The organism is Agromyces chromiiresistens (assembly GCF_029167465.1).
Taxonomy (GTDB): Bacteria; Actinomycetota; Actinomycetes; order Actinomycetales; family Microbacteriaceae; genus Agromyces; species Agromyces chromiiresistens.
Genome location: NZ_JARFNL010000004.1, coordinates 1,481,873 through 1,539,543, shown reverse-complemented (window position 1 = coordinate 1,539,543; position 57,671 = coordinate 1,481,873). Strand labels below are relative to the sequence as shown.

Annotated in this window: 50 protein-coding genes and 1 tRNA gene (2 of these 51 running past the window's edge); 13 read left to right on the top strand and 38 right to left on the bottom strand. The window is 71.3% G+C overall.

Features of this window, described 5'->3' with window-relative positions; translation table 11 throughout:
- Nucleotides 1-164, top strand: partial view of an asparaginase gene (locus PX701_RS14295; RefSeq protein ID WP_231431454.1) — the 3' end only. The gene continues 826 nt to the left of window position 1, outside the view; the window shows 164 of its 990 coding nt (coding positions 827-990); the start codon falls outside the window, past its left edge; it ends in the stop codon at nt 162-164.
- Nucleotides 165-281: 117 nt separating this feature from the next.
- On the opposite strand, the gene PX701_RS14290 is transcribed toward PX701_RS14295, so the two are convergent.
- From PX701_RS14290 to PX701_RS14230, 13 genes are all read right to left on the bottom strand, one after another.
- Entirely contained in the window at nt 282-1,064 is a 783-nt protein-coding gene (locus tag PX701_RS14290) for an ABC transporter permease (RefSeq protein ID WP_231432360.1), read from the bottom strand.
- Nucleotides 1,065-1,180: 116 nt separating this feature from the next.
- Complete coding sequence (locus PX701_RS14285; RefSeq protein ID WP_231431455.1) at nt 1,181-2,092, bottom strand: ABC transporter permease; 912 nt, start codon at nt 2,090-2,092, stop codon at nt 1,181-1,183.
- Nucleotide 2,093: 1 nt separating this feature from the next.
- Nucleotides 2,094-3,290, bottom strand: a complete 1,197-nt coding sequence (locus PX701_RS14280; RefSeq protein WP_231431456.1) for an ABC transporter ATP-binding protein — start codon at nt 3,288-3,290, stop codon at nt 2,094-2,096.
- Nucleotides 3,291-3,292: 2 nt separating this feature from the next.
- Nucleotides 3,293-4,477: a polyamine ABC transporter substrate-binding protein gene (locus PX701_RS14275; RefSeq protein ID WP_275506669.1), complete on the bottom strand. Its 1,185-nt coding sequence runs from the start codon at nt 4,475-4,477 to the stop codon at nt 3,293-3,295.
- A 148-nt stretch (nt 4,478-4,625) separates the two neighbouring features.
- Nucleotides 4,626-7,685, bottom strand: coding sequence for an FtsK/SpoIIIE domain-containing protein (locus tag PX701_RS14270; protein ID WP_275506668.1), 3,060 nt, complete (start codon nt 7,683-7,685; stop codon nt 4,626-4,628).
- Nucleotides 7,686-7,776: 91 nt separating this feature from the next.
- A complete protein-coding gene (locus tag PX701_RS14265) occupies nt 7,777-8,361 on the bottom strand; it encodes a zinc-ribbon domain-containing protein (RefSeq protein ID WP_275506667.1) in 585 nt (194 codons plus the stop codon).
- Nucleotides 8,358-10,637, bottom strand: a complete 2,280-nt coding sequence (locus PX701_RS14260; protein ID WP_275506666.1) for a transglutaminase TgpA family protein — start codon at nt 10,635-10,637, stop codon at nt 8,358-8,360. Before PX701_RS14260 ends, PX701_RS14265 begins: the two co-directional genes overlap by 4 nt.
- Before the next feature lie 8 nt (nt 10,638-10,645).
- Nucleotides 10,646-11,959, bottom strand: a complete 1,314-nt coding sequence (locus tag PX701_RS14255) for a DUF58 domain-containing protein (protein ID WP_275506665.1) — start codon at nt 11,957-11,959, stop codon at nt 10,646-10,648.
- Nucleotides 11,956-12,927, bottom strand: a complete 972-nt coding sequence (locus PX701_RS14250; RefSeq protein WP_231431462.1) for an AAA family ATPase — start codon at nt 12,925-12,927, stop codon at nt 11,956-11,958. Before PX701_RS14250 ends, PX701_RS14255 begins: the two co-directional genes overlap by 4 nt.
- The gene (locus PX701_RS14245; protein ID WP_275506664.1) at nt 12,924-18,800 is read right to left on the bottom strand and encodes an Ig-like domain-containing protein; all 5,877 of its coding nucleotides are present in this window, start codon (nt 18,798-18,800) and stop codon (nt 12,924-12,926) included. Before PX701_RS14245 ends, PX701_RS14250 begins: the two co-directional genes overlap by 4 nt.
- Complete coding sequence (locus PX701_RS14240) at nt 18,800-20,191, bottom strand: serine/threonine-protein kinase (RefSeq protein ID WP_231431464.1); 1,392 nt, start codon at nt 20,189-20,191, stop codon at nt 18,800-18,802. Before PX701_RS14240 ends, PX701_RS14245 begins: the two co-directional genes overlap by 1 nt.
- A 117-nt stretch (nt 20,192-20,308) precedes the next feature.
- Nucleotides 20,309-21,145 carry a PP2C family protein-serine/threonine phosphatase gene (locus PX701_RS14235; protein WP_231431465.1) on the bottom strand — a complete coding sequence of 279 codons (837 nt, stop codon included), beginning with the start codon at nt 21,143-21,145 and terminating at the stop codon, nt 20,309-20,311.
- Nucleotides 21,142-22,113 (bottom strand): FHA domain-containing protein, encoded by a 972-nt coding sequence (locus tag PX701_RS14230; RefSeq protein WP_231431466.1) that lies wholly within the window; start codon nt 22,111-22,113, stop codon nt 21,142-21,144. The genes PX701_RS14235 and PX701_RS14230 overlap by 4 nt, the downstream gene beginning before the upstream one ends.
- Before the next feature lie 178 nt (nt 22,114-22,291).
- On the opposite strand from PX701_RS14230, the gene PX701_RS14225 reads away from it, so the two are divergent.
- Both PX701_RS14225 and PX701_RS14220 read left to right on the top strand, forming a co-directional pair.
- Nucleotides 22,292-22,774 carry an Lrp/AsnC family transcriptional regulator gene (locus PX701_RS14225; RefSeq protein ID WP_231431467.1) on the top strand — a complete coding sequence of 161 codons (483 nt, stop codon included), beginning with the start codon at nt 22,292-22,294 and terminating at the stop codon, nt 22,772-22,774.
- Between the two features lie 12 nt (nt 22,775-22,786).
- Entirely contained in the window at nt 22,787-24,172 is a 1,386-nt protein-coding gene (locus PX701_RS14220; protein ID WP_231431468.1) for an aspartate aminotransferase family protein, read from the top strand.
- A 74-nt stretch (nt 24,173-24,246) separates the two neighbouring features.
- On the opposite strand, the gene PX701_RS14215 is transcribed toward PX701_RS14220, so the two are convergent.
- A complete protein-coding gene (locus PX701_RS14215) occupies nt 24,247-25,407 on the bottom strand; it encodes a DUF4192 family protein (protein ID WP_275506663.1) in 1,161 nt (386 codons plus the stop codon).
- Between the two features lie 177 nt (nt 25,408-25,584).
- On the opposite strand from PX701_RS14215, the gene PX701_RS14210 reads away from it, so the two are divergent.
- From PX701_RS14210 to PX701_RS14200, 3 genes are all read left to right on the top strand, one after another.
- Complete coding sequence (locus PX701_RS14210; protein WP_231431470.1) at nt 25,585-26,076, top strand: methylated-DNA--[protein]-cysteine S-methyltransferase; 492 nt, start codon at nt 25,585-25,587, stop codon at nt 26,074-26,076.
- A 5-nt stretch (nt 26,077-26,081) separates the two neighbouring features.
- Nucleotides 26,082-26,672, top strand: coding sequence for a DNA-3-methyladenine glycosylase I (locus PX701_RS14205; RefSeq protein WP_231432361.1), 591 nt, complete (start codon nt 26,082-26,084; stop codon nt 26,670-26,672).
- 168 nt (nt 26,673-26,840) lie between these two features.
- Nucleotides 26,841-27,653 carry a M57 family metalloprotease gene (locus PX701_RS14200; RefSeq protein WP_275506662.1) on the top strand — a complete coding sequence of 271 codons (813 nt, stop codon included), beginning with the start codon at nt 26,841-26,843 and terminating at the stop codon, nt 27,651-27,653.
- Nucleotides 27,654-27,871: 218 nt separating this feature from the next.
- Here the strand turns inward: PX701_RS14200 and PX701_RS14195 are convergent, their stop codons facing one another.
- From PX701_RS14195 to PX701_RS14125, 15 genes are all read right to left on the bottom strand, one after another.
- On the bottom strand, nt 27,872-28,633 hold the full coding sequence (locus PX701_RS14195; protein WP_275506661.1) for a YaaA family protein: 762 nt from the start codon (nt 28,631-28,633) through the stop codon (nt 27,872-27,874).
- The gene (locus PX701_RS14190) at nt 28,633-29,205 is read right to left on the bottom strand and encodes a P-loop nucleotide/nucleoside kinase family protein (protein ID WP_231431473.1); all 573 of its coding nucleotides are present in this window, start codon (nt 29,203-29,205) and stop codon (nt 28,633-28,635) included. Before PX701_RS14190 ends, PX701_RS14195 begins: the two co-directional genes overlap by 1 nt.
- 10 nt (nt 29,206-29,215) lie before the next feature.
- Entirely contained in the window at nt 29,216-29,476 is a 261-nt protein-coding gene (locus tag PX701_RS14185) for a F0F1 ATP synthase subunit epsilon (protein ID WP_231431474.1), read from the bottom strand.
- 2 nt (nt 29,477-29,478) lie between these two features.
- Nucleotides 29,479-30,933, bottom strand: coding sequence for a F0F1 ATP synthase subunit beta (gene atpD, locus PX701_RS14180; protein ID WP_231431475.1), 1,455 nt, complete (start codon nt 30,931-30,933; stop codon nt 29,479-29,481).
- A 23-nt stretch (nt 30,934-30,956) separates the two neighbouring features.
- A complete protein-coding gene (locus PX701_RS14175; protein WP_231431476.1) occupies nt 30,957-31,853 on the bottom strand; it encodes a F0F1 ATP synthase subunit gamma in 897 nt (298 codons plus the stop codon).
- A gap of 46 nt (nt 31,854-31,899) precedes the next feature.
- Nucleotides 31,900-33,540, bottom strand: coding sequence for a F0F1 ATP synthase subunit alpha (gene atpA, locus PX701_RS14170; protein WP_231431477.1), 1,641 nt, complete (start codon nt 33,538-33,540; stop codon nt 31,900-31,902).
- 92 nt (nt 33,541-33,632) lie between these two features.
- Complete coding sequence (locus tag PX701_RS14165) at nt 33,633-34,427, bottom strand: F0F1 ATP synthase subunit delta (protein WP_231431478.1); 795 nt, start codon at nt 34,425-34,427, stop codon at nt 33,633-33,635.
- Nucleotides 34,428-34,430: 3 nt separating this feature from the next.
- The gene (locus tag PX701_RS14160; protein WP_231431479.1) at nt 34,431-34,991 is read right to left on the bottom strand and encodes a F0F1 ATP synthase subunit B; all 561 of its coding nucleotides are present in this window, start codon (nt 34,989-34,991) and stop codon (nt 34,431-34,433) included.
- A 28-nt stretch (nt 34,992-35,019) separates the two neighbouring features.
- Nucleotides 35,020-35,256 (bottom strand): ATP synthase F0 subunit C, encoded by a 237-nt coding sequence (gene atpE, locus PX701_RS14155; RefSeq protein ID WP_231431480.1) that lies wholly within the window; start codon nt 35,254-35,256, stop codon nt 35,020-35,022.
- A gap of 55 nt (nt 35,257-35,311) precedes the next feature.
- Nucleotides 35,312-36,109 carry a F0F1 ATP synthase subunit A gene (gene atpB / locus PX701_RS14150; RefSeq protein WP_231432362.1) on the bottom strand — a complete coding sequence of 266 codons (798 nt, stop codon included), beginning with the start codon at nt 36,107-36,109 and terminating at the stop codon, nt 35,312-35,314.
- A gap of 167 nt (nt 36,110-36,276) precedes the next feature.
- A complete protein-coding gene (locus PX701_RS14145) occupies nt 36,277-36,756 on the bottom strand; it encodes a Cg1360 family ATP-synthase-associated protein (protein WP_231431481.1) in 480 nt (159 codons plus the stop codon).
- Nucleotides 36,756-38,021 (bottom strand): MraY family glycosyltransferase, encoded by a 1,266-nt coding sequence (locus tag PX701_RS14140; RefSeq protein WP_231431482.1) that lies wholly within the window; start codon nt 38,019-38,021, stop codon nt 36,756-36,758. Before PX701_RS14140 ends, PX701_RS14145 begins: the two co-directional genes overlap by 1 nt.
- A complete protein-coding gene (locus tag PX701_RS14135) occupies nt 38,018-38,845 on the bottom strand; it encodes an L-threonylcarbamoyladenylate synthase (RefSeq protein ID WP_275506660.1) in 828 nt (275 codons plus the stop codon). The genes PX701_RS14140 and PX701_RS14135 overlap by 4 nt, the downstream gene beginning before the upstream one ends.
- Before the next feature lie 88 nt (nt 38,846-38,933).
- Nucleotides 38,934-39,755 (bottom strand): ABC transporter permease, encoded by an 822-nt coding sequence (locus PX701_RS14130; protein ID WP_275506659.1) that lies wholly within the window; start codon nt 39,753-39,755, stop codon nt 38,934-38,936.
- A gap of 12 nt (nt 39,756-39,767) precedes the next feature.
- Nucleotides 39,768-40,691: an ATP-binding cassette domain-containing protein gene (locus PX701_RS14125; protein ID WP_231431485.1), complete on the bottom strand. Its 924-nt coding sequence runs from the start codon at nt 40,689-40,691 to the stop codon at nt 39,768-39,770.
- A gap of 150 nt (nt 40,692-40,841) precedes the next feature.
- On the opposite strand from PX701_RS14125, the gene PX701_RS14120 reads away from it, so the two are divergent.
- Nucleotides 40,842-41,837: a TetR/AcrR family transcriptional regulator gene (locus PX701_RS14120; RefSeq protein WP_231431486.1), complete on the top strand. Its 996-nt coding sequence runs from the start codon at nt 40,842-40,844 to the stop codon at nt 41,835-41,837.
- A 1-nt stretch (nt 41,838) separates the two neighbouring features.
- On the opposite strand, the gene prmC is transcribed toward PX701_RS14120, so the two are convergent.
- Nucleotides 41,839-42,720 carry a peptide chain release factor N(5)-glutamine methyltransferase gene (gene prmC, locus PX701_RS14115; protein WP_275506658.1) on the bottom strand — a complete coding sequence of 294 codons (882 nt, stop codon included), beginning with the start codon at nt 42,718-42,720 and terminating at the stop codon, nt 41,839-41,841.
- Nucleotides 42,721-42,805: 85 nt separating this feature from the next.
- On the opposite strand from prmC, the gene cysK reads away from it, so the two are divergent.
- Nucleotides 42,806-43,741 carry a cysteine synthase A gene (cysK, locus tag PX701_RS14110; protein ID WP_231431488.1) on the top strand — a complete coding sequence of 312 codons (936 nt, stop codon included), beginning with the start codon at nt 42,806-42,808 and terminating at the stop codon, nt 43,739-43,741.
- A gap of 4 nt (nt 43,742-43,745) precedes the next feature.
- Nucleotides 43,746-44,324 carry a serine O-acetyltransferase EpsC gene (epsC, locus tag PX701_RS14105; RefSeq protein ID WP_231431489.1) on the top strand — a complete coding sequence of 193 codons (579 nt, stop codon included), beginning with the start codon at nt 43,746-43,748 and terminating at the stop codon, nt 44,322-44,324.
- Between the two features lie 67 nt (nt 44,325-44,391).
- Here epsC and prfA read toward each other — a convergent pair whose 3' ends face one another.
- The 8 genes from prfA to PX701_RS14065 form a co-directional block, all read right to left on the bottom strand.
- On the bottom strand, nt 44,392-45,468 hold the full coding sequence (gene prfA / locus PX701_RS14100) for a peptide chain release factor 1 (RefSeq protein ID WP_275506657.1): 1,077 nt from the start codon (nt 45,466-45,468) through the stop codon (nt 44,392-44,394).
- 7 nt (nt 45,469-45,475) lie between these two features.
- Nucleotides 45,476-47,647, bottom strand: a complete 2,172-nt coding sequence (rho, locus tag PX701_RS14095) for a transcription termination factor Rho (protein WP_420831079.1) — start codon at nt 47,645-47,647, stop codon at nt 45,476-45,478.
- A 309-nt stretch (nt 47,648-47,956) separates the two neighbouring features.
- Nucleotides 47,957-48,901 carry a homoserine kinase gene (gene thrB, locus PX701_RS14090; protein ID WP_275506655.1) on the bottom strand — a complete coding sequence of 315 codons (945 nt, stop codon included), beginning with the start codon at nt 48,899-48,901 and terminating at the stop codon, nt 47,957-47,959.
- The gene (gene thrC, locus PX701_RS14085; protein WP_275506654.1) at nt 48,898-50,007 is read right to left on the bottom strand and encodes a threonine synthase; all 1,110 of its coding nucleotides are present in this window, start codon (nt 50,005-50,007) and stop codon (nt 48,898-48,900) included. Before thrC ends, thrB begins: the two co-directional genes overlap by 4 nt.
- The gene (locus PX701_RS14080; protein WP_231431494.1) at nt 50,004-51,314 is read right to left on the bottom strand and encodes a homoserine dehydrogenase; all 1,311 of its coding nucleotides are present in this window, start codon (nt 51,312-51,314) and stop codon (nt 50,004-50,006) included. The genes thrC and PX701_RS14080 overlap by 4 nt, the downstream gene beginning before the upstream one ends.
- Nucleotides 51,311-52,750: a diaminopimelate decarboxylase gene (lysA, locus tag PX701_RS14075; protein ID WP_231431495.1), complete on the bottom strand. Its 1,440-nt coding sequence runs from the start codon at nt 52,748-52,750 to the stop codon at nt 51,311-51,313. Before lysA ends, PX701_RS14080 begins: the two co-directional genes overlap by 4 nt.
- A 143-nt stretch (nt 52,751-52,893) precedes the next feature.
- Nucleotides 52,894-53,697, bottom strand: coding sequence for an LmeA family phospholipid-binding protein (locus tag PX701_RS14070; RefSeq protein WP_231431496.1), 804 nt, complete (start codon nt 53,695-53,697; stop codon nt 52,894-52,896).
- A 28-nt stretch (nt 53,698-53,725) separates the two neighbouring features.
- Nucleotides 53,726-55,399, bottom strand: coding sequence for an arginine--tRNA ligase (locus PX701_RS14065; protein ID WP_231431497.1), 1,674 nt, complete (start codon nt 55,397-55,399; stop codon nt 53,726-53,728).
- A gap of 38 nt (nt 55,400-55,437) precedes the next feature.
- On the opposite strand from PX701_RS14065, the gene PX701_RS14060 reads away from it, so the two are divergent.
- The 4 genes from PX701_RS14060 to PX701_RS14045 form a co-directional block, all read left to right on the top strand.
- The gene (locus PX701_RS14060; RefSeq protein ID WP_275506653.1) at nt 55,438-56,058 is read left to right on the top strand and encodes an iron ABC transporter ATP-binding protein; all 621 of its coding nucleotides are present in this window, start codon (nt 55,438-55,440) and stop codon (nt 56,056-56,058) included.
- Entirely contained in the window at nt 56,058-57,251 is a 1,194-nt protein-coding gene (locus PX701_RS14055; RefSeq protein WP_275506652.1) for an ROK family transcriptional regulator, read from the top strand. The genes PX701_RS14060 and PX701_RS14055 overlap by 1 nt, the downstream gene beginning before the upstream one ends.
- A gap of 63 nt (nt 57,252-57,314) precedes the next feature.
- Nucleotides 57,315-57,387: transfer RNA gene (locus PX701_RS14050), tRNA-Arg, on the top strand.
- Between the two features lie 184 nt (nt 57,388-57,571).
- Nucleotides 57,572-57,671 carry the 5' end (the start) of a TPM domain-containing protein gene (locus PX701_RS14045; protein ID WP_275506651.1) on the top strand. 1,964 nt of this gene lie beyond the right edge of the window, so the window shows 100 of its 2,064 coding nt (coding positions 1-100); the start codon lies at nt 57,572-57,574; its stop codon lies beyond the right edge, outside the window.

Below are 57,671 nucleotides of genomic sequence, written 5' to 3'. Positions count from 1 at the left end.
AGGTGCTCGACGGCTCGAACCGCGCGTCGACGATCATCGCACTGCGGCTGCTCGCCGCTGCGGGCGCGGTCGACGACGCCGCGATCGACGACGTGCAGACCGAGCTCGACCTCTGGGTCATGGGCGGCGAGCGGCGCGTCGGCGAGGTCCGCGCGACCGTCTGAGCCGCGCCGCGCCGCGCGCACGACGAACGGGGATGCCTCGGCCGGATCCATCCCGCCGAGGCATCCCTCGTTCGTTGCTGCCGCGCCGCCGGCGACCGGCGGCGCAGCAGCCGGTGGTCAGCCCAGCCTGGCGAGACGCTTCTGGCGCGCCGCCCGGGAGACCTGGGCGCCGACCACGAGCACGAGGGCGATGATGAACACCGCCGACGCGATGACGTTCGCCTCCGCAGGGATGCCGCGCGCCGCCGAGATGTAGATGTACTTCGGGAACGTCGACACCGAACCGGAGTTGAAGTTCGTGATGATGAAGTCGTCGAAGCTCAGCGCGAACGACAGCAGTGCGGCCGCCGCGATGCCCGGCATGAGGAGCGGGAAGGTGACCCGCCAGAACACCTGTGCGGGCGAACCGTAGAGGTCTCGACCGGCCTCTTCGAGGGCCGGGTCGAGGCTCGCCACGCGGGCCTTCACCGTCACCACGACGAAGCTGATGCAGAACATCGTGTGCGCCAGGATGATCGTCGTCATGTCCTTCGCCACCCCGGCCGCGAGGAACTGGGCGGCGAGGCCGGCACCGAGCACGACCTCGGGGGTCGCCATCGGCAGGAACAGCAGCAGGCTGATCGCCGAGCGTGCCCGGAACCGGTAGCGCACGATCGCGATGGCGATCATCGTGCCGAGCACCGTCGCGGCGACCGTCGCGACGAGGCCGATCACGATGCTGTTCGCGAAGGCCTCGCACACCGCGCCGCCCTCGACGTTGCAGACGTTGATCCACTTGTCGAAGGTGAAGCCGCGCCACGAGATGTTCGACTTGATCGAGTCGTTGAAGCTGAACACGAACGTGTAGGCGATCGGGATCAGCAGGAACACGAAGGCGATGACCGTGTAGACCGGCAGCAGCCAGTCGCCGAGCCCGAGCCGGCGCGGGCGGACCCGGCCGCCGGCCGGCTTGTTCGCGTCGAGCTGCTCGTTCTCGCTGAGCCCGCCGAGGACGGCGGCCGCCTGGACTTCTCCGCTCACAGCAGGTCCTCCGTCCCAGAGCGCTTCACGTAGATGCCGACGAGCACGAGGATCGCCGCCATGAGGATGATCGACAACGCCGCCGCCGCCGGATAGTTGAGCAGCACGAGGAAGTTCGCCTCGATCACGTTGCCCATCATCTGGGTGTCTGGACCGCCGAGGAAGTCGCGGCTCGCGTTCACGTAGTCGCCCGCGGCGGGGATGAAGGTGAGCAGCGTGCCGGCGACGATGCCGGGCATCGACAGCGGGATGGTGACCTTGCGGAACACGTGGAACGGGTTCGCGTACAGGTCGCTGCCCGCCTCGAGGTACCGCACGTCGAGGCGCTCGAGCGTGGTGTACAGCGGCAGCGTCATGAACGGGATGAAGTTGTACGTCAGACCGAAGATCACGGCGAACGGCGTGCCCGTGAAGTGGGCGTCGGGGGCCATCAGCGACAGGGCCTTGAGCGAGGTGATGATGAACGACTCGTCCGACAGGATCTGCTTCCATGCGAGCGTGCGCAGCAGGAAGCTGATGAAGAACGGGGCGATCACGAGCACGAGCATGAGGCTCTGCAGGAGCGGCCAGCGGCGCGCCTTGACGCCGATGAAGTACGCCAGCGGGTAGCTGATCACGAGCGCCGCGATCGTGGCGACGAGCGCGTAGCCGAACGAACGCAGGATGTGCGGCCAGTACAGGGTGACGACGTCGACGTAGTTCTGCCAGTTGAAGGCGTAGTCGTAGACGCCGATGTCGCCGAACTCGCTCGGCGCCTGCAGCGAGGTGAGGATGAGCGAGACCAGCGGGGTCAGGAAGAACAGCACCAGGTAGGCGATGCCGGGCAGCAGCAGGAACAGCGCGATGGGGCTGCGCTTTCGCTGTGCCTGCGGCTGCGCCTCGGCGGTCGAGAACGCTGCGAAGGCCATGTCAGTGCTCCTCGAGCTCCGAGACGAGCGCCTCGCGGTGCAGCGCGGCGAGCGAGGTCGTCGACGCGTCGTCCTGGAAGCGGGTCTCGTCGGGGCCGTCTTCGAGGCCGAAGCCGTGCTCGACGGCCCAGCTGATCCACACCTCGCTGCCGAGGCCGGCGACGGGCCCGAAGCCGATGTTCTGGGCGAAGACCATGACCGTGCCGTGGCCCGGGATCTCGACGAGGTACTGGGTGCTCACACCCGAGAACGACACGTCCACGACACGACCGGGAGCGAGGACGTTGCGGTTCGCGTCGGCGGCGGGCGCCTCCCGGTGCAGCGAGACCTTCTCAGGCCGGACGCCGACCGTGACCTCGCCCTGATGGCGCTGCGCGCGAGCCGCGGGCACGACGATGCGCGCCCCGGCCGACTCGACGGTGATCGCGTCGGCGGTCGTCGAGACGACCTGGCCGGTGAACAGGTTCGACTGACCGAGGAAGTTCGCGACGAACGCCGTGCGAGGCAGTTCGTAGAGCTCCTCGGGAGCGCCCATCTGCTCGATCGCGCCCTTGTTCATGACCGCGACGGTGTCGGCCATGGTCATGGCCTCCTCCTGGTCGTGGGTCACGTGGAGGAAGGTGAGGCCCACCTCCTCCTGGATGGCCTTGAGCTCGAGCTGCATCTGGCGGCGCAGCTTGAGGTCGAGTGCGCCGAGCGGCTCGTCGAGCAGCAACAGCGCCGGGCGGTTCACGATCGCACGGGCGAGCGCGACGCGCTGCTGCTGACCGCCCGAGAGCTGCTGGGGCTTGCGTTGCGCGATGTGATCGAGCTCGACGAGCTTCAGCGCTTCGTGGGCCTTCGCCATCGGGTCGGCGATCTTGCGGCGCTTGAGCCCGAACGCGACGTTCTCGATGATCGTCATGTGCGGGAAGAGCGCGTAGCTCTGGAAGACCGTGTTCACGGGGCGCTCGTGCGCCCGCGTGCTCGTGACATCGCTGCCGCCGATGAGGATGCGGCCCTGCGTCGGCTCCTCGAGGCCGGCGACGAGTCGGAGCGTCGTCGTCTTGCCGCAGCCCGACGGACCGAGCAGGGCGAAGAACGAGCCGGCGGGGATCTTCAGGTCGAGGTTCTCGATGGCCGTGAAGCCGGGGAACCGCTTCTGGATGCCGACGAGTTCGAGGTCGGCCCCGCGTTCGGCGAATTCTCGGATCGCCATCGTCACGACCCCAGCAGGATGCTCTGGAACTCGGCCTGGTACTTCTGCTCCTCGGCACCCGACAGCGAGCGGAAGATGTGCGCCTGCTGCAGCGTCTCCTCGTTCGGGAAGATGAGCTGGTTCTCGGCGAGTTCGGGGTCGATCGCGGCGGCGGCCTCCTTCGCGCCGACGACCGGCGTGATGTAGTTCACCCACGCGGCGACCTCGGCGGCGACCTCGGGCTCGTAGTAGTAGTTGATGAGCGTCTCGGCGTTCGTCTTGCGGGGCGACCCGATCGGCACGAGGAAGTTGTCGTTCCACAGCGTGCCGCCGGCCGACGGGAGGGCGAACTCCCACTTGTCGCCGGCCTCGGCGTTGATCACGGTGATGTCACCCGACCACACGATGGCGGCGAGGGTGTCCTCGCTCTTCAGGTCCTCGAGGTACGAGTTGCCCTTGATGTTGCGGACCTGGCCGTTCTCGACCTGCTCGCGCAGGATCTCGATGGCGGCGGTGTACTCGTCGTCGCCCCAGTCGCCGGCGATGTCGGTGCCGTTCTCGAGCATGATGCAACCCATCGTGTCGCGCATCTCGGAGAGCACGCCGATGCGGCCCTTGAGCGACGGGTCCCACAGGTCGGACACGCTCGTGAGCCCGCCGGGGATCGCCTCCTTGTTCCAGGCGATGCCGGCGAAGCCGCCCTGCCAGGGCACGGTGAACTCGCGGCCCTTGTCGAAGTCGGGGTCGCGGAGCGCCGGGTTGAGGTTCGCGAGGTTCGGGATGTTCGCGTGGTCGAGCGCCTGGGTGTAGCCGAGGCGGATCCATCGGGCGGCCATCCAGTCGGTGAGCACCGCGAGGTCGGCGTCGATGTCCTGGCCGAGCGCGAGCTGGTCCTTCACCTTGCCGTAGTAGGTGTTGTTGTCGTCGACGGCGACGTCGTAGTTGACCTCGATGCCCGTCTGCTCGGTGAACGCCTGGAGCGTCGGGTAGTTGCCCGCGTCGTCTTCGTCGATGTACGCGGCCCAGTTGGCCCAGTTGAGGGTCTTGTCCGTCTCCGACTTGTCGGCGGCGGGAGTCGGCTTCGCCTTGCCGCCGCCGGTCGAACAGGCGGCGAGCGCGAGGGCGGTCGCGCCGGCGCCGGCGCCGGCGAGGAGGGTTCGGCGATTCAGCTGCGACTGGCGCGCCTTCGCGATCAGTGCACGGATCATCGGGTCTTGAGGCAGGGGCCGAGAGCTCACGGGGGACTCCATTTCGGTGGCAAGCGCATACGGGGTGGGATGATCCTGACACAGGGTGCACCGGTTGTGCAGTACATGGTGTCCGAATCGTTAATTTCTGAGAACGTTCTGCACGGAATCAGTTCCGGATCGCGCCCGGGACAGCGGATTCGGTTGCCGACCCGCCTGCAGGCCAACTGATCCGACGTGCAGGGCCGCCCGGCGGTCGCATCCACCCCTGCCCGGCGCCGTCGTCGAGAAGCGGCGGCAGGCCCCGCTCGGTCACGAGCGCGCGGTACTCGGTCGCCCCGCCTCGGACGAGCACGACCGCCCGCTCGCGGACGGGGGCGGCCAGCGACCAGTTCGCGGACCACCCGTCGGCACTACCCACGAAGACCGTGGGCGTCGCGGACGTCGCGGTCGCCGGGCCCACGTCGACCGGCGCGACAGGCGAGCCCGGCACCACCGGGACGACGATCGCGCCGAGCGCTCCGAACCGCTCGGCGTCGCCGGCGGGGTCGACCGTCACGACGGCGTACCGACCGCCCTCGGCGAGTTCGACGGGTGGCGCCGCACCGGCGGGCGAGACCCCGAACTCGTGAGCGTCCGGGCGAGGGTCGACGGGACGAGGGCCGGCCGCGGCCGATGCGGCCGCAGGCAGGGCGCACTGCACGCGATGACCGCGCCACTGCCCCGCCCCGGGGACGTCGTCGGCCCGCCACAGCTCCCCCACTCCCCCCGCCTGCAGCAGGTCGGCCTTCGTGGGCTGGCGCAGGAGCAGGCGCGCGCCGAACGCATCGCGCAGCTCGTGCGGGACGCCGAGCCATTGCACGACCGACGCGACCACCGCGACGCCGCGGCCGCGGCCCTCTCGCGCGAGACGGCCGATTCGCTCGAGGGCGAGCGCGCGGTAGTCGTCGGGCCAGGTGCGGAATCGGCGATCGAGGTCGTCGATGATCACGAGGTGCGGCAACCGGACGGCCGAGTGCGCGGCGATCGCATGCTCGAGCGACTCGAGCGTGTCCCACACCTGGCTGCGGGCGCCGGTCAATCGGACGACCGATCCGGGACCGCTGCGCCGCGTCGCTGATTCGCCGAGCGAGGCGAGCACGCTCGACCGCCCGCTGCCGGGCATCCCGGCGACGAGCAGGTGCCCGTCGGACCCCGCGCGCCACTCGGCAGCACCGCGCCGCTGCCGATCGGGTTCGTCGACGATGCCGAAGACGAGTCCGGCCTCTGAGCCTCCCGCCGCGGATCGGCCTGCGATCGAGGCGGTGAACGCTGCGAGCTCCTCGCTCGTGATCACCGCCGGGAGCGGATCGAGCCACGGGCGGCGCGCCCTGCCGAGGCCCGCGGCGGCGACCTTCGCCCCGAGCACGGCGGCCTGGTCGGCGACGGCCGACTGGAACAGCATGGCGTCGCCGTCGCCCCGATCGATGACGCCACGACCGGGCGCGTCGGGCGGGATCGCGGCCGCGGCCTCGGTGCCGACGACCGCGAGGCTGTCGGATCGCTGCATGACTCGGAGCGATACCCGGATCGCGCAGTTCGCCGTGATCTGCTCGCGCACGACGCCGTTCGGTCGCTGCGAGGCGAGCACGAGGTGCACGCCGAGCGAGCGTCCCCGCCCCGCGATGTCGGCGACGACCGCGCCGAGCTCCCCGAACTGCTCGATCATCGCCTGGAACTCGTCCACGACGATCACGAGCCTCGGGAGATCGACCGCGTCGGCCAGTTCGCGCACGTCGCGCGCTCCGGCGTCGGCGAGCACCGACTCACGATGGCGCAGCTCCGCGCGCAGGCTCTCGACGGCGCGTCGCGCCTCCGCACCGTCCAGGTCCGTGACCACACCGGTCACATGCGGCAGCTCGCGGATCGGCTCGAACGCGGCGCCGCCCTTGAAGTCGACGAGCAGGAACGACACCTCATCCGGCGCGTACGCGCGCGCGAGCGCGGTGAGCCAGGCGAGCAGGAACTCGCTCTTGCCGCTGCCGGTCGTCCCGCCGACGAGTGCATGCGGGCCGTGCCGCACGAGGTCGAGCTCGAGCGGGCCGGTCGCCGTGCACCCGACCGCGACGGCCAGGCTCGCACGCTCGACGCCTCTGCGACCGGCTGCCGGCGCAGGCAACTCGGTGAGCGCGACGCGACTGGGCAGCAGCGACGCCTGCGGACCCGCGATCCGCTCGGCGAGCGCGGCGGCCGACTCGCTCCACCCGCGCGCCGCCGCGCGCGACACGAGCACGGGCTCGATCGTCGCCGGCGCGGCGCCCGTCGTCGTCTCGAGGCGGGCGCGCCCCGGGCCCAGCAGCCGCACGACGGCTCCGAGGCCCGGCGGAAGCGACCCGACGTCGCTCGCGATCACGATGCGCGCCGCGGCCGGCGCACCGACGCGCTTCGCCTGTTCGGGATCGGCCACCTGGTCGACGACGCGGATCGGACCCGCCGCGCGCCCGGAGGCCGGTGCGCCGACGCGCACCGCATGCCGCACCGAGCGGTCCCGGTCGCCGCCGTCGCCCGCGTGCGGCAGTCGAGCGGCCCACGCCCACTCGGGCGCGTCGGGGAGGTCGAGCTCCACCGTGCGCGGATCGGCGTGGTGCGCGCACGACACGAGGGCGGCGCGGGCAGCCGCCCGCGCGAGTCCGGGCGACCCGACGAACGCGATGCCCTGCGACGCGTCGACCACCACCGGTGCGCCGCCGAGCCGGGCAGCCGCTTCGAGCACGGCGCGGTCGCGGGCATCGGCGACCACGCCGTCGACGCGGACCGCGCTGCGCACGGCGCCGACGCCGACGACGACCGGCCCCGGGCGCCCGCCTGCCCAGGCAGGCCGGACCGCGCGCTCGACCAGTGCGGCAGCCGATGGGGTCGCCCGCCAGGCCGCACGGCGCTCCTCATCGTGACGGGCGTGGATCTCCGCCTCGAGCGACGCGAGCAGCCCAGCACGTTCGAGCTCCGCACGGCGCCGGCGACGGCGGACCTGCCGACGAGCGTCGAGCACCGAGGCGACCGCCACCAGCGGCCCCAGCGCCGCGAACATGAGCGAGTACATCGACCCGGTGACCGCCCACAGCGCGATGGCCCCGGCGACGGGCGCGACCGCCGCGAGCAGCGGGAAGCCGGGTCGCTCCGGCTCGGCCGGCGCCGGCGGCAGGCTCAGCGGCAGATGCACGACGGGTTCGGCGAGCTCGGTCTGGTCCACCCGGTCATCCGAACATCCGTGCACCCCGGTCGTCGTGCGCCCGCCGCCCGCCGTGCACCGATCCGGCCGCGACGCGACTGTGGAGGACGGGTCAGTCCACCGAGAAGTACTGCTCGGCGAGCTCCACCCGGCTGCCGCGAGGCACGAGATAGCGGCGGCCGGGCTCGCACCGGAGCGCGCCGTCGTCGGGACGTCGCACGACGGTGCCGTTGCTCGAGAACCGGTCGGCGACCCACATCGTTCCTTCGTGCTCGCCGAACTCGAGATGGGTCTTGGAGACCGAGAGCGTGTGATCGGCGATCTGCACGAGGTGGTCGAACCGTTCGCCGGGCTGCGGCATCGGCTTCCGGCCGATGAGCCCCGAGCCGAACACCGTGCGCGTCTCGCCGGTGCTGAACCGAAGCGAGAAGCGCGGGCGACCGGGCTCGGCGACCGACGGGACGGCCGGAGCCGGTGCATCCTCGATGGGCTCGGCCGGCCGGAATCCCTCGATCGGAACGCTGATCACCCCGCTGTTGCGCTGCGACGTGCGCGGCAGCCGCTCGACCCGGGTCGTGTCGCCCGGACGCGGATCGGGCCTGCGGCGCGACTCCGGGGTCGCGCTCGTCGAACTGCCGCACTCGCCGCAGAACATCGCGTCGGCGGGCAACTCGGCACCGCAGATCCGGCAGTTCACGAACGCACTCCTCTCCGGCTGACAGCGTACCCGCCGAGCGAGTTGAGCGAGATCGCCGCCCGGAGCCGGTCGCGAGTACTCCGCGAGACGCCGAGTCGACGGCGGAGCTCGTCGACCGTCTCCCACACGCGGTGGTCGTCGCCGTGACCCGGTCCCCCGGGTGCGTAGACCGCACGGTCGACGACGGACGCGAGGACGAGCGGGGCGAGCCCGCCCACCGTCGCCGCCTGCTCGGCGCGCGTCGCGGTCGGCACGATCGCGTACCCGTAGTCCGCGGCCGAGTCGGCGAACTCGAGCCAGCCGCCCTCGATGCGCTCGACCGCCGTCGGCGCGCGTCGGCGCAGGCGACGCCGCCGGAGTTTCGCCACCACGATCGCGAGGAAGGGGCTGCACAGGGCGACCGCGCCGACGAGCACGATACCGGTGATCTCAAGGCCTGCGAACATGGCTTGCAGCCAATCGTCGCCGTCGTCGCCGCCATCCGGCGTCGAGCCGGGACCGGCATCGTCGTCGACGAGCGGCGTGCGCTCCGCGGGCGGCGGCAGCACCGACTCGGGGCGCGACACGACCTTGGCCTGCTCGGGCTCGCGCTCGGGGATGGGTCGTGGCACGGGATTCGGATCGATCGGCAGCCACGCCCCGTCGGAGGTCTGCACCTCGATCCACGCCTGACGGTCGGCGCTCGTGAAGCGCACGCTCCCTGTCGAGGCATCCCGTTCGGAACCTGGACCCGGCAGGTAGCCGACGACGACGCGTGCCGGGAAGCCGATCTCGCGGGCCATGAGCGCCGCGGCGACGGCATACTGCTCGCCGTCGCCGACCATCGGCTGCTCCGTCACGAGCTCCTCGATCCGGTCGAGCGCGTGCCCCGACCGGCTCGGCTCCTCGCCCTCGAGCCCGTGGCTGACGTATCCGTCGCGATGGAATCCCTCGATCACCCCGGCGAGCCGTTCGCCCGGCGTCGCGGTCGCCGGCGCCCACTCGTCGATGAGGTCGACGAGGCGAGCAGGCAGTTCGGGAAGGGGCGGCATCACGCTCGTACCGGGTTCGAGTGATGCGAGGTCGGACGGCGACGCCGGGACCACCGAGTCCGCGACGTACCGGTCGCCCGACCGGAGGCCGTCGACGACCGCACCGGTGCCAGTGGCGTCGTTGTAGAAGTACGACTCGGCGAGCCGGTCGGCGCGGGGCCCGGCGAACTCGATGCGCTCGAGCCGGCCGATGCCCGGCACCCAGACGTCGCGGTAGCCCTCGACGGCGACATCGATGCGTTCGGTCGTGCCGCCGTCGACGGGCTGGTCGAGCCGGTACGGCACGCGGCTGAACCGGCCCGACGGACCCGAGCCGTCGGAGCCGCCGACCGAGTACACGATGCCGTCGTACGTGTCGAGCACTGCGACCACGAGTCCCGCACCCTCCGGCAGGCCGCGCACGTCGAGCATCGGCTCATCGGCGGAGTCGGGGGCGAAGGCCGTGCGGAACCCCGCGAGCGGGCTGTCGTGATCGTTCGGCTCGAACGGCGGCTGCAGCTCGGCGCGGACGACGCTGCGCGGCGGCGTCGGCAGCGCCACCGCCGCAGCGGTCGCCCCGACGAGCGCGACGGCGACGAGCGCGGATGCCCCGAGCACGCGCCGTGCGTCGGCGAGCGTCGTCTCGACTCGGCGGCCGCCCGCGATCGCCCGCCGGTCGGCGATCCCGATCCGCACGAACCACGCGACGGCAGCGACGAAGAATGCGAGGCCGGCCTCGAGGGCGAAGTCGTCGTGCACGACGCCGAGCGCGATGCCCGCGACGAGCAGCAGCGCGGGCGGCAGCGCCGCGGCGGCGGGGCGGTTCGTGCGCAACGCGATCGTGACGGCGACGGTCGAGGCGACGAGACCGAGCAGGAACGGCGGCACGAGCAGCGCCTGATACGAGCCGACCGGCACCGCGATCGTGACGAGCTGCTTCCACGACAGGGCGGCGCCCGCGACGAGCTCGACGAGTCCGTCGGGCGTCGGCAGCACGCCGAAGAGCGCCCGGTCGGGCACCGCGACCGGAACCCCCAGCACGAGATACGCGGCCACGACGGCGACGGCGACGAGCCAGGCGGGCCACGACCAGCGCGCCCCGGCGAGGCCGATCCCGCAACCGGCGAGGATCGCCGCTCCCGCGGCGGCGAAGAACGCGGGGCTCTCGTAGATCGGCCACCACGGGATCATCGCCGCCGCGAGCATCGCCGCGACGAGCGCGATGCTGATCGCGACCGACCAACCCCGACCCGGTCCGGGTCCCATCCGCGCCGTCATGCGACCGAGGCCGATCTCGCGAGCATCGCACGCAGGTCCTCGAGGTAGCCGATGCCGAACACGGTGAGGCCGCCGACGGTGCGTGCCGTCGGCTGCGACTCCGGCGCGCACTGCACGGCGACCACCTCGACGCCGGCCGGTACCCGGCTCGCCGCCGAGCGCAGCGGACCGACCCCGCGTGCCGAGCCGGTGACGAGGAAGGCGAGCGAGAGCCCGTGCAGCGTCTCGGCCGCGCTCCGCGCGACGTCCGGCAGCGGCGCGACGCGGTCGTCGCGCTCGACGACGCAGAGGGCGTCGACGAGCCGGTCGCGGGAGACGGTCGGCAGCTCGCGCATCGCACCCGTGCGACCGGCGTGGCGCCCGGACACCACGAACGCGACGCTCCGCGCGTCCCGGATGGCGCGCGCCCCGACCGATGCCGCGGCGCCCACCGCGAGCTCGAACTCGGCGTCGTCGGTGTACGCGCCGGGCTCGAGGTCGAGCAGCACCATCAGCCGGCTTCGCCTCGACTCCTCGAACTGGCGCACCATGAACGTGCCGGTCTTCGCGCTCGACCGCCAGTGGATGTATCGGCGGTCATCGCCCGGCAGGTACTCGCGGAGCGCGTGGAACGCGATGTCGCTCGTCGTGAGGTCGCGGGTCGGCGATCCCTCGAGGTCCCGGATGAACCCCGTGCTGAGCGCCGACACCGCCACCGTGCGCGGGTGCACCCGGAGCTCGGCCGTGTCGGACCAGACGATCTCGCGCCGCATGAGCCCGATCGGGTCGGCGCGCACCGTCCGCGCCGGTCCGATCGGAACGATCCCGCGCCGTTCGGTCGGGATGCGGAGCACCTCGTCGACCGTGCCGCCGCGCGGCAGGCCCGGCAGCACGCGCTCGATCACCCGTTCGCCGACCGGGACCTCGAGCTGCACGCCGCCGAAGCGCCGCGGACCGGGGTTGCTCGCGACGAGGCGCGCCTCGGCGTGATCGCCGACGACGACGCGAGGCGTCGGCAACGACAGGCGGACCTCGCCGGCGCCGCGCCCGACGAGCCACAGCGCCGCGACCGCGACGAGCACGACGAAGGCCCAGCCGAGCGCGATGATCTCGACGAGCCCCCAGCTGTAGCCGACGACGAGCGAGACGGCCGCCGCTGCGGCGACGGACCAGCCGAGCGGCGTGACCACGCCGCGCACGGCGGCCGTCCACCGCATCGCCGCGCCGGCGGCGGATCGACCGCCGAGCACCGCACGCGCGATGACGACCGCGAGCAGGCCCTGCTTCCGTGCCTCCTCGGGGATCGTCGTTCGCGTCGCGGAAAGGCTCACACGACCTGCTTCGTCGATGGCGGCGGGGTCTCGATGAGCACCTGCGCGACCAGGTTCGACGTCGTCACGCCGTCGAACTCGGCCTCGGGATCGAGGATGAGCCGGTGCGCGAGCACCGGCTCGGCGAGCGCTTTCACGTCGTCGGGCACGACGTAGTGCCGGCCGCGGCCGGCCGCATGCGTCTTCGCCGTCCGGATGAGCGCGAGCGCGCCGCGCACGCTCACGCCGAGTCGCACCTCGCGGGCCGTGCGGGTCGCGTCGACGAGGCGCGAGACGTAGTCGTGGATCGTCGGATCGACGTACACCGTGCGCGCGAGCGCTGCGAGGGCGACGACCTCTTCCGCGTCGACGACCGGCTCGACCCGCTGGTCGTGCGCGCGCTGGTCGGCCCCCTCGAGGATCCGGATCGTCGACGCGTGGTCGGGGTAGCCGATCGACGTGCGCATGACGAAGCGGTCGAGCTGGGCCTCGGGCAGCCGATAGGTGCCGGCCTGCTCGACCGGGTTCTGGGTGGCGATCACCATGAACGGGTGCCCGACGGGATGCGTCTGCCCGTCGACCGTGACCTGTCCCTCCTCCATCACCTCGAGGAGCGCCGACTGGGTCTTCGGGCTCGCCCGGTTGATCTCGTCCGCCAGCACGATGCTCGCGAACACCGGGCCGGGGTGGAACTCGAACACCCCCTCGCGCTGGTCGTACACCGTGACGCCCGTGATGTCGCCCGGCAGCAGGTCGGGCGTGAACTGCACGCGATTGCTCGTGCCCGACACCGACTGCGCCATCGCGCGGGCGAGCGAGGTCTTGCCGGTTCCCGGCACGTCATCGAGGAGCAGGTGGCCTTCGCTGAGGAGGGCGGTGAACGCGAGCCGCACGACGCGGTTCTTGCCGAGCAGCACCTCCTCCACGGCGCCGACCAGCCGGTCGAGCGTCGCAGCGAAGCCGGCGGCCTCGTCGGGGGTCATCGTCATTGCTTCTCCTCGTTCTTCGCCTCGTATCGCGCGCTCACGCCGGCGATCCTGACATCCAACCAGACCGTGTCCCCTGGCCCGGCCCCGACGATCTCGCAGCTCGTCGGGGTCTGCGCGGGGCGACCCCGCGCATCGCCGTCCACTCCGCAGCTGAATTCGACCGGGAGGCCAGAATTGTCGGGCGCGTCCGTCCACGACCACGTCGAGCGGCGGGAGTCCCACTGCCGGCTCGGCAGCGCGAACGTCAGGGTGGGCGACTCTCCGGCGGGCAGGATGTCCGACCAGCGTCCGCAGCTTCCCCAGACGGTGCACCCGCGCACCTGGAACCGGCCGGTCTCGCCGAAGTCGAACCGCTCGCTCAGCAGCTCCCGCAGCCAGCCGGATCCGCGGAACTCGCGCTTCGTTCCGGCGATCTGCGTCCCCTGCTCGTCGACGCCCACGATCTCGATCCGCGAGGCCGCGACGTCGACGTCGTCGATGTAGCGGTCCCAGACCTCCGGCCCGTTCCACGCCATCTCGCTGTCGACGCCGTCGACGCCCCCGGGGCCCGGCCGCACGACGGTCCCGGCGACCGCGGTGTGCGCGCACCCCGCCCGGTTGTAGCCCCAGACGATGAACGAGTAGCGGGTCGACTCCGCGGCAGTCCCCGAGAACCGCAGGCTGGATGCCTCGGGGCCGACGCGGACCGTCTCGGCGACGCTGCCTCCCGACGACGGCGGTACGACGCTGCCGGGCGCCGGCGAGGTGACCTGGCATGACTGCGCCCCGCTCGGAACCCCGGTCGCGCCGTCGACGAGCCGCTGCACGAAATAGCCCGCGACGGCGTCGCCGTTCGCCGCGAACGGCGACCAGGTGACGGTCACCGCGCCCGCGGCCGCGTCGCCCGCGACATCGATCGATCCGGCGACGGGCGGCCCGAAGGGCGTGCCGGCGGTCGATGCCGCAGTCCACACGGCGAGCGCGGGATACGCCTCGTTGCGTGCGCTGACGCTGACGGGTACCCGGCTGCCGTTCGCGAGGGCCTGCGAGTCGACGCGGCATTCGCTCGGCGTGCAGGCCGATGCCGCGGCCACCTCCGTCGCGACTCCGGCGACCGTGACCACGTACGAGTGCACGGGGCTCCCCGATCCCGTCGCGACCGGGTCCCATTCGATGCCGAGCCGCCCGTCGAGCGGGAGCGCGGTGAGGCCGCCGGGAGGGGCGGGGATGACGTCGGACCAGACGGGTCCGGGCGCGACCTGCGGATCGGAGAAGCCGATGCCGTTGCGCGCCCGGATGCGTACGTCGACGGCGTTCCCGCGGCCGTTGCCCGGGGTGTCGACGGTGCAGGTCGTGGCCTCGCACATCGTGGTGGCGAGCGCGTCGCCCGTGCCGGGGTCGGTGAGCGCGATCTCGTAGCCCATGATGGGCGAGTTGTTGAAACCGCCCGCCCCGAAGGCGACGTCGAGCGTGCCGTCGCCGAAGCCCGTCACGGTCGGCGCGACGACGGGATCCGGGCGGTCCTGGACCGAAACGGTCACGGAGCCCCAGGCTCGTCGCGACGCCTCGCCCGTCGCGTCCTCGACCTGATACCGCACCGTCGTGTTGACGGGCGGCGCATCGGCTGCCGCCGTCACGGTGAGCGTCGAACGATCGGCGCTCGGCGTGATCTCGATGCCGTCGCCGATTCCCTCGAGGTCGACGGCGACGACGCGCAGCGGCGTCTCGGGGAACGGGTTCGTCTCCTCGTCGTTCGCGAGCACGTCGATCGTCGTCGTCCGCCCGCGGGCTGCGATCGCCCGGTCGTCGATCGGGCTCGCGACGGGCTTCGTCGAGGGCACGATGCGCAGCTCGATGCGCCCGCCCGAGCCGGATCCCGACGCATCGGCGACGTCGACGACGACGGCGGACCGCGCGCCGATCGGGGTGTCGGCGCGCGCTGCGACCGTGAGCTCGTCGCCGTCGAGACGCACGTCGAAGCCCTCGGCCTGCGGCGGCAGCACTCGGTAGCTGAGGTCCGCCGATGCCGTCGCGGCGGGCGGGCTCGTCAGTCGGCGCAGGTCGATCTGCTTCGTCTGGCCCGGCTCGAAGTCGATCACGGTGCCGGTGATGGCCGGCGGCTCGTCGTCGTTCGCACGCACTTCGATGGGGATCACGATCGTGCCCGTGCGCGCGGTCGGGTCATCGGGGCCGTCGCCGTCCGTCACGGTGAACGAGATCGAGGCCGGACCGGAGTAGCCCTGCTCGCTTCGGAACCTCAGGGTGTCGCGATCGACCACGAGCGAGGTCCCGTCGCTGTGCGAGGCGAGCACGCTCGCCTCGTCCGTGATGTGGACGGGCTTGCCGGACGCGGCGATGACGAAGTCGGCGAGTTCGAGTTCGACGCTCTCGCCGCTCGCGACCTCGACATCGGGCGCATCGGCGCGCAGCTGCGGCAGGGCGTCGTCTCGTCCGGGGACCCTGATGAAGGCATAGGCCACCAGGCTCGGGTCCTCCGGGTGACTCACGACGAACGGCACGACCCGTCGACGGTCTTCGATCTCGACCCTGATCGACCCGTCACGCAGCACCTGGGCGCCACGCCGGTACCCGTCGACGAGGTCGACGCCGACGTCGTCGACGTCGCCGTCGGCGAGGAAGACGTTCTCCAGCACCGGGACGACGACGGACTCCTCGCCGACGATGTCGGTGAGGCCGAGCACCGTGTCGGATGCCTCGGGCCGGGCGAGCAGGGCATCCGGGTCCGCGACCACCGTGAGGAAGGCCGTGGCCTGTCCGAGCGCCTCGTTCTCGATCGTGTAGATGAAGGAGGACTTGCCGGAGCCGGGCGGGACGTCGACCTCGATACGCCCCTCCTCGACGGTGCGGGCCGTCGCGTCGCCGCGGTTCCTCGTGACGCGGATGACGCGCAGATCGCCGCCACCGGGATCGGAGTCGTTGTCGAGCACCTGCACCGTCACAGTGCGGTCCGGACGCACGGTGACGAGGTCTTCGACCGCGATCGGGGCGGCAGGCCGGTCGACGCGCGGAGCGATGCCGACGCGCACCGTGCCCTCCGCGCGGGCACCGAGGGCGTCGACGACCGAGTAGGCGAATTCCTCGGTGCCGGACGCGTAGACGCCGGCCCGGTAGTCGAGCCAGTCCGGGCCCGTCGCTTCGACGACACCGCGTTCTGGATTCGACTGCTGGCCGAGCAGTTGCACGGAGTCGCCGTCGGGGTCGACGCCAGACAGCGGGACGGGGATGCGCACCTTCTCACCCGCGATGACGCGCGCCGTCACCGTCTCCGGTACGGGCGGTGTGTTCGTCTCGGGTTCGGCCTCGCGGACGGAGATCGTGACGACGGCATCGGCGACCTGGCCGCCCGACTCGATGCGGTAGCGCGCACGGTAGTCGCCCGCCACCTCGGGGGCGAAGTAGCGCAACCGTTCGCCCGACGCGAAGAGCAGTCCGGCGTCGGGCTCCTCCACGAGGTCGGGAACGAGTTCGAACGGCAGCCCGTCGGGCTGCTCGTCGTTCTCGAGCACGGGGATGTCGATGACGTCGCCCGTGCGCATCGAGATCGTGTCGGGCGCCGCGACCGGAGGCTGGGCGGCCTCGGGTTCCGGTATCTCGACCAGCGTCACCTGGCCGGCCGCCTCGGCGAGCCCGTTGCTGACCCGGTACCCGAACACGGTCGAGCCGGTCTCGAGCGGTGCGATGAGCGTCACCCGCAGCAGCCGGTGGTCGACGACCTCGACGCGGAATCCGTCGCCCGGCCGGGACCGCTCCGCATCCGTCACGACGAGGACGCCGCCGGTCGGGTCGATGTCGGTCGCGAGCACGTCGATGTCCGCCGGCTGCCCAACTCGCACGAAGGCCGTGTGCGGCACGGTGACCGGAGTGGTGTCGCGGTCGGGTGGCGCCTGCACCTCGACGCGGACGAAGCCCGTGGCCGGCGTGGCTCCGTCGGTGACGGTGTACTCGAGGTAGTGGGTGCCGATCTCGTCGCTCGTGAACCGGAAGGTGCCGCCGTCGTAGTCGGGGGTGATCGTCACGTCGGGCTTCGCCGGCACCGCGCTGAGCTCGACCCGGCCGCCGCCGCCTCGCACGTGACGCAGCGGATCGATGACGATCTCGCGGCCGGCCGTGGCCAGGGCGATGAACGGCTCGGCTTCGAGCGGGACGGCGCCGGCCGGATGCACGTCGACCTCGAGCGTGCCGACCGTCTCGTCCCGGCCGTCCGAGACGACGAGCGAGACCGTGCGGCCGTCGCCCGTCCCGCCGCGCTCGATGAACCCGACCGTGCCCTCGGCCGTCGACGAGACCTGATCGGGCTTCGCGACCTCGGCGCGCCGGAGGAACACCGGGTCGCCATCGGGATCGACCCAGTCGCCGAGCACCGCTGTCGACACCCGCTCGCCGACTCCGACGTCGGCACGGATCGATCGACGCTGGACCGGCGGCGCATTCTCCTCCGCGGCGCGTACCAAGACCGCCACCGAGGCCCGGCTCGAACCGCCGTGCCCGTCGTCGGCGGAGTAGTCGAAGCGCACGGTGCCCGCTGCGTCCGCATCGAGGGTCAGCTGGAGCTGCTGGTCGTCGGAGATGACGTCCAGCCGCGCCCACTCGGGCAGCTCCGCGTCCACCCCGGCGATCGCGAGCACGTCGCCGTTCGCGTCGTAATCGTTCAGGAGGACGGGCAGCACCGTCGTCCGGCCCGGTCGCGCGCCGAACTCGTCGTCCTCGGTGACGGGCGGCGTCCGGCGCTTCTCGATCTCGGGATCGCGGTCGGGGTCGTTGCGCTCGACCTCGCGATCATCGCGCTCGGTCTTCATCAGTCGCTGCCAGTCGTCGATGCGCTCGAAGCCGCGATCGGCGACCCAGGTCCGACCGTTGGCGCGGTCGTTGAGCACGATGGCCCGGCCGTTCTCGGCGAATGCGAGCTCGTCGCTCGCCGCGCCGAGTTCGACGGGCCGGTCGCCGTCGTCGCACGAGCGCCACGCCGAACCGCCGGCCCAGGCCGCGTACACGCAGCCCGAGTGCACGACGGGCGCCGCGGGCGTCCCGTCGAGATCCGTCACGGCCGAGCGCACTGCACCGCTGTCGAGATCAACCGCGACGAGCCCGCCTCGATGCGCGATCCAGACCTCATGGCCCTCGTCGGCCGGAACCTGCAGGCGAGGCGCCGCCGACGCACCGATCTCGTCGGCGAGCTCGACCCGGCGACCGTCGAGCTCGAGCACCCGGTCGTCCGCGTCGAAGACGGCCCAGCGACCACCGACCGAGGTCAGCTGCACCTCGTGGTCGGTCGGGAACGGTTCGAGCGACCAGTCGGCGGCGATCTGGTCGCCGTCGGCGGCCGAGACCTCCGCGAGGTCGCCGGTCGACGGCGTGTACGCGAACAGCAGGCCGGACGGCGCGGCCGAGATGACGGCGCCCGGTCCGAAGTTGAGATCGGAGTCCGCGCTCTCCTCGAAATCGGCGAAGTCGTCGATCGGGGTCGTCCAGAGCTCGCCGTCGGCGGCGATCACGACCTGGTCGCCCGCGAGCGCGATGGTCGAGGCATCGGGGGGAACCGGCACGGTGTCGGTGAGGGTCGAGTCCGCGGCGTCGACGACGCCGACGCTCGATCGGTCGGGGTCGAACACGAGCACGGTCGCGCCGCGCTGCACGATCGTCGAGCCGCCGCCCGTCTCGACCATCGAGTTGAGCTCGAGCGCGGCGGTGCTCGCGCGGCCGACCGACTGCAAGCGCTCGTTCGCGACCCAGACGGCGGCGTCGCCGAGCTCGACGCGCTGCGCCGCATACCCGCCGCTCGTGACCGCGATCGTGGCGACGACCGCGACGACGGCCGTGACCGCGGCCGCGGTGACGATGGCGGACCGATGACGACGCGGGATCGCGAGTCGCATCACCCGACCCCTTCGACATCGACGCAGCGCTCGGCGCTCGGCGTGCCCGGCTTCCCGTCACGTGTGACGGTCACGCTCGCGCACACACGGTCGCGACCCGCCGCATCGACCGACAGGATCGTCGCGCGCTGGATCGGCGATGCCTCGCCGTCGACGAGCACGAGGTACGCGTCACCTTGGCGGAGACCCGGATCGCTCCACTCGAACGTCACCTCTTCGCCCGCGGCGGCGCCGCGCAGATCGGTGACGACCGGAATCGTTCTGGTGTTCTGGATCACCGTCGCGATGCCCGCCCCGACGAGCGCGACGAGCAGCACGGCCGCGATCGAGATGCCCCATGCGAGTCGGCGAGCGGTGGGTGGTGTCGATCGCGCGCGACCCGCGGTCGTCTCCGCCGACGCCGGATCGACGGTGGTTCGCGCGGCTGATCGCCGTCGCCGCCGCGCCTGGTCGATGCCGGAGCGGGCGGGACTCACGCGGGTCCGCTCGTCGAGGTCGACGGCGGTCGCGAGCGCCCAGTCGTCCATGGCCACCTCGATCGGCGTCTGCGGGAGCCCGAGCTCCTCCTCCACGGCCTGCAGGTCGCGGATGAACTCGAGCGCCCCGGACTGTCGCGCCTTCGGCTGCTTCGACATCGCCCGGGCGAGCACCGCCTCGAGGCTCGCCGGCACGTCGATGCGGCCGGTCGGCGCGAGCTTCGACTTCCCGATGCGTGCCGTGATCGCCTGCGGCGAGTTGTCGCCGCCCGGGACCTCGAACGGGCTCCGCCCGGCGAGCAGCGAGTAGACCGTCGCTCCGAGGGCCCAGACCTCGCTCGCGACGGTGCCGCTGGTCTCGTCGCGGAGCACCTCGGGTGCCGACCACGGCACCGAGAGTCCGACCGCCTCGGTGGTCTCGGCCTGGCCGAGCGTTGCCGCGATGCCGAAGTCGCTGAGCACCGGGTGACCGTACGCGGTCGTCAGGATGTTGGACGGCTTGATGTCGCGATGCAGCACACCGGATCGGTGGGCCGTCTCGACGGCGCTCGCGACGCGCACCCCGATCGAGAGCACCTCACCGAGCGGCAGTTGCACGGCACGGTAGCGCTGGCCGATCGAAGCCGAGCAGTACTCCATCACGAGGTACGGGCGTCCGTCGGCGGCAACGCTCGCCTGGTACACCGTGAGGATCGAGGGGTGCGAGCTCAGCTGGGCCATCAGATTCGCCTCGGCCTGGAACATCTGCCGGAGGTCGTCGTTGACCACGCCGGCGAGCAGCACCTTCACGGCGACGAGCCGGCGCGGCATGTTCTGCTCGTAGAGGAACACGTCGGCGAAGCCGCCCGAACCGAGCACGCGGATGAACTCGAAGCCCGGAAGGGTCGGCGGGGTGGACGGCAGTCGTCGCGACACGATCCTCCCAGTGCTCATCGGGACAGCGCTCATCGGGACGGCGCGGCAGGGTTCGGTGCCGACGTGGGCCCGCTGCCCCCCATTGTAGGTCGCCGCGGGCGCACCGCCGCGGGGCGGTCAGGCCCTCGCGGTCTCACCTGCGTCGTCGTCGTGCTCGCCGGGCTCGGACGGGGGCGGAACGACCTCGACGACGTCGATCACGACGACCGTCACGTTGTCGCGCCCGCCGTTTCCGAGCGCGGCGTCGACCAGCTGGGTGGCGGCCTTCTCGGCCTTCGGATTGGCGACGAGGAAGTGGCGGATGCCGTAGGACGTGAGCTCCTTCGTGAGCCCGTCGGAGCAGACGAGCAGCCGCATGCCCTCCTCGACGGCGATCGCCCGATAGTCGGGGATGGGCGCCTCGTGGAATCCGACCGCCCGCGTGATGACGTTCGAGTGCGGGTGCGTGTCGGCCTCTTCGCGCGTGATCTGCCCGGCATCGACGAGCTCCTGCACGATCGAGTGGTCGACCGTGAGCTGCTCGAGGACGCCGCCGACGAGGCGGTAGACCCGCGAGTCTCCGATGTTGAAGACGATCCATGCCGGTTCGCCCGAGATGAGCCCGAGGGCCGCGCCGGTCACCGTGGTCCCGCTGCCCTCGTCGGTGACGCCGGCGCCCCGCCCCATGTCCTGCACGGCGCGATGCAGCGACGCGTCGATCTCGGCCGTGCCGATGACCGGCTTGCCGCCGTGCTCGGCGAGCCGCGTCACGACGGCGGCGCTCGCGAAATCGCCCGCCGCATGTCCGCCCATGCCGTCCGCCACCGCGAAGACGGGTGCCTGCGCCACGTAGCTGTCCTCATTGACCTCGCGCCGCAGGCCGGTGTCGGTGATCGCGGCCCACGCGAGGGTGATCTCGGTGCCGTCGGGCAGCGCGATCCGATGGCGCGCGTTGCCGTTGCCTATCTGCGTCACGTGTTCGGCCTGTCTCGCGTGGGGTGATCGACTCCGGGGGGTGGGAGGATCTCGACGATCGTATCGTCTCCGAGATCGAGGCTCATGCCCGGCACGACGACGATCGACTCGCCCGCACGCAATCGCCGGGGCGCGCGCGGCCCGATCACGGTCGTGCCGTTCGTCGAGCGCAGGTCGCTCGCGACCAGACGTGCGCCCTCGACCCTGAGCTCGAGGTGGGTCGACGAGACGATCCTGCCCGGCGAGTCGACGGCGATGAGCCGGGGCACGCCGTGGACGCCCGGGATCCTCGGGGCACCGGGCCTCCGGCCGATGAGCACCGAGCCCTGCGGCACGAACGGGTCTCCCCCGGCCACGCGCACCTGCGGGAGCGCGGGGGCCGGGAGCTCCGGGGCCGACGCCGCGATCGTGCCATCCGGTCCCGTGCCGCCGTCCTCGGCGTCGATGGCCGCCGCGCTCGCGCTGTAGACCGTGTCCGCGTCGGCCGAGGCGACGGCGCGCTGCCATTCGACGGCGGACGCTCGCAGCCTCGCCCGCGCGTGCGCGACGACCGTGCCACCCGTGACGGGTTCGAGCACGGATGCGGCGCCGGTGAGTCGAACGGCCGACACGTCGTGGAACTCCGCGAGATGCCAGGGCTTGATGCCTCGCCCGTCGAATCGTCGACTGCCGCCGGGCGACTCGAGGTCGACGACCGCTCCCCCGCGCACGACGGCGGTCACGGATCCGGGGTCGTCGCCCATCCACCACACGAGCGCGAAATCCTGCTCGTCGTCATCGAGCCGCGCCGGGATCGCAGCCACGAGCGACTCGAGCGCCAGCCCGTGGTCGGCGGCGACACCGGCGAGCGCCGCGAGGACGTCATCGGCTGCGGGGGCGGCGAGCACGACGACGAAGCGCTCGCCGACGATGGCGTCCCAGGCTGCGGCGCCCGGGATCGCGTGGCTCGACACCGTCCCTCGTGGCATGTCGTCCAGTCTTCCACCGACCGGACCGCGCCGCGCGACGCGCATCCACCAGCCGAGGCCGCGGCGCACGCCCGAGATGGACCTCGATCACCAGCCAGCACCATGGAATCAGTCGTGAATCGCTCGAGAATCGACGGAATCACTTGCCAGAGGCATCCTTCACTGTCACAATCGAGCCATGACGAACGCAGGTCGTTCCAACGGGCATCGACCCGTGCAGCTCGACGAGGTGTCGAAGGCGATCATCGAGCAGCTGCAGGCCGATGGCCGTCGGTCGTACGCCGACATCGGCAAGGCGGTCGGACTGTCGGAGGCGGCCGTGCGCCAGCGCGTGCAACGACTCACCGAGTCGGGGGTGATGCAGATTGTCGCGGTCACCGACCCCATGCAGCTCGGCTTCACCCGGCAGGCGATGATCGGCATCCGCGCGTCCGGCGACACCCGCGTCCTGGCCGAACAGCTGGGCGAGATCCCCGAGATCGACTACGTCGTGCTCACCGCGGGCAGCTTCGACCTGCTCGCCGAGGTGGTGTGCGAGAACGACGAGGAACTCATCACCCTGCTCAACACGCGCATCCGCAGCCTCGACGGCGTGAACGCGACCGAGACGTTCGTCTACCTCAAGCTCCAGAAGCAGTTCTACAACTGGGGCACTCGCTAAGAAGGGAAGAACATGACCGACACGGTCTACGACAACGCTGCACTGCAGCAACAGGCGAAGGACCATCTCTGGATGCACTTCGCCCGGCAGTCCACGATGGAGACCTCGGGCGTGCCGATCATCACCCGCGGCGAGGGCCACCGCGTCTTCGACATCAACGGCAAGAGCTACATCGACGGCCTCGCGGGACTCTTCGTGGTCAACGCCGGCCACGGCCGCAAGCGTCTCGCGCAGGCGGGCGCCAAGCAGGCGGAGGAGCTCGCGTTCTTCCCGATCTGGTCGTACGCGCACCCGAAGGCGATCGAGCTCGCCGACCGCCTCGCCGGCTACGCACCCGGCGACCTCAACCACGTGTTCTTCTCGACCGGCGGCGGCGAGGCGGTCGAGACCGCCTACAAGCTCGCGAAGAACTACTGGAAGCTCATGGGCAAGCCGAGCAAGTACAAGGTCATCTCGCGCGCCCTCGCGTACCACGGCACGCCGCAGGGCGCTCTCGCCGTGACCGGACTGCCGATCAAGGCGCCGTTCGAGCCGATCACCCCCGGTGGCCTGCGCGTGCCGAACACGAACTTCTACCGCGCCGCCGACATGGGCGCGCCGACCGAGAGCGAAGAGGCGTTCGGCATCTGGGCTGCCAACCGCATCGAGGAGCAGATCCTCATGGAGGACCCCGACACCGTCGCGGCCGTCTTCCTCGAGCCCGTGCAGAACTCCGGCGGGTGCTTCCCGCCGCCTGCCGGTTACTTCCAGCGCGTGCGCGAGATCTGCGACAAGTACGACGTGCTGCTCGTCTCGGACGAGGTCATCTGCGCCTTCGGCCGCATCGGCCACATGTTCGCCTGCGACGAGTACGGCTACGTGCCCGACATGATCACCTGCGCCAAGGCGATGACCTCGGGCTACGCCCCGATGGGCGCGACGATCATCAACGAGCGCATCTACGAGCCGTTCTCGAAGGGCGACACGACCTTCTACCACGGCTACACGTGGGCGGGTCACCCGGTCTCGGCCGCGGTCGCACTGGAGAACCTCGACATCTTCGAAGAGGAGCACCTCCTCGAGCACGTGCGGGAGAACTCGCCGTTGTTCCGCGCCGAGCTCGAGAAGCTCAGCGACCTGCCGATCGTCGGCGACGTGCGCGGTGCCGGCTACTTCTTCGCCGTCGAGCTCGTGAAGGACAAGGCCACGCGCGAGACCTTCAACGAGGACGAGTCCGAGCGGCTGCTCCGCGGCTTCCTCTCGACGGCGCTGTTCGACGCCGGCCTCTACTGCCGCGCCGACGACCGAGGCGATCCCGTGATCCAGCTCTCGCCGCCGCTCACGATCGGCGTGCCCGAGTTCCAGGAGATCGAGCAGATCCTCCGGAGCGTGCTGACCGAGGCGTCGAACCGCATCTGATCGCTGCCCCTTCGTGCGTCGAACCCGGTGGCGGGCTCCCGTGAGTCCGCCACCGGGTTCGTCGTCTTCGGCCGTCACGCCTCATCGAGTCGCGGGGGTCGAGTGAACGCCCAGTCCGGCAGCGCTCCCGTGCCGAGGTACTGTTCGAGCAGCCGAGCCATCGAGTAGTCGGGGTCCGCAGTGAGCACGGCGTCGAGCAGCGCACCGGCGGCCGATCCGCGCCCGAGCGCCCAGCAGAGCCATGCGGCGATGCAGAGCGGGCCGGAGCGATGGCTCGCCGGGGCGTCTGCGACGACCTCGCGCACGACGACGAGTGCGCGCTCGAGCCGCGCGCGATCCGGTTGCAGGCCGGTCCTGCCGAGCATGAGCCGCGAGAGGAACTCGCTGACCTCGAGCCCCGGGCCGTGCCCGGCGAACTCTCGGCGGATGAGCGCATCGACCGACTCGCCCTGGGCCTCTGCGCGTTCGGCGAGGTCGACGGCGTCGTCGTGCGCCGCGGCGCCGACGACGGGGCCGAAGGCGAACTGCAGCATCATCCCGTCGCGGAACACCGGTCGCGAAGCGAGGTGCAGGAACCACGCCCGCCGCAGCGCCGAGGACGCCCGCGGTGCGAGCAGCCGTTCGACGAGCTCGACGGGGTCGACGTCGTCGCCCAGCGCACGGAAGATCGTGTCGCCGGCGTCGGCTCGCTCGATCCGTCGCAGCTCGCGCGCGATCGCCGCGGCGCGGTGCTCGTCGGGTTCCGGCAGCCTCGCCGGCGCCCACGGCCCCTCGGCGAGCTCGTCGTGCGGATGGAGGCCGCGCGCCGGCACGACGTCGAGCTCCTCGAGCGGCCGCCCGCCGGACGGCAGCTCTGCGTCGAGGAAGGACCCCCAACCGTCGGCGGCACGGCAGAGCGCGTCGCGCACGCCGAAGCCGGCTTCCGCGGCGCGACGGCACAGCAGTTCGACGAGCCTCCGTTCGGGCGCGCCGCCGTGGTCGGCGAACCCCTCGTCGGTGTAGACGACCGGTGCGATCGCATCGACGCCCGGCATCCTGCACAGCGACGAGATGACGGCCGAGACGAGCGCAGTGCGATCGCGCGACCGGCGTGGCAGGTCGTGACGCAGGACGCCGAGGGTGCGGCGCCCCTCGAACGCGACGCACACGAGCGACTGCGCCGGCATGAAGCCTGCGAGCCTCGGCACGAGGGCGAGGAACTCTTGCGCCGAACCGGCGCGGATGATCGTGGTCATGGACCGAGACTGGCTGCCGTCGACCACTTGAGGCTCGCCGCGCAGGTTCGGTCGCCGCCCACGGAGGTGTGGAGGACGGGACGGCCACCCGTCCTCGACCGTCGCGGCCTCACTCGGGTGTTCCGCGATGTCTGAATTCCGCGAGCCGCCGTCAGCGGCCGCAGTTACGCTCGACGCATGACCAACGAGTACCTCATCCGCCTCGACAGCCCGATCGGCCGGCTCGAGGTCGTCGCCGACGATGCGGCCGTGACCGCGCTGACGATCGAACGAGACGGCGTCCTCCCCCGCGACGGCGAGCCCGAGCGCTCCAATCCCGTCCTCGAACACGCGAGGCGCGAGCTCGACGAGTACTTCGCCGGCACGCGCACCGAATTCGACGTGCCCGTCCGGTGGCACGGCACCCCGTTCCAGGAGTCGGTGTGGCGCGAGCTCTCGAGACTCGGCTGGGGCGAGGCGACCTCGTACGGATCGCTGGCCGCGGCCGTCGGCCGGCCCGGCGCGTCGCGTGCGATCGGTGGTGCGGTGGGGGCCAATCCGGTGCCGATCCTCGTCGGCTGCCATCGCGTGCTCGCGGCCGACGGCCGGATCACCGGCTACTCGGCCGGTGAGGGCATCCCGACCAAGCTCTGGCTGCTCGGGCACGAGCGCATCGGCTTCGCCGCGTGAGCGTCATCCCCCGCCCCGACGTCGTCGTCGGCGACGACGGTCGTGCCCGCTGCGCGTGGGGCGCGAGCGACCCCGAGTACCGCCGCTACCACGACGAGGAGTGGGGCACGCCGCAACACGATCCGGTACGGCTCTACGAGAAGGTCTGCCTCGAGGGATTCCAGGCCGGACTGTCGTGGATCACGATCCTGCGCCGCCGAGAGGCGTTCCGGGAGGTGTTCCACGGATTCGATCCCGCACGCGTGGCGGAGATGACCGACCACGATGTCGAGCGCCTGCTCGGGGACGCCCGCATCATCCGGCACCGCGGCAAGATCCGGGCGACGATCACGAACGCCCGCGCCACCCTCGCCCTCGATCGCTCCCTCGACGAGCTGCTCTGGGGGTTCGCACCGCCACCGCGAACGATCGCGCCGGCCTCGTTCGCCGAGGTCCCGGCGACGACGCCGGAGTCCATCGCCATGAGCCGAGAACTGCGCCGCCGCGGGTTCGCCTTCGTAGGCCCGACCACGATGTACGCGCTCATGCAGGCCGCGGGAATGGTCGACGATCACGTCGCCGGCTGCTTCAGGGCGAGGCATCACGGCGGCGCCTGACGGCCGCCGGGCCGGGCGCGCGGCACGCCCCTGAGATCCTTGACACCGTCGAATCCCGCAGGCTACGTTGAGCCCACTTCGGGGGACAGGCAACGACGCCCGGACCATCGATCCGAAGCCGCTCGCCGGCTGGGCGAGCGGAGACGCTCATCACAGAAGGAGCACTGCATGCGATTCACGAGAACGCTCGCGCTGGCCGCCACCGCGGCTGCCGCGCTCACTGTCGGCACGGTCATCCCGGCTGCCGGCGCAACCCCGCTCGATTCCGACGTCCCCTCCTACCAGGAGTTCGCGGCATCGACGTACCGAGACATCGACGGCGGCTACATCGTCAACGGAGACGAACTGATCTCGGGCCAGAGCGACCTGCGGTCGTTCTACGAGCAGCTCGTCGGACCCGAGACGCCGACCGACGGCCTCATCGTCAACACGGTCAACGGCGCCGACGACAAGTGGTCCGCTTCGCAGGTTGGCAACCTCACCTATTGCGTCAGCACGAAGTTCGGCACTCGTCACGCCGACGTCGTCAGTGCGATGGCGAGCGGCGCCGCCCTTTGGGAGTCCGCGTCGTCGAAGATCGACTTCGTCCACGTGAGCAGCGCCGACAGCCAGTGCACGACGCGCAACAAGTCGGTCCTGTTCTCGGTCGAGCCGGTGCAGACCTCGCAGTACATCGCTCGCGCCTTCTTCCCGAGCTCGCCCGACCGACAGCAGAACGTGCTCATCGACGACTCGATCTGGAGCTCGGGCGCTTGGACGCCGACCAACATCCTCGGCCACGAGCTCGGACACACCCTCGGCTTCCGGCACGAGCACACGCGCCCCGAATCGGGCACGTGCTTCGAAGACAACAACTGGCGTCCGCTGACGCCGTACGACTCGGCGTCGATCATGCACTACCCGCAGTGCAACGGCTCGTCCGACGACCTGTCCATGACGAGCAGCGACCGCGCGGGCGTCGTCGCACTCTACGGCAACTGAGACACCGCTTCTGAGGTCTCCCGTCTGAGTCCGCTGGGTCCGGTCGTGTTCGACCGGACCCAGCGGTCAGCTCGAGGCGATGCGCAACGGGCCCGCCCCGGTCTTCCTCCTCGTGCACGGTGCGCGGTGGCGGGCCACAGGGCGCGGCTGCACGCGTCGGTGGTGCAGGAAGCCGTCGCACTCGCGAGATGGCGGACCCGGGATCGCGAGACGGCGATTCAGGCGACGAGTTCTACCTCGCGCGGCTGGGTCGCCCCGCGGTCTTCGCCGAGCCGCATCGAGAACCCCTCGACCTCTGCCCAGTCGATCAGGTCGTCGACGGTGGCGAGCTCGGGGCGCCGAGCGAGCACGGCCCGCGTGAAGCGCCCCTTCGCCTGCTTGTTGAAGTGGTTGAGGGCGCGCTTGCGGCCGGCGCCGTCGATCGAGACGACGCGCACGTACACGCTGTCCCGGCGGGCGGGCGCCGGGCCGAGCTCCGCATAGCCCTCCGACCGGAGGTCGATGATCAGACCGGGTTCGCGCTCCAGCACGCCGGCGAGGTGATCGCGCCAGAACGACTTGAGGCGCACGCCGGGCACTCGCGAGTCGTGCGAGAGCCGATATGCGGGAATCGGGTCGAGCGCACCGACGAGGCCGAAGAGTGCGGAATGCACGATGACCGTGCGAGCGGCGAACTCGCGAGCCGCGTCGTCGAGCGTCGGCGCGTCGAGGGCGTCGAAGAGCACGCCGGTGTAGCGGTCGATCGCGGGCATCGTCGGGGCCGTGGCGAGCTCGCGGTTGCGCGCGACCTCGGCGGCTTGGCGCGGTCCGAGCTTGAGCGCCCGCATCGTCGCGTCGTGGTCGGCCGCGAGGTCGACGAGAGCGCTGGTCAGCTGCTCCCGCGGCTCTCGGAGGCCGTCGAAGGAGAGCGCGTCGAGCGACAATGGCGCACCGGGACCGCCGTCGCGCTTCGTCTCGGACGGCGGGAGAAGCAGCAGCACTACGAACCGATGAACGCGAGTGCGGCTTCGACGTTCGTGCCCAGCGATTCGATGCTGTCGATGGTGACGCGCGGAAGCGCCGACGACGGGCCGGTCCAGGCGGCGTAGCCCTCGAGGCTCTGCTCGACGGCTCGCCAGGTGGTCTCCTCGAGGTGCGGCAGGCCGCGCTCGCGCTTCTCGAGCCTCGAGCGGTGCAGCGCCTCGTCGGAGCAGACGACCTCGATCACCCGGAGCCGGGCGTCGGTGCGGGCTGCGAGGTCCCGCCACTGCAGTCGCGCCGCCTCCGCGGCGTTCACCGCGTCGACGATGACGGTTCGGCCGGAGGCGAGCTCCTTCTCGGCGATCTCCTCGGCGACCAGGTACGCGGCGAGGCCGGTGGGCTGGTCGGCGTCGATCCCGGCCTTCAGAATGGCCGACTCGATCGGGTCGACCGACACGACCGTGGCGCCGAGGCGGGCGCCGACGATCTGGGCGATCGTCGACTTGCCCGCACCCGGCAGCCCGGCCATGACGATGAGCTGGGTGACGCTCAGGTCACCGAACTGACGGTCGAACGGTTGCTCCCCCGGCATCCGCTCCCCCTCAGGCGAGTTCGGCGCGGGACGCGACGACCTGCACCTGATCGGACTGGACTGAGAGGAATCCGTCTTCCGCCGAGGCGGTGATCTTCTCGCCGCCCGGCAGGGTGACGCGCACCTCGCCGCTCGCGAGGATCGCGAGCATCGGCTCGTGCCCCGGGAGGATGCCGATCTCGCCTTCGACGGTCTTGGCGACCACCATGGCCGCCTCGCCCGACCACACTTCGCGGTCGGCCGAGACGACGCTCACGTTGAGGGCGGCCATGCTCAGCCGTTCTCCTTCTGGATCTGCGCCCACTTCTCTTCAACGTCGGAGATCGGGCCGACGTTGAAGAACGCCTGCTCGGCGACGTGGTCGAAGTCGCCCCGGGCGATCGCGTCGAACGACTCGATGGTGTCCTTCAGCGGGACCGTCGAACCCTCGACACCCGTGAACTTCTTCGCCATGTAGGTGTTCTGCGAGAGGAACTGCTGGATCCGGCGCGCGCGGGCCACGGTGATCTTGTCTTCCTCGGAGAGCTCGTCGACACCGAGGATGGCGATGATCTCCTGCAGTTCCTTGTTCTTCTGGAGGATCTGCTTGACCGTGGTCGCGACGCGGTAGTGGTCGGCGCCCAGGTAGCGCGGGTCCATGATGCGCGACGTCGACGTCAGCGGGTCGATCGCGGGGTACAGACCCTTCGACGCGATCTCACGCGAGAGCTCGGTCGTGGCGTCGAGGTGGGCGAACGTGGTCGCCGGGGCCGGGTCGGTGTAGTCGTCGGCCGGGACGTAGATCGCCTGCAGCGAGGTGATCGAGTGGCCGCGCGTCGAGGTGATGCGCTCCTGCAGGATGCCCATCTCGTCGGCGAGGTTCGGCTGGTAGCCCACAGCGGAGGGCATGCGGCCGAGCAGCGTCGACACCTCGGAGCCCGCCTGGGTGAAGCGGAAGATGTTGTCGATGAAGAGCAGCACGTCCTGCTTCTGCACGTCGCGGAAGTACTCGGCCATGGTGAGGGCCGAGAGGGCGACGCGCAGACGCGTCCCGGGCGGCTCGTCCATCTGGCCGAAGACGAGGGCGGTCTTGTCGAAGACGCCCGCCTCCTCCATCTCGTGGATGAGGTCGTTGCCCTCACGGGTGCGCTCGCCGACGCCGGCGAACACCGACACGCCGCCGTGGTCCTGCGCGACGCGCTGGATCATCTCCTGGATGAGGACGGTCTTGCCGACGCCCGCACCGCCGAAGAGGCCGATCTTTCCACCCTGCACGTACGGGGTGAGGAGGTCGATCGACTTGATGCCGGTCTCGAAGAGCTGCGTCTTCGACTCGAGCTGGTCGAAGGCCGGGGGCTTGCGGTGGATCGGCCAGCGCTCGGTGACCTCGATGGTCTCGCCGGGCTCGAGGTTCAGCACCTCGCCCATGACGTTGAAGACCTTGCCCTTGGTGACGTCGCCGACGGGCACCGAGATGGGGGCGCCGGTGTCGCGAACCTCCTGGCCGCGGACCAGGCCGTCGGTCGGCTTGAGGGCGATCGCACGCACGACGTCGTCGCCCAGGTGCTGCGCGACCTCGAGGTTCAGGGTCGTGGTCGTGCCGCCGATGGTGACGTCGGTCTGGAGGGCGTTGTAGATCTCGGGGATCGAGTCGTGCGGGAACTCGATGTCGACGACGGGGCCCGTCACGCGGGCGATGCGGCCGACGGCGACGGCCTGGTCGGCGACCATGTCGATGGTGTCAGTCATTTCTGCTCACTCTTTCTGGATTGCTACTTGGCGGCGACGAGCGCGTCCGCGCCGCCCACGATCTCGGAGATCTGCTGCGTGATCTCGGCCTGGCGGGCATTGTTCGCCAGGCGGGTGTAGTCGGTGATGAGCTTGTCGGCGTTGTCGGACGCCGACTTCATCGCCTTCTGCGTGGCCGCGTGCTTGGCGGCGGCCGACTGCAGCAGGGCATTGAAGATGCGGCTCTCGATGTACACCGGCAACAGGCCGTCGAGCACGGTCTCGACGTCGGGCTCGAACTCGTACAGCGGCTGCACCGTGGCATCGGGCTCTTCGACGCCTTCGACGACCTCGAGCGGCAGGAGACGCACGACCGTGGGGGTCTGCGTCATCATGCTGACGAAGGTGTTGTAGACGACGTGGATCTCGTCGACGCCGCCGTCGGAGGCGTCGCGCAGGAACGACTCGAGCACCGCGTCCGCGATCTCCTTGGCCAGCTCGAACTCGGGGCTCTCGCTCGATCCGACCCAGTCCTGCTCGAACTCGCGGTGCCGGAACTGGAAGTACCCGACCGCCTTGCGCCCGACGAGGAAGTACACGACCTCCTTGCCCTGCGAGCGGAGGAGCTCGGCGAGCTCCTCCGCTTCGCGAAGCACCTGCGAGTTGAACGCACCGGCGAGGCCGCGGTCGCTCGTGAGGATCACGATCGCCGCACGCTCGATCTTCTCGGGCTCGGTCGTCAGCACGTGGTCGACGTTCGAGTACGTCGCCACGGCCGAGACGGCACGGGTGATCGCCCGCGAGTACGGCGTCGAAGCCGCCACCCTCGCCTGCGCCTTCTGGATGCGCGAGGCGGCGATGAGCTCCATCGCCTTGGTGATCTTCTTCGTCGTCTGGGCAGACTTGATCTTCTGCCGGTAGACCCGAAGTTGCGCTCCCATGTCTCTCCTGTATCCCTACGTCAGCGGTTCAGATCGTCCGATCGCCTCAGCGGCGACCCTTGACGATCTTCTCCTGGTTGACGTCTTCGGCGGCGATGGCCTCGAACTGCTCCGAGCCGACCGAGGCGAGCGGCTTGCCCTCGCCGGTCTGGAACTCGCCCTTGAAGGTCGAGACCGACGACTCGAGCTTCGAGATGGTCTCGTCCTCGAGCTTGTTCGTCGAGCGGAGCACGTCGAGCACGTCGGTGTTGCGGCGCAGGTAGTCGAGGAACTCGGCCTCGAAGCGGAGGATGTCCTCGACCGGAACCTCGTCGAGGTGGCCCTTCGTGCCGGCCCAGATCGAGACGACCTGGTCTTCGACGGGGTACGGCGAGTACTGCGGCTGCTTGAGCAGCTCGGTCAGGCGCGCGCCGCGGGCGAGCTGGCGACGGCTCGCCGCGTCGAGGTCGGAGGCGAACATCGCGAAGGCCTCGAGCGAGCGGTACTGGGCGAGCTCGAGCTTCAGCGTGCCCGAGACCGACTTGATCGACTTGACCTGCGCGTCGCCACCGACTCGCGAGACCGAGATGCCGACGTCGACGGCCGGGCGCTGGTTCGCGTTGAAGAGGTCGGACTGGAGGAAGATCTGGCCGTCGGTGATCGAGATCACGTTCGTCGGGATGTACGCCGAGACGTCGTTCGCCTTGGTCTCGATGATCGGGAGGCCCGTCATCGAGCCGGCGCCGAGCTCGTCGGAGAGCTTGGCGCAACGCTCGAGGAGACGCGAGTGCAGGTAGAAGACGTCACCGGGGTACGCCTCACGGCCCGGCGGGCGGCGGAGGAGGAGCGACACGGCGCGGTACGCCTCGGCCTGCTTCGACAGGTCGTCGAAGATGATGAGGACGTGCTTCGAGTCGTACATCCAGTGCTGGCCGATGGCCGAGCCGGTGTACGGCGCGAGGTACTTGAAGCCCGCCGGGTCGGAGGCCGGGGCGGCGACGATGGTGGTGTACTCCATCGCGCCGGCGTCTTCGAGGGCGCCCTTCACCGAGGCGATGGTCGAGCCCTTCTGGCCGATCGCGACGTAGATGCAGCGGACCTGCTTCGACGGGTCGCCCGACTCCCAGTTCGCCTTCTGGTTGATGATCGTGTCGATCGCGATCGCGGTCTTGCCGGTCTGGCGGTCGCCGATGATGAGCTGGCGCTGGCCGCGGCCGACCGGAATCATCGCGTCGATGGCCTTGATGCCGGTCTGGAGCGGCTCGTGCACCGACTTGCGCTGCATGACGCCGGGCGCCTGCAGCTCGAGGGCGCGGCGGCCCTCGATGCCGGTGATCTCGCCGAGACCGTCGATCGGGTTGCCGAGCGGGTCGACGACGCGGCCGAGGTAGCCCTCGCCCACGGGCACCGAGAGGACCTCGCCGGTGCGGGTCACCTCCATGCCCTCTTCGATGCCGGTGAACTCGCCGAGCACGACAACGCCGATCTCGTCCTCTTCGAGGTTGAGCGCGAGGCCGAGCGTGCCGTCGGCGAAGCGCACGAGCTCGTTCGCCATGACCGACGGGAGACCGCCCACGTGCGCGATGCCGTCGGCGGCGTCGGTGACGTACCCGACCTCGGTCTTCTGCGCCTGGCCCGGCTCGTACGACGAGACGAACTCCGAGAGAGCCGAACGGATCTCGTCGGGGCTGATGGAGAGTTCTGCCATTGCCATTTCCTTTTCTGGGCCGGGCCGTGTGGGCGCCGGTTTCAGCTTCTCTGTGTGGCGGCGCTGCACGCCGGTCGTGGTTTCAACCGGCGTCAGCCGGCAAGCTTCTGCCTCAGCGAGCCGAGGCGGCTGGCGACGCTGCCGTCGATGACGTCGTCGCCGATCTGGATGCGGACTCCGCCGATGAGGGCGGGGTCGACGATCGTGTCGAATCGGATGGGGCGCCCGGCCTGGGCGGCGAGGCCCTGCTCGAGGCGACCGAGCTGCTCGGCCGAGAGCGGGACGGCGGTCGTGACGGTCGCCACGTCGAACCCGCGCTGGTCGGCCACGACGGATGCCGCGTGCCTGAGCGCCTCGCCGATGCGACGGCCACGGGGCTGCTCGACGAGATGGCGCACGATCGCGACGGTCTGCGGCGCGGCCTTGCCGTCGAGCAGCCGGTTGACGAGCCGCGTCTTCGCCTCGGGCGCGCTGAGCTTCGAACCGAGCGCGAGCTCGAGCTCGGAGTCGGACGCGACCGTACGGTCGAACGCGAAGAGCTCGGCGTCGATGTCGACGCCCTTCGCGGCAGAGTCGGCCGCGACGCGGTAGCCGAGGTCTTCGACGCCCGCGAGGAAGTCGTCGCCCGATGACCAGCGGCGCGTCGCCGCGGTCACGAGCAGTGCGACCGACTCGGCCGGAAGCTGCGATCCGAACACGCGCTCGACGAGCGCGCGCTTCTGGGCGACGTCGGCTTCGGCGTCGGTGAGCGCCGTGCGCAGCTGCGCGGACGAACCGATCACCCGGCCGGCGGCGAGAAGGCCCTCGGCGACCGGAAGTTCGGCCCGGCCGAGCTCGGCGAGCGCAGCCCGCGACCCGGCCAGGGCCTCTCTCGTAGCGCTACCCATGGATTACTTCTTCCCTCCGGCGGCCGCCTCGGAGGCCTCCAGGTCGGCGAGGAAGCGATCGACGACCGCGGTCGCCTTCGCGTCGTCGGAGAGCGACTCGCCGATGACGCCCGACGCGAGGTCGATCGCCAGCGTGCCCACCTCGGAGCGGAGCGAGACGAGCGCGCTCTGGCGCTCGGCCTCGATCTGCGCCTGGGCGCTCGCGGTGACGCGAGCGGCTTCGGCGACGGCGGTGTCCTTCGCCTCGGCGACGATCTTCTTGCCGTCTTCGCGGGCCGTCTCGCGGATGCGTCCGGCCTCGGTGCGCGCGTCGGCGAGCTGGGCGGTGTACTCCTCGAGGGCCGCCTCGGCCTTGCGCTGGGCCTCGTCGGCCTTCGCGATGTTGCCTTCGATCGCCTCAGCACGCTCGTCGAGCAGCTTCTGGACGCGCGGAAGCACGTACTTCCAGAAGAAGAGGAGGAGGATGACGAAGATGACCCCCGACCAGACGAGGTCGTAGACCTCGGGGATCAGCGGGTTGCGCGTCGTACTCTCCTCCGCGGCGCTCACTACAGAGTGAAGCATGTGTTGACTCCTCGCGGGGCTGGAGGGTTTACGGGAACGGGATGAAGGCGACGGCGATGCCGACGAAGGCGAGCGCCTCGGTGAAGGCGATACCGATCCACATCAGGACCTGCAGGCGGCCGGCGAGCTCGGGCTGGCGAGCGACGCCCTCGATCGTCTTGCCGACGACGATGCCCACGCCGATGGCCGGGCCGATGGCTGCGAGGCCGTAACCGACCGAGGCGATGTGTCCGTTGATCTCCGCGAGAACGGTCGTTGCGTCCACGTTGTTTACCTTTCGTTGTGGTGGAGTTGTGGGCGGGGATGCCCGAGTCGTGCGATCAGTGCTCTTCGGCGACGGCCAGCTGGATGTAGACCGCCGTCAGCACGGTGAAGACGTACGCCTGGAGCACCGCGACGAGGATCTCGAACACCGTGAAGGCGAACCCGAAGGCGAAGGTGCCGACGCCCATGAGCTTGAACCAGCCGGGCGCCGAGAACAGGAAGAACCAGGTCGCCGAGAAGCAGAGCACGAGCAGCATGTGGCCGACGAGCATGTTCATCAGGAGTCGGAGCGTCAGCGTCACCGGTCGGATGATGAACGTCGAGATGAACTCGATCGGGGTGACGATGAAGTACACCGGCCACGGCACGCCCGCGGGGAACAGCGCGTTCTTGAAGAAGTTCGCGGGACTCTTCTTGACGCCCGCGTAGATGAACGTGACGTACGAGATCGCCGCGAGCACGAACGGCACGCCGATGACCGAGGTGCCCGCGATGTTCAGGCCGGGGAAGATGCCCGTCAGGTTCATGAACAGGATCATGAAGAACATCGTCGTGAGGATCGGCAGGAACCGCTTGCCGTCCTTCTTGCCGAGCAGATCGTCGGAGATGTTCACGCGGACGAGGTCGAGGCCCATCTCCACGAGGCTCTGGAAGCGCCCGGGCACGACCCGCATGCGGCGGGTGCCGAGCCAGAAGATCACGAGCAGCGCGATGATCGCGATGATGCGGACCATCATGACCCGGTTGATCGCGAACGGCGTGCCCTCGAAGAGGAAGATTTCGGGGAAGAACTCGTCGAGACTGGGCCCGTGGAATCCGCCTTCGTCGGCGGCGGTCAGAACCAGCTGGTTCAGAGCGTGTGCTAGCAGGGCTCTCTCCTGTTTCGGGGCGTGGAGCAGGGGCTCTCGCGACGACGAACATCGGAAACGGATTTCGCACAGGCCTGAGCAGGGCGAAAACCGTGGGGGATCGCCATTACTCTAGCAAGACTTCTACGAGCAGACGAATTCGGAATCGAAGCTTATTCGTCCTCGGGCGCCTTCGGCAGTTCGACGTCGCTCGCGTACGGCAGTCGCGACTTCGCGACGACGAGCACGTCGACCACGAGCGAGGCGATGACGCCCGCCACGAGGCTCAGGAACACGACCATCGGGTCGAGCCATGAGGCGCCTCGCAGGACGAACACGAGCACGATGAAGAGGACGAACTTGAGCAACCATCCGCCGAGCACGATTCCGAAGAAGATGCCGACGAATAGGTCGCTCCCGGCGAACCGGTTCGCCACGAGGATGCTGCCCGCGGTGATGCCCATGAACACGACCGCCATGAGCGTGCCGATGAGACCACCCCAGAGGCCGGGCATGCCGGCGAAGACGTAGCCGAGCACGGCGCTCACGACGAGGATCACCGCCGCGAGCACTCCACCCCACGCGAGTGCGCGCTTCAGCACGGGGTTCGAGGTGGGGGTTCGGTCGGCGGGTTCGGGCCGGGCGTCGGTCATCATGCTCCAGTCGAGGGGTCGCCCGATTCTACCGAGGACGAACCTGCGAGTTCGTCGATCGGGGCGTCGGGCCCGGTAGCGGCGGGCCCAGCGGGCGTCGCCGTCGACGGGCGCTCCTCGGCGGCGACCGTCAGCCGCTTGCGCCGCCCGAGCGGGGCGAGCGTGATGATCGTGCACGCGAGGAAGCCCACGCCGAGGAACACGAACGCCCACCACGTGCTGAGGTGGAAGTAGACGGGCAGCACGTACGTCAGGAGGCATCCGACCGAGGCGACCGCCGTCCAGCCGTACAGGATGAGCACCGCGTTGAGGTGGGAGTGCCCCATGTCGAGCAGCCGGTGGTGGAGGTGCTTCCGGTCGGCCGCGAACGGCGACTTGCCCGCGCGCAGGCGCCGGATGACGGCCATGCCGAAATCGAGCAACGGGATGATCAGCACCACGAACGGCAGGATGATCGGCATGAACGCGGCGAACAGCTCGCTGAAGCCGACGCCGACCGGGTTGATCTGGCCGGTCACCGCGATCGCCGAGGTCGCCATGAGCAGGCCGATGAGGAGGGCCCCCGCGTCGCCCATGAAGAGCTTCGCGGGGTGCCAGTTGAGCGGCAGGAACCCGGCGCACGCCCCCACGACGACGACCGCGAGCAGCGACGCGAGGTTGAAGTAGTTGAGGGGCGACGTCTGCTGCACGAGCAGGTAGGTGTAGAGGAAGAACACGCCGTTCGCGATGAGCGAGACGCCTGCGACGAGCCCGTCGAGGCCGTCGATGAAGTTGACCGCGTTCATCACGAGCACGATCGTGAACACGGTGAGCGTCGCACTGACCCACGACGGGATGAGCGTGATGCCGGCGATCGGCAGCGACACGATGGACACGCCCTGCCAGGCGATCAGCCCGGCGGCGATGAACTGCCCGGCGAGCTTCGTCGTCCAGTCGAGGTCCCAGATGTCGTCGGCGACGCCGATGAGCACGATGAGCAGCGCCGCGCCGAGGATCGCGAGCATCTGCGCGGGGTTCTGGAAGATGATCGCGACGTTCGCGAACCGCTGGATGCCGAGCGTCGAGATGAACGCCGCCGCGCCGATCGCCACGAGCACGCCGACGAACATCGCGACGCCGCCGAGCCGGGGCGTCGGACGGGTGTGCACGTCGCGCTCGCGGATCTTCGGGTACAGCCGGTACTTGAGGCTCAGCTTCCAGACGAGGATCGAGCCGCCGAACGTGACGAGCGCGGCGAGCAGCGCGAGGGTGAGGAACAGGGTCATGAGACGGCGGCGTCCGCGTCGTCGGCGGGCGCGGAACCCTCGGCGGGCGCGGCACCGTCAGCGGGCGCGCCACCGTCAACGGGCGCGGATGCCTCGTCCGCGAGCTGCTCGGACGCCTCGGGCTCGTCGTCGGCGGGCTCGAGCAGCTCCTCCCCCACGACCGCGGCGATGCGCTCGCGCGACACGACGCCCGCGCGCACGATGCGCAGCACGCCGCCCGACTCGGTGAGCCCGGTGGCGTCGACGATCGTCGACGACGTGTCGCCCGGCCGGTCGCCGATGGCCTCGTAGCCGGTGCCGGCCTCGCCCCCGTCGAGATAGACGGCGACCGATTCGCCGAGCATCTCGACCGCGGCCCCGGCGGTGGTCGCCGACGGCATGCCCGAGAGGTTGGCCGACGAGACCGCGAGCGGACCGGTCTCGGAGAGGAGCTCGAGGGCGATCGGGTTCGCGGGCATGCGCAGCGCGACGGTGCCGCGGGTCTCGCCGAGGTCCCACTGGAGCGACGGCTGGGCGCGGAGGATGACGGTGAGCCCGCCCGGCCAGAACTCGGCGACCAGGTCGCGCACGGCGGGCGGCACCTCGGTCGCCAGTGCGTCGAGGGTCGGCAGTCCGGGGATGAGCACGGGCGGCGGCGACGTGCGCTCGCGGCCCTTGGCCTCGAGCAGGCGCGCGACCGCTTTCGCGTTGAACGCGTCGGCGGCGACGCCGTACACCGTGTCGGTCGGCAGCACGACGAGTTCGCCGCGCCCGATCGCGCCCCGCGCGAGTCGCATGCCGGTGAGCAGCTGGGAGTCGACCGAGCAGTCGTAGGTGGCAGTCATGACCTGCCCGATTCTAGACCAGCGCCGGGCCACGATCGGATGCCTCGGGCCGCACGGGCCCGAGGCATCCGACGCGACGCCGCGCCGCTCAGCGGCGGCCGGACTTGCGGCGGAACAGCCACGCTCCCCAGGCCGCGGCGATCGCGATGATCGCGGCGCACCAGCCGACCGCCCACCACGCGGAATCGCCGACCGGCGTGCCCATGAGCAGGGCGCGGATCGTCTCGATGACCGGGGTGATCGGCTGGTTCTCGGCGACCCACTGGAGCCACTCGGGCATCGTGTCGACCGGCACGAACGCGCTCGACACGTACGGCAGGAACAGCAGGATGAAGCCGTAGCCGCTCGCCGCCTCCGGTGACGGTGCGGCGAGCCCGATCGCGGCGAAGAGGTACGTGATCGTGAGGATGTACAGCGCGACCATGCCGAAGGCGGCGAGCCATTCGAGCGGGGTCGCCGACGGCCGGAACCCGACGAGCAGGGCCACGCCGATCACGATCGCCGTGGCGATGAGGTTTCGCACGAGGCTCACGGCGACGTGGCCCGTGAGCACCGCGCCGCTGCGCAGCGGCATCGTGCGGAACCGGTCGATGATGCCCGTCGACATGTCTCGCGAGACGGAGATCGCGGTCGTGGAGGCGCCGAATCCCGCGCACAGCAGGATGATGCCGGGAACGACGTAGTCGACGTACCCGCCCGACGGGTCGATCGCGTTGCCGAAGATGTAGGTGAACATCAGCATGAGCATCGTCGGCAGCAGGACGGCCATCATCATGGTGTCGACGTCGCGGACGGTGTGGATGAAGCTGCGGGTGATGAACACCCGCTCGGCGGTGAAGCCGCGCACGCGCGGACGATGTGCGACGGCGTCGGGCCCGGCGGCGGCACGGGGTGCGGTGAGCGTGGTCATGTCGGGCTCCGTTCAGTTCGTGGCGATGAGTTCGGGGGCGGATGCCTCGGCCGCCGCCGCCGGACGATCGGCCGTGATGGCGAGGAACACGTCGTCGAGGCTCGGCCGGCGGATGGTCACCTGGACGCCGTCGGCCCCGGCGAGGGCGGCCCGGTCGAGCTCGTCGATGGCGGCCCGCAGGCCGTGCACGCTGCCGTCGGTGGGCAGTTCGCGGAGCAGCACGCCGTCGGCGTCGCGCAGCTCGACCACATCGCCGCCGACCCGCGACTTGAGCTCGTCGGCCGTGCCCTCGGCGGCGATGCGTCCGCGGTCGAGCACGGCGATGCGATCGGCCAGCCGGTCGGCCTCCTCCAGGTACTGCGTCGTGAGGAAGATGGTCGTACCCGCGTCGGCGAGCGAGCGGATGACGGCCCAGAGCTCCTGGCGGCTGCGGGTGTCGAGACCGGTCGTCGGCTCGTCGAGGAAGAGCACCGGCACCTGCACGACGAGGCTCAGGGCGAGGTCGAGGCGGCGACGCATGCCGCCGGAGTAGGTGGCGACCCGGCGGTCGGCGGCCTGCTCGAGGTCGAAGCGCGCGATGAGCTCGGTCGCGCGGAGCCGGGCGTCGCGCCGGGCGAGCCCCGAGAGCCGGCCCATCATCACGAGGTTCTCGCGCGCCGTGAGCACCTCGTCGACGGCGGCCGCCTGGCCCGTCAGGGCGATGCACTGCTGCACCGCGGCCGGCTCGCGCAGCAGATCGCGACCCATGACCGCGGCGGTGCCGGAGTCGGGCGCCACGAGGGTCGTGAGGATGTTGATGGTCGTCGTCTTGCCGGCGCCGTTCGGCCCGAGCAGCGCGAAGACGCTGCCGGCGGGGACCGCGAGGTCGAGGCCCGCGAGCACCTCGGTGCGGCCGAAGGCCTTGCGCAGGCCCCGCGCTTCGATGGCGAGTTGCATGTCGTGCTCCTGTCGGTCGGGATTCGCACCACTGTTGCGTATGGCGCAAACTGTTTATGTCATGCACTGTTGTTTAAGTAATACACAGTTCTAGACTGAGGTCAACCCGAAGCCGGCCCGAGCCGGCCGACGCCGACCGACTGGAGCCGAATGAGCGACGAGCGAGCCGACCCCGAACTCCCCCGCGGCGTCGCCCTGGCCTGGGGCGTCGCCGCCCACCCGCAGCGCGGCCCGAAGCGCGAGCTCTCGATCGAGCGCATCGTCGACGCCGCGATCGAGATCGCGGATGCCGAGGGCATCGGGGCGGTGTCGATGAGCCGGGTCGCCGCGTCGCTCGGATTCACCACGATGTCGCTCTACCGGTACGTGACGAGCAAGGACGACCTGATCCTGCTGATGCAGGAGGGCGCCGTCGAGCCGCCCGTGCCGGACGAGCACGTCGAGCGCGCCTGGCGCGATGGCGTGACCGCGTGGGTGCTCGCCATGCGCGCCGCCTACCGCGAGCACCCGTGGCTCGTCGACATCCCGATCTCGGGAGCCCCAATCACGCCGAACAGCCTGCTCATCGTGGACTGGTTCCTGCGCGAGGTCCGCGACCTCCCGCTCAGCGACGGCGAGAAGATGTCGGCCCTGCTGCTGCTCACGAGCTACGCCCGCGCGACCAGTGCGCAGGACCGCGACCTCCGGGCCGCCGCGGAGGCGGCCGCAGACCCGCGCGAGGTCACCGGCGAGAGCGCCTTCGCCGCACTCTCGGAGCTCGTGACCCCTGAGCGATTCCCGTACCTGAGCCCGCTCCTCGCCGCCGGCGGGTACGTCGCCGAGCCCGGCACCCACCCCGGCGAGACGGACGAGGACTTCTCGTTCGGGCTCCTCCGCATCCTCGACGGCATCGAGCACCACGTCGACCACCAGGGCGGCACGACCGCCCCCGCCGAACCCGAGCCGCTTCCCGAGCTCCCACCGCAGCTCGACCTGCCCCGCGACCAGCGCGTGCGCGACGCCGCGAAGGCCAGGCGCGAGGCCGAGAAGTCGGTGCGCGAGGCGCAGAAGGCGCTCCGTGAGGCGCAGAAGCGCGAGCGCGAGGCGATCAAGCACGCCCTCGAGCGCGAGAAGGCCGCGCGCGAGAAGGCCGAACGGGCGAAGTAGCTCAGCGCAGGGCGGTCGTCGCCCGGTCGCGCCCCGTCAGGTCCCGGTGGTGGGCGATCGCGCGCCATCCGTCGGCGGCGAGGATCGCGGCGATGTCGGCCGACTGCGCCTCGCCGTGCTCGATCACGAGCACGCCGCCCGGCCGGAGCAGCGCGAGCGCGCGCTGCGAGAGCACCCGCACGACGTCGAGCCCGTCGGCCCCGCCGTAGAGCGCGGCCTCGGGGTCGTGGAGGCGCACCTCGGGATCGCGCGGGATCGCGCCGAGCGGGATGTACGGCGGATTCGACGCGACGACCGAGACCCGGCCGTCGAGCTCGGGCAGCGCGTCGGCGAGGTCGCCGAAGACGAGCTCGAGGTTCGGCGCCCCCACTTCCTCGACGTTGCGGCGCGTCCACACGTACGCCTCGGGCGACTTCTCGACCGCCCAGACCCGCGCGTGCGGCACCTCGGTCGCGAGCGCGAGCGCGATGGCGCCCGATCCCGTGCCGAGGTCGACGCCGATCGGCTCTGGCTCGGCCGCCGCCCGCAGCGCGTCGATCGCGAGCTGCGCGACGCCCTCGGTCTCCGGCCGCGGCACGAACACGCCGGGGCCGACCGAGAGCTCGAGCGAACGGAACGCCGCCCGGCCGGTCAGGTGCTGCAGCGGCTCGCGCCGGGCACGCCGCGCGACGAGCGACGCGAGCGCCGAGGCATCCTCGGTCTCGATCGTGGCGCCGACGACGAGACGCGCCTGCACCCCGCCTCGGCTCAGCCCGAGCACGTGCCCGATGAGGAGCTCCGCGTCGACGTCGGGGTCGGGCACGCCCGCCGAGGCGAGCGTCGCCGCGATCTCGTCGCGCACCTCGCGCAGCGACCGGCCTGGCTGTTCAACGGGTGCATCCACGCAATGGAATGTAACGCACGCCCACGGCCCCGGCCGCGCCCATAGGCTGGGCACGCTCGCACCGCCCCTCGAGAAAGGCCCGACCATGGCTCAGATCTACGACAACATCACGCAGGCGTTCGGCCGCACGCCGCTCGTCCGACTGAACCGCCTCACCGAGGGCGCCGGTGCGACCGTGCTCGCGAAGCTCGAGTTCTACAATCCCTCCGCGAGCGTCAAGGACCGCCTGGGCGTGGGCATCGTCGACGCCGCCGAGGCATCGGGCGAGCTGAAGCCCGGCGGCACCATCGTCGAGGGCACGAGCGGCAACACGGGCATCGCCCTCGCCGCGATCGGCGCGGCGCGGGGCTACAAGGTCATCCTCGCGATGCCCGAGACCATGTCGAAGGAGCGCAAGTCGCTGCTCAAGGCGTACGGCGCCGAGCTCGTGCTCACCCCGGGCTCCGAGGGCATGAAGGGCGCCGTCGCGAAGGCCGAGGAGCTCGCCGCCTCGACCCCCGGCGCGATCCTCGCCCGCCAGTTCGAGAACCAGGCCAACGTCGAGATCCACCGCCGCACGACGGCCGAGGAGGTCTGGGACGACACCGACGGCGGCGTCGACATCTTCGTCGCGGGCATCGGCACCGGCGGCACCATCTCGGGCGTCGGCCAGGTGCTCAAGGAGCGGAAGCCCGAGGTGCAGGTCGTCGCGGTCGAGCCGGCCGAGTCGCCCATCCTCAACGGCGGCCAGCCCGGCCCGCACAAGATCCAGGGCATCGGCGCGAACTTCGTACCCGACGTGCTCGACCGCACCGTCTACGACGAGGTGCTCGACGTCAACATCGACCAGGCCGTCGCGACCGCGCGCCGGCTCGGTCAGGAGGAGGGCATCCTCGGCGGCATCTCGTCGGGTGCGACGGTGTACGCCGCCCTCGAGCTCGCCAAGCGTCCCGAGAACGCCGGCAAGACCATCGTCGTGATCGTCGCGAGCTACGGCGAGCGGTATCTCTCGACCGTCCTGTACGAGGGTCTGCTTGACTGATCGCGTGACGATCCGCTCGCGCCTGAAGGAAGACCTCAAGACCGCCCGTGCCCACGACCCCGCGGCACGGAGCGGCCTCGAGGTCTTCCTCGTGTACTCGGGCCTGCACGCCATCTGGACATACCGGCTCACCCATCGCATGTGGGTCGCCGGCTGGCGGTTCCCAGCCCGGCTCATCTCGCAGTTCGCCCGATTCCTGACGGGCATCGAGATCCACCCCGGCGCGACCATCGGGCGCCGGTTCTTCATCGACCACGGAATGGGCGTCGTCATCGGCGAGACCGCCGTCGTCGGCGACGACGTGATGCTCTACCACGGCGTCACCCTCGGCGGGAAGGCGCCCAGGCACACCCCGCCGGGCACCAAGCGCCACCCGACCCTCGAGGAGGGCGTCACCGTGGGGGCCGGGGCGAAGATCCTCGGCGACATCACGATCGGCGCGTGGAGCGCCGTCGGCGCGAACGCCGTGGTGACCCGCGGCGCTCCCCCGCACTCGCTCGTCGTCGGCGTGCCCGCGACCGTGCGCCCGCTCTCGCACGCGACGGCCGACGCGGCGCGCGGCGTGCACGACTGGCACATCTGATCGCAGACGACGGATGCCTCGGGGCCGGCCCCGAGGCATCCGTCGTCGTTCGATCGCGCCGGCGCGCCTACTCGGTGCCGAGATCGGCGAGCCTGGCCTCCTCGTCGGCGTGGATCGCCGACTCGATGAGCGGGTCGAGCGCGCCGTTCATGACCTGGTCGAGGTTGTACGCCTTGTAGCCGGTGCGGTGGTCGGCGATGCGGTTCTCGGGGAAGTTGTACGTGCGGATGCGCTCGGACCGGTCCATCGACCGGATCTGCGACTTGCGCGCGTCGGAGGCCGCCGCGGCGAGCTCCTCCTGCTGGCGCGCCAGCAGGCGGGCCCGCAGCACGCGCATCGCCGCCTCGCGGTTCTGCAGCTGCGACTTCTCGTTCTGCATCGACACGACGATGCCCGTCGGCAGGTGGGTGATGCGCACCGCCGAGTCGGTCGTGTTGACCGACTGGCCGCCGGGCCCGCTCGAGCGGTACACGTCGATCTTGAGGTCGTTCTGGTTGATGTCGACCTCTTCGGGCTCGTCGACCTCGGGGAAGACGAGCACGCCCGTCGTGGAGGTGTGGATACGGCCCTGGGTCTCGGTGACGGGCACCCGCTGCACGCGGTGCACGCCGCCCTCGTACTTGAGATGCGCCCAGACGCCCTGCGCCGGATCGGTCGCGTTCGACTTGATCGCGACCTGCACGTCCTTGTACCCGCCGAGGTCGGACTCGTTGCGCTCGAGGAGCTCGGTCTTCCACCCCTTCGACTGCGCGTACTGGATGTACATGCGCAGGAGGTCGGCCGCGAAGAGGGCGCTCTCCGCGCCCCCCTCGCCGCCCTTGATCTCCATGATGACGTCACGCCCGTCGTCGGGGTCGCGCGGGATCAGCAGGCGCCTGAGCTTCTCCTGCGCCTGCGCGAGCCCCTCCTCGAGGGCGGGCACCTCTTCTGCGAAGGCGTCGTCCTCCTTGGCGAGCTCGCGCGCCGCGTCGAGGTCGTCCTGCGCCTCGTGCCACGCCCGGTTCGCCGCGACGATCCGGCTCAGCTCGGCGTAGCGCCGGTTGACCTTCTTCGCACGCGCGGCGTCGGCGTGCAGCGCCGGGTCGGCGAGCTCCTCCTGGAGCTGCGCGTGCTCATCGAGCAGCGGCTGAACCGATTCGAACACCTCGGCCTCAGCGGTGGTCGGTCTCGTGCCCGTGCGAGTTGCCGTGGCCGGCGACCGGCATCGACTTCTGCATGAGCAGCAGGAACTCGGCGTTCGACTGCGTCTCCTTCAGGCGGCCCAGCACGGCCTCGAGCGCGGGCTGCTGGTCGAGGCCCGCGAGCGCGCGACGCAGCTTCCACGTGATCTTGACCTCGTCGGGGCTGAGCAGCATCTCCTCACGCCGGGTCGACGACGCGTTGACGTCGACGGCCGGGAAGATGCGCTTGTCGGCGAGCTGGCGCGAGAGGCGCAGTTCGCTGTTGCCCGTGCCCTTGAACTCCTCGAAGATCACCTCGTCCATCTTCGAGCCGGTCTCCACGAGCGCGGTCGCGAGGATGGTGAGCGAGCCGCCGTTCTCGATATTGCGCGCGGCGCCGAAGAACCGCTTCGGCGGGTAGAGCGCCGACGCGTCGACGCCGCCCGAGAGGATGCGACCCGAGGCGGGTGCGGCCAGGTTGTAGGCGCGGCCGAGTCGCGTGATCGAGTCGAGCAGCACGACGACGTCGTGGCCCAGCTCGACGAGGCGCTTCGCCCGCTCGATCGCGAGCTCGGCGACCGTCGTGTGGTCTTCTGCCGGACGGTCGAAGGTCGAGGCGATGACCTCGCCCTTGACCGTGCGCTGCATGTCGGTGACCTCTTCGGGGCGCTCGTCGACGAGCACGACCATGAGGTGGACCTCGGGGTTGTTCTGCGAGATCGCGTTGGCGATCTGCTGCAGCACGATCGTCTTGCCGGCCTTCGGCGGCGCGACGATGAGGCCGCGCTGGCCCTTGCCGATCGGGGCGACGAGGTCGATGATGCGCTGCGTGAGCTTCGTCGGCTCGGTCTCGAGGCGCAGGCGCTCCTGCGGGTAGAGCGGCGTCAGCTTCTGGAAGTCGACGCGTGCGGCGGCCTCGTCGATGGACTGGCCGTTGACCGAGTCGACCTTGACGAGCGCGTTGTACTTCTGGCGGCTCGACTGCTCGCCGTCGCGCGGCTGCTTGATCGCACCGACGACGGCGTCGCCCTTGCGCAGGTGGTACTTCTTCACCTGGCCGAGCGAGACGTAGACGTCGCTCGGGCCGGGCAGGTAGCCCGTCGTGCGCACGAACGCGTAGTTGTCGAGGACGTCGAGGATGCCCGCGATCGGGATGAGCACGTCGTCGTCGAGGATCTCGGGCTCGAGCTCGTCGCCGGTACCGCCCTGGCCGCGGCGCTTGCGGTCGCGGTAGCGGCTGCGACGGCCGCCCTCGCCCTCGCCCTTGTCGGCCTGGTTCTGGCCGCCCTGCCCGCCCTGGGCCTTGTCGCCCTGCTTGCCCTTGTCGGCGTCGCCCTGGCGGTCGGCGGACTTCTGGTCGTCGCCCTTGCGCGCGTCGCCGTTCTGGTTCTGGCCGTTGCCGTTCTGGCGGCCGCCCTTCTGGGCCTCGCCCTTCTGGGCGTCGGCCTTCTGGGCGTCGTCGCCGCGCTCGGCGCGCTCGGCGCGCTCGGCACGGTCGCCGCCGCCGCGACGGCCGCGGTTGCGGCGGCCGCCCTGCCGCGGCTCCTCTGCGGGCTGCTCGCCGTCGGCGCCCTCGGTGCGGGCGCCATCGCGGGCGCTCTCGCCGGTCGCGGCGGCGAGCTCCTCGCGCACGGCCGCACGGGCGGCCTCGCGGGCGTCGTCGTCGTTCGCGGTCGGCACGAGGCCGACACCGGCACCGCCGCCGTTCACGTGCTGCACGGCTGCGGTCGTCGCGCTCGTCGCGCGACGGGGCTGGCGGCCGCGACGCGGCTGGGCGGATGCCTCCGCGGCGACGGGCTCGGCCGTCGCCGCCTGGGCGCCGTCGACCGGGGCGGCGTCAGCGGGCGCGGGGTCGGTCGACGGAGCCGCCTCGGCCGGCGCGCTCGGTGCGTCGGCCACCGGGGCCGCCTCGACGGGCGCGGCCTCGACGGGGGCGGTGCCGTCGACGTCGAGCGTGGGGGCGGCGTCGCCCTCGGCCTGACGCGCGGTGATCGCCTCGACGAGTTCGCCCTTGCGGAGCTTGGATGCGCCCACGATGCCGAGCGAGGCGGCGAGCTCCTGGAGCTCGGCGACCTTGAGGCCGGTGAGGGGGGCGCCGTTCGCCACGCGCGCGGCGTGGTCGGATGCGTTGGTCACTGGGTGTTGTCCTTTCCCCTGGCGCATGTGGTTGCGCGGCAGGAGAGTTGATCGCAGACTCGAGCGAGGTCGGCGCGCGCGGCGCAGACTGCGCAAGTGCGAAAGCAAGAGATTGCCGGGAATTGCACGATGCGGCTCGTGAGCGGTGTCGGGTCTGACGTATCAGCCGCTTCACCCGCCGGGTGCGCAGTCAGTCTAACACCGTGCGGCCGCCCAGCCTGCCACGCGACGCCCCGTTGTGGAGAAACATCGCGTGGAGGCATCCGACTGCGACGAGCGCGACCGAGCAGCAGCGACGCACGTCGCGGCGTGCCGGCCGTCGGCGGGCAGCGCGGCTCAGGCGGCGGTGACCGTCGCGCCCTTGAAGTCGACCGCGAGCGGCAGCGCCTGCCACACCGTGTCGGCCGTCCGCTCGACGAGGTCGATCGCCGCTGCTCGGGCGCTCGGGTCGTTCGCGAGGACGAGGATCGACGGGCCGGCACCCGACACGACGGCTGGGTGTCCCGCCTCGCGCAGTGCCCGGATGAGCCGGTCGGTCTCGGGCATGGCCGCCGCGCGGTAGTGCTGGTGCAGCTTGTCCTCCGTGGCCTGGAAGAGCAGCTCGGGGCTCTGGATGAGCGCCGCGACAAGCAGCGCCGAGCGCGAGACGTTGAAGACCGCGTCTTCGTGCGGCACCTGCTCGGGCTGCAGCGAACGCGCGAGCGCCGTCGACATCTCGTGCTCGGGCACGAGCACGAGCGGCGAGACGCCGCGGTGCACGATGAGCTTCTTGTGGCGGGGTCCCTCGGGGGTAACCCACGCGATCGTGAGTCCGCCGAAGAGCGCCGGCGCCACGTTGTCGGGGTGGCCCTCGAGCTCCGTCGCGAGCTCGAGCAGGTCGTCGGCCGAGAAGTCGACGACCCCGTCGAGCAGGCCCTTCGCCGCCATCACCCCTGCGACGATCGCCGCGCCCGACGAGCCGAGGCCGCGGCCGTGCGGGATCGCGTTGTGCGCGACGAGCCGCAGCCCGGGCAGCGCGACGCCCGCGCGCTCGAACGCGTGCGCGATCGCGCGCACGACGAGGTGGGACGCGTCCAGCGGCACCTCGCCCTCGCCGACGCCGTGCACCTCGACCTCGACGCCCGCCGGCGTCGCCGAGACCTCGAGCTCGTCGTAGCGCGCGAGGGCGAGCCCGAGGGTGTCGAAGCCGGGCCCGAGGTTCGCCGAGGTGGCGGGCACCTTGACGTGGACGGTACGGCCGACGAGCGATGTGGTCGCGTCGGCGACGAGCGTGCCCGTCATGAGGCGAGTCCCAACGCCGCGGCGACCTGTGCGGTGTCGACCGGCACGACCGTCGGCTCGACGTCGGAGCCGTCGGCCGTGCGGAGGGCCCACTGCGGGTCCTTCAGGCCGTGGCCGGTGACCGTGAGCACGACGCGCGCACCCCGCGGCACGGCGCCGGCGGCCGCTCGCTCGAGCAGGCCGGCGACCGAGATCGCCGAGGCCGGCTCGACGAAGATCCCGACCTCGGCCGAGAGGATGCGCTGCGCCTCGAGGATCGCGGCGTCCTCGGTGGCGCCGAAGTACCCGTCGGTCTCGTCGCGCGCCTGGAGGGCGAGCTCCCACGACGCCGGATTGCCGATGCGGATCGCGCTCGCGATGGTGTCGGGGTCGCGCACGGGCTCGCCGCGCACGATGGGCGCGGAGCCCGCGGCCTGGAAGCCGAACATGCGCGGCATCCGGGTCGCGTTGCCCGCCGCGATGTCCTCGCGGTAACCGCGCGTGTACGCCGTGTAGTTGCCGGCGTTGCCGACCGGCACGACGTGCAGGTCGGGTGCGTCGCCGAGCACCTCGACGACCTCGAACGCCGCGGTCTTCTGGCCCTCGATGCGGTCGTTGTTCACCGAGTTGACGAGGTGCACGGGGTAGTTCGCGGCGAGGTCGCGCGCGATGTCGAGGCAGTCGTCGAACGTGCCCTGCACCTGGATGAGCTTCGCGTCGTGCGCGATCGCCTGGCTGAGCTTGCCCATCGCCACCTTGCCCTCGGGCAGCAGCACGGCCGCGCCGATGCCGGCGTGGGTCGCGTAGGCGGCGGCCGATGCGGAGGTGTTGCCGGTCGAGGCGCAGATCACGACCTTCGCCCCGTGCTCGACGGCCTTCGTGACCGCCATCGTCATGCCCCGGTCCTTGAAGGAGCCGGTCGGGTTCATGCCCTCGAACTTCACCCAGACGTCCGCGCCGGTGCGACGCGACAGTGCGGGGGCCGGCAGCAGCGGCGTGCCGCCCTCGCCGAGCGTCACGATCGGGGTCGCGTCGGTCACGTCGAGACGGTCGGCGTACTCGCGGATGACACCGCGCCACTGGCGCGAGCCGGGCTTGGGGGTGGGCGTCGGGTTCGGGGTGTTCACTGGGCTCCTTCGACTCGGAGGACGGATGCGACGGAGGCGACGACGGGGCTCTCGGCGAGCGAGGCGACCGTGTCGGCGAGCGCCGACTCGGTGGCCTCGTGGGTGCCGATCACGAGCGTCGCGCGCCGCGACCCCTCGCTGACGGTCTGCTGCAGCTGCTCGACCGAGACGCCGTGCTCGGCGAACGTGCGCGCGATCTGCTCGAGCACGCCCGGTTCGTCGGTGACCTCGAGGGTGATCGCGTACCGCGTCGTGATGCGCCCGATCGGCAGCAGGGGCAGTTCGGCGTGCGTCGACTCGGCCGTGCCGGGCCCGCCCGAGACCCGGCGCCGGGCGATGGCGACGAGGTCGCCGAGCACGGCGGAGGCGGTCTGCACTCCCCCGGCGCCCGCGCCGTAGAACATGAGCGGCCCTGCGGCGGAGGCCTCGACGAACACGGCGTTGTTCGCCCCGTGCACGGCGGCGAGCGGATGGCTGCGCGGAACGAGCGCCGGGTAGACGCGGGCCGAGACGCCCTCGTCGCCGGTCTCGGCGTCGATGAGGCGCTCGCAGATCGCGAGCAGCTTCACGACGTACCCGGCCCGGCGCGCCGATTCGACCTGGGCCGCCGAGACGCCGGTGATGCCCTCGCGGTGCACGGCCTCGACCGGCACGCTCGTGTGGAACGCGAGGCTCGCGAGGATGGCCGCCTTCTGCGCTGCGTCGTAGCCGCCGATGTCGGCCGTCGGGTCGGCCTCGGCGTAGCCGAGCTCGGTCGCGGTCGCGAGCGCGTCCTCGAGGGAGGCGCCGGTCTGGTCCATCCGGTCGAGGATGAAGTTCGTCGTGCCGTTCACGATGCCGAGGATGCGCTCGATGCGGTCGCCCGCGAGCGACTCCCGCAGCGGCCGGATGATCGGGATCGCCCCGGCGACCGCGGCTTCGTACGAGAGCTGCGCGCCGACCTGCTCGGCCGCGGCGAAGAGCTCGGGGCCGTGGGAGGCGAGCAGCGCCTTGTTGCCCGTGACCACGTCGGCGCCCGAGGCGATCGCCTGGTGCACGAGCGTGCGGGCGGGCTCGATGCCGCCCATAAGCTCGATCACGACGTCGGAGCCGAGGATGAGGGCCTCTGCGTCGGTCGTCAGCAGCTCGGCGGGCAGGTCGGTGTCGCGCCGCGCCCCGAGGTCGCGCACGGCGATGCCGACGAGTTCGAGGCGCGCGCCGACCCGCTGCGCGAGCTCGTCGGCATGGTCGAGCAGCAGCCGTGCGACCTGCGAGCCGACCGAGCCCGCCCCGAGCAGTCCGACTCGGATGGACCGGTACTCGATCATGCGGGATTCCCTTCGACGGTGCTCGTCGCGACGGTCCTCGTCGCGACGGTGGGTGCCTCGAGCCCGAGATCACGGGCGAGCAGGTCGTCGATCGACTCGCCGCGCACGATGACGCGGGCCTCACCGTCGCGCACGGCGACGACGGGCGGGCGGGGCACGTGGTTGTAGTTCGAGGCGAGCGACCAGCAGTACGCGCCGGTGGCCGCGACGGCGACGAGGTCGCCGGGCGCCGTGTCGGCCGGCAGGTGCTCGACGTCGACGACGACGTCGCCCGCCTCGCAGTGCTTGCCGACGACCCGGCTGAGCGCGGGGGCGGCGTCGGAGACGCGGTTCGCGACCCTGGCCGAGTACGCCGCGCCGTAGAGCGCCGTGCGGGCGTTGTCGCTCATGCCGCCGTCGACGCTCACGTAGCGCCGTGCGCCCCCCTCGATCGGCACGGGCTTGACAGTGCCGACGGTGTAGAGCGTGACGCCGGCGGGGCCGATGATCGACCGGCCCGGCTCGAACGCGAGCCGCGGCACTGCGATGCCCCGTTCGCGGCACCCCGCGACGACCGCGGCGACGATCCCGTCGGCGATCTCCTCGATCGGCTGCGGGGTGTCGGCGGCCGTGTAGGCGATGCCGAACCCGCCGCCGAGATTGAGTTCGGGCAGCGGCTCGACGGCCGAGAGGTCGGCGTGCGCGGCGAGCAGCCGGGCGGCCGACTCGGCGAAGCCCTCGGCGTCGAAGATCTGCGAGCCGATGTGGCAGTGGAGCCCGAGGAACTCGAGCGAGTCGTGCGCGCGGATGCGCTCGCCGAGCTCGACCGCGCGTTCGAGCGGCACGCCGAACTTCTGGTCCTCGTGCGAGGTTGCGAGGAACTCGTGCGTCGACGCGTGCACCCCGCTGTTGACCCGCAGCCGCACCCGCTGCCGGCGCCCGGCGCGCGCCGCCGCGCCCGCGACGCGTTCGATCTCGACCTCGCTGTCGATGATGAGCGCACCGACGCCCACCTCGACCGCGCGGGCGATCTCGGCGAGCGACTTGTTGTTGCCGTGGAAGCCCAATCGGGCGGGCTCGGCCCCGGCTGCGAGCGCGACCGCGAGCTCGCCACCGGTGCAGACGTCGACCGCCAGCCCCTCATCGACGACCCAGCGCACGACCTCGCCGGACAGGAACGCCTTGCCGGCGTAATAGACGGTCACATCGGTGCCCGCCGCGCGTGCCGCCGCCTCGAACGCGAGCCGCGTCCGTCGGGCGCGCGAACGCGCCTCGGACTCGTCGACGACGTAGAGGGGGGTGCCGAACCGCTCGGCCAGCGACACGGCGTCGAGGCCGGCGATCTCGATGCGGCCCGCGGGGTCGCGACGTGCGCTCGCGGGCCAGACCTGCGGCACGAGCGCGTTGACGTCGGCCGGCGCGCGCTGCGCGCCGGGGTCTGCGGGAACGGATGCCACGGGAACCTCACAGGAGGGAACGAATCGACGGTCGCTCGCGGCGAGCGAACCCGGATCGGTCCCTGAAGCCTGATGCGTGCCGACCTTGTGGGTCGGACTACCCGCGAGTCTACCGAGGCGTGCGGGCCCGGCCGAATCGGCGGTCAGTCGCAGTGGCCGGTGCGGCCGAGCGCATCGCCGTCGAGCTCGACGTCGTCGCCCGCGAGGTCGACCCGCACCGCGCCCGGTGCGACCGCGACGCCCGTCACCTCGATGCCCTCGGGCAGGTGCTCGGCGACGCACACCGGCACGGGGTCGTCGCCGATGAGCCGCTGGATGAGCCCGGACACGTCGAACGATGCACCGCCCGCGCCGACCTCGACGCCGACCGGTTCGAGCAGGATCCGGTCGCCCGCGGCGGTCGGCGCCGCGGTGACCTGATAGGAGATGGGGGCGCCGAGCACCTCGACGCTGCCCTCGTAGCCCACCGTCCCGTCGCCGAGCGTCACGGTGCCGGTCGCACCCGGGACGTCGATCAGCCGGTTGAGCGAGGCTTCGTCGGTCGAGACGGTCGCAGTGAGGTGCCCGACGGGCGACGCGAGGTCGACCGGCACCTGCTGCAACGTGACCTGCGCATCGATCGGCGCGCCGTCGACCTCGAGGTCGGGTGCGCTGAGCGCGACCTCGTCCATCGAGCCCGAGAGGTACTGCGCGATGACCGAGAAGCCGCCGATCGTCACGTCGACGTCGCCTTCGACCTGGTCGGGCAGGTTCGCACGGATCTCCTCGGCGACCCGTTGCTCGGCGACGCCCCGCGCGATCACGTCGGCCACCACGGCGATCGCCACGAGGCCGACGACGACCGCCGCCACGACGATGCCGATCTTCGCCCCTCGGCCGAGGCGCTTGCGGGGCGCGGGTTCCGGGTCTTCGACGTCCAGTGGGATCGTCGGCTGCTCGTCGCTCATCGGTGCCCCCTCGTTCGGATGCGGAGTGCTACATGCGCTCGGGCGCCGAGACGCCGAGCAGGTCGAGGCCGTTGCGGATGACCTGGCCGGTCGCGTCGTTGAGCCAGAGACGGGTGCGGTGCAGGTCGCCCACCGGCTCGTCGCCGAGCGGCAGCACGCGGCAGTTGTCGTACCAGCGGTGGAACAGCCCCGCGAGCTCCTCGAGATAGCGAGCGACGCGGTGCGGCTCGCGCAGCTCGGCCGCCTGGGCCACGATGCGCGGGAACTCCTGCAGCGCGCCGAGCAGCGCCGACTCGGTCTCGTGCTCGAGCAGCTCGGGCGCGAACGCGGAACGGTCGACGCCGGACGCCTGCGCGTTCAGCGCGAGCTGCGTCGTGCGGGCGTGCACGTACTGCACGTAGAACACGGGATTGTCGTTGCCGCGACGCTGCAGGATCTCGGGGTCGATCGTGAGCGGCGAGTCGGCCGGGTACCGGGCGAGCGTGTACCGCAGCGCGTCGGTGCCGAGCCACGCCTGGAGATCGTCGAGCTCGATGATGTTGCCCGCGCGCTTCGACAGCCGGGCGCCGTTCACGCTCACCAGCTGGCCGATGAGCACCTCGACATCGCGCTCGGGGTCGTCGCCCGCGGCGCCCGCGAGGGCCCTGAGCCGGTGCACGTAGCCGTGGTGGTCGGCACCGAGCAGGTAGATCTTGTGCTTGAAGCCGCGGTCCCCCTTGTCGAGGTAGAGCGCGGAGTCGGCCGCGAAGTAGGTCGGCACGCCGTTGCCGCGCACGAACACCCGGTCCTTGTCGTCGCCGAAGTCGGTCGTCTTCACCCACACCGCGTCGTCGGCGTCGTAGACGTGGCCCTGCGCCCGAAGCCGGGCGAGCGCCGTGTCGATGTCGCTGAGGCCGTCGTCGCCCTTCGCGTGCAGTCGGCGCTCGCTCGTCCAGACGTCGAAGTGCACGTTGAAGCGCTCGAGCGAGGCCTTGATCTCGGCGAGCTGCAGCTCGTACGCGATCTCGGTCGCGGTGTGCAGGGCGACATCGTGCTCGAACTCGGCGAGCCTCGGCTCGCGCTCGAGCACGCGGGCGGCGAGGTCGGCGATGTAGCTGCCCGGGTAGCCGCCCTCCGGGGTCGGCTCGCCCTTGGCCGCTGCGAGCACCGAGGCGCCGAAGATCTGCATCTGGTTGCCGGCGTCGTTGATGTAGTACTCGTTCGCCACCTCGGCGCCGGCTGCGCGCAGCACGCGGCTGATCGAGTCGCCGAGTGCGGCCCAGCGGGTGTGGCCGATGTGGAGCGGCCCCGTCGGGTTCGCGGAGACGAACTCGAGGTTGATGACGGAGCCGGCGAGCGAGTCGCTGCGCCCGTAGTCGGCGCCCTGCTCGACGATCGTCTTCGCGAGCGCCCCGGCGGCCGCGGCGTCGAGGCGGATGTTGATGAAGCCCGGGCCCGCGATCTCCGCACTGGCCACGCCGTCGATTCCGGCGAGCGCGGGCGCGAGCTCGCCCGCGACCTCGCGCGGGTTCATTCCGAGCGGCTTGGCGATGCGCAGGGCGATCGACGACGCCCAGTCGCCGTGCTCGCGGAGCTTCGGTCGCTCGAGCACGACGTCGCCCGGCTCGAGCCGGAGGTCGACCTCGACGCCGGCGGCACGACGTCGCTCGACCAGGGCGAGGACGAGGTCGTACAGGGCGTTCGCGAGATCGGCGGGAGTCACCCGCAAATCCTATCCGCCTCATTGATAAGGTTCGTCACATGCCGCGCTCGCCCCACCCGCTCCGTCACCGCCCGACCGTCCTCGCGGTGATCGTCGCGGCGGCCGCGCTCGCGCTCACCGGGTGCGCCCAGGACGCTCCCGATCCCAGCGGCTCCGCCACGCCTCCCCCGGCGTCCGAGGCGCCCGAGCCCGGCGCGAGCGAGAGCCCCGTCCCGACCGAGGAGCCCGCCACCCCGTTCGAGATCGCGTGCGACGTGCTGCTCACCCCCGACGACGTCTACGCCTTCAACCCGAACTACAGCCCGGCACCCGGCTATGAACCGCAGGCCGACGGCATCACGGGCGTCGCAGACGAGGCGGGCACCACGTGCGGCCTCGTCAACCAGACGAACGGCGCGCTCATCGAGGTCGCCGTCGCCACGCCGCCGGAGTCGGCCCTGGAGGCGCGCAAGAACGACGCAGCGCTCTCGTCGCACCCGGTCCCGACCTACGGCACGCCGCCCGACGTCGAGGGGTACTTCGAGCGCACGGGCGAGAACGGCGAGGCGCAGGTGTTCACGGGCCCCTACTGGATCGTGATCGCCTCGACCGAGCTCGTGGAGCCGGGCGACGCCCAGACGCTCGTGAGCGCGGTCATCGCGAATCTCGAGGCCGCGTGATGGCCGGGCCCACGCGACAGACGCAGGGCACTCCCTCCTGGCTGGGAGCCGTCAACGACCGCGTCGGCCTGTCCGCCCTCCTCGACCACGGCCCGCTGACGCGGAACCGGATCTGCGAGCTCGTCGGCGTCTCGAAGCCGACGGCATCGATGATGATGAGCCGGCTGATCGCGGCGGGCGTGGTCGAGGAGCGCGGCCAGGTCGCGGGCAGCCCCGGCCGCAACGCCACCCTGTACGCGGCGCGCATCGATCGGCCGCTCGGGGTCGCCATCGCGATCGACGCCTTCGAACTGCGCGCACGGGTCGTCGACGCCGCGGGCAGCGATCGGCCGCTCGTCACCATAGGGCTCCCGGGCGACGTCGGCGAGCGGTCGGCGGTCGACGAGGTGCGCCGGGCGATCCTCGAGGCGAGTGCGGCGGCGGGCACCGACCCGGCCGCGGTCCACACCGTCGGCATCGGCACCGCGGGCTACGTCGACCCGGGCGGCGAGGGGGCGCTGTTCAGCGAGACCCTGCCGGGCTGGCCGACGACCGGTCTGCGGGCGACGCTCGAGGCGGCGCTCGGCGTCACCGTCTACATCGAGAACGACGTGAACCTCGCCGCGGTCGCCGAGCGCGAGACCGGAGCCGGCGAGGGCCGCGACGTGTTCGTGCTGCTCTGGCTCGGCAACGGCGTCGGCGCCTCGTTCGACGTGGCGGGCGACCTCTACCGCGGCACGTTCGGCGGCGCGGGCGAGATCGGCTTCCTGCCGCTGTCGGCCGAGGCGCGCGAGCTCGACGACCGAGCCACGACGAGCGGCGACCTCGTGGGGGCGATCGGCCTGCGCCGGCTGGCGGCGGCGCACGGCGTCGAGGCCGACGACTTCCCCGGGCTCCTCGCCGCGGTCGCCGCGAGCGACGCGACGGACGCCATCGTCGACGAACTCGGCGAGCGGATCGCGCACATCGCCCTGCCGGTGCTCGCGATGCTCGACCCGGGACTCGTGGTGCTCGCCGGGCCGACGGCGGCGGTGGGCGGCAGCCGCCTCGCCGAGGCCGTGGAGCGCGACATCCGGCGTCTCAGCCGCTGGTACCCCGAGGTCGTGGCCACCCACGTCGACGGCGACGCCGTGCTGCAGGGCACGACCGCGTTCGTCACCGCGAAGGTGCGCGAGGACCTGCTCGGCACGGTCGCGCGACTCGCATTGCCCTGACCCCCGAGGGCTCGTCGACGGGCGTCGACGGGGCCCGGATGATGGTAGGGTTTTCAACTGTGCGCCTCCGTAGCTCAGGGGATAGAGCGCCGGTTTCCGGTACCGTAGGTCGGGGGTTCGAATCCCTCCGGGGGCACGTTGCGATCGAGCGGGTCGAGCCGGTTCCGGCTCCCCGCTCGAATGCGTTCCGGGGCCCCTGAAGCGGATGCGCCGCCGGCCGCCGACCACGGCCGCCGTGCCCGATGCAACCGCATGGACGATCGGCCACGCCCCGCCATAGACTCGGACTCGTCCGTTCGGAGTGGGGAAGGCGCTGGTGCATGCGTTCGAAGCGCACGTGGTCCGTGATCGTCGCGATGGTCGCGGGAGCGCTGGTCGCCCTGTCGGGCGCGGGCGCCGCGTGGGCTGACGACCCGGTCT

Bases quoted from the DNA above. Each gene is read 5' to 3' on its own strand.
- PX701_RS14285 (WP_231431455.1), bottom strand. From the start codon at position 2,092: ATGGCCTTCGCAGCGTTCTCGACCGCCGAGGCGCAGCCGCAGGCACAG.
- PX701_RS14280 (WP_231431456.1), bottom strand. From the start codon at position 3,290: ATGGCGATCCGAGAATTCGCCGAACGCGGGGCCGACCTCGAACTCGTC.
- PX701_RS14275 (WP_275506669.1), bottom strand. From the start codon at position 4,477: ATGATCCGTGCACTGATCGCGAAGGCGCGCCAGTCGCAGCTGAATCGC.
- PX701_RS14260 (WP_275506666.1), bottom strand. From the start codon at position 10,637: ATGGGACCCGGACCGGGTCGGGGTTGGTCGGTCGCGATCAGCATCGCG.
- PX701_RS14250 (WP_231431462.1), bottom strand. From the start codon at position 12,927: ATGACGATGACCCCCGACGAGGCCGCCGGCTTCGCTGCGACGCTCGAC.
- PX701_RS14245 (WP_275506664.1), bottom strand. From the start codon at position 18,800: ATGCGACTCGCGATCCCGCGTCGTCATCGGTCCGCCATCGTCACCGCG.
- PX701_RS14230 (WP_231431466.1), bottom strand. From the start codon at position 22,113: ATGCCACGAGGGACGGTGTCGAGCCACGCGATCCCGGGCGCCGCAGCC.
- PX701_RS14225 (WP_231431467.1), top strand. From the start codon at position 22,292: ATGACGAACGCAGGTCGTTCCAACGGGCATCGACCCGTGCAGCTCGAC.
- PX701_RS14220 (WP_231431468.1), top strand. From the start codon at position 22,787: ATGACCGACACGGTCTACGACAACGCTGCACTGCAGCAACAGGCGAAG.
- PX701_RS14215 (WP_275506663.1), bottom strand. From the start codon at position 25,407: ATGACCACGATCATCCGCGCCGGTTCGGCGCAAGAGTTCCTCGCCCTC.
- PX701_RS14210 (WP_231431470.1), top strand. From the start codon at position 25,585: ATGACCAACGAGTACCTCATCCGCCTCGACAGCCCGATCGGCCGGCTC.
- PX701_RS14200 (WP_275506662.1), top strand. From the start codon at position 26,841: ATGCGATTCACGAGAACGCTCGCGCTGGCCGCCACCGCGGCTGCCGCG.
- PX701_RS14190 (WP_231431473.1), bottom strand. From the start codon at position 29,205: ATGCCGGGGGAGCAACCGTTCGACCGTCAGTTCGGTGACCTGAGCGTC.
- PX701_RS14185 (WP_231431474.1), bottom strand. From the start codon at position 29,476: ATGGCCGCCCTCAACGTGAGCGTCGTCTCGGCCGACCGCGAAGTGTGG.
- atpD (WP_231431475.1), bottom strand. From the start codon at position 30,933: ATGACTGACACCATCGACATGGTCGCCGACCAGGCCGTCGCCGTCGGC.
- PX701_RS14175 (WP_231431476.1), bottom strand. From the start codon at position 31,853: ATGGGAGCGCAACTTCGGGTCTACCGGCAGAAGATCAAGTCTGCCCAG.
- atpA (WP_231431477.1), bottom strand. From the start codon at position 33,540: ATGGCAGAACTCTCCATCAGCCCCGACGAGATCCGTTCGGCTCTCTCG.
- PX701_RS14165 (WP_231431478.1), bottom strand. From the start codon at position 34,427: ATGGGTAGCGCTACGAGAGAGGCCCTGGCCGGGTCGCGGGCTGCGCTC.
- PX701_RS14160 (WP_231431479.1), bottom strand. From the start codon at position 34,991: ATGCTTCACTCTGTAGTGAGCGCCGCGGAGGAGAGTACGACGCGCAAC.
- PX701_RS14145 (WP_231431481.1), bottom strand. From the start codon at position 36,756: ATGACCGACGCCCGGCCCGAACCCGCCGACCGAACCCCCACCTCGAAC.
- PX701_RS14140 (WP_231431482.1), bottom strand. From the start codon at position 38,021: ATGACCCTGTTCCTCACCCTCGCGCTGCTCGCCGCGCTCGTCACGTTC.
- PX701_RS14135 (WP_275506660.1), bottom strand. From the start codon at position 38,845: ATGACTGCCACCTACGACTGCTCGGTCGACTCCCAGCTGCTCACCGGC.
- PX701_RS14130 (WP_275506659.1), bottom strand. From the start codon at position 39,755: ATGACCACGCTCACCGCACCCCGTGCCGCCGCCGGGCCCGACGCCGTC.
- PX701_RS14125 (WP_231431485.1), bottom strand. From the start codon at position 40,691: ATGCAACTCGCCATCGAAGCGCGGGGCCTGCGCAAGGCCTTCGGCCGC.
- PX701_RS14120 (WP_231431486.1), top strand. From the start codon at position 40,842: ATGAGCGACGAGCGAGCCGACCCCGAACTCCCCCGCGGCGTCGCCCTG.
- cysK (WP_231431488.1), top strand. From the start codon at position 42,806: ATGGCTCAGATCTACGACAACATCACGCAGGCGTTCGGCCGCACGCCG.
- rho (WP_420831079.1), bottom strand. From the start codon at position 47,647: ATGCGCCAGGGGAAAGGACAACACCCAGTGACCAACGCATCCGACCAC.
- thrB (WP_275506655.1), bottom strand. From the start codon at position 48,901: ATGACGGGCACGCTCGTCGCCGACGCGACCACATCGCTCGTCGGCCGT.
- PX701_RS14080 (WP_231431494.1), bottom strand. From the start codon at position 51,314: ATGATCGAGTACCGGTCCATCCGAGTCGGACTGCTCGGGGCGGGCTCG.
- PX701_RS14070 (WP_231431496.1), bottom strand. From the start codon at position 53,697: ATGAGCGACGAGCAGCCGACGATCCCACTGGACGTCGAAGACCCGGAA.
- PX701_RS14060 (WP_275506653.1), top strand. From the start codon at position 55,438: ATGCCGCGCTCGCCCCACCCGCTCCGTCACCGCCCGACCGTCCTCGCG.
- PX701_RS14055 (WP_275506652.1), top strand. From the start codon at position 56,058: ATGGCCGGGCCCACGCGACAGACGCAGGGCACTCCCTCCTGGCTGGGA.